Here is a 48539-nt window from a genome sequence, read left to right on the forward strand (position 1 = left end):
GCCGTACATCTTCCGCATCCGCAATTTCTTTTTGCAGGAAATCGTCATCAAGCTCAGCCGCGAGCATACGGTGCTCAAGCAAGCCAAACTCGACATCTGCGCCGCGCTCGATGTAGTGCGCGACCAGAAAGAATACCGCCAGGCCCGCCTGGTAGTGGACGTGGACCCGATGTAGGGCCAACAGTTTTCAGGGCAAAAAAAGGCCCCGACTGCAAATTGCAGTCGGGGCCTTTTTGCAGGCGGGTTGCCCGAAGTCAACCTATGCTTGGTCGAGCAGCCATAGCACTAGAAACACCAGCCCGATGATGAGTAGAATGGTACCCACGACGTAGAACACACCACTAACGCCGCCGAAAAGCGTCAGGATGAGGCCAACCAGCCCAAAGAGAATGGCGCTGCGCAGGTTACCGTCGAGGCCGCCGCGGGCGGCGCTGGCATCCTGCTTTTTCAGCTGCGGCATTTGGGCCGTTAGCTTGTCGAGCTTTTTGGTGATTTTGCGCAGCGCCAGGCGCTGCACCAGATTGGGCTTGGGGGCGGTGGCAGCTTTGGCAGCCGGGGCGGTGGTTACGGCTGGCGCAGCCTCAGCCACTGGGGTACTGGCTATGGCCTGAGCAGCTACGGGCGCAGCCGGCGCGGCCACGGGTGCGGCCGGCGCGGCGGCTACCACGGTAGCCGAAGCCTCAGCGGCTACGGGCACGTAAGGAGCTTGGGCTATGGGCGTGCTGGCGGGCTGGGTGGCAGCCTGCGAAACGGCTGCGTAGTCGGCGCGGCCACAGGCGCCGAGCGAAAAGGCGGTAGCAAGTACCAGCGAAAGGCGGCCGAGGGTGAGCGATAGATTTTTCATAAGGTGAAAAAAGGGGAAGAAGGTAAGAAAAACAGGGCTCCCTACGTTGCAGAGAGTAATTTGGCTGCCTTATCCGGGCATTGTGCTACTTAATATTGTCATTGCACCAGCCTTCGATAACCACCACCGGGCTGAACGCTCAGCCTGGTAGTGCTGTTGAGCGAACAGTTTACGAAGCCAGCTTAGAATACTGAATACGTATGAGAAAAGCCGTTGTGATAGGAGTACTAGCGAGTGCGGCCGCTGCCAGCGCCTGCACCCAGTTGCCTATTGAGTCTAACGTGGCCTCGCAGGCTTTCTTGCGCTCGGATGTCTCGACGGCCCATCCGCCCGACTCGGCGGGCTATGAAACCCGCCCGCCGCGCGACCCCAGCGGCATCGGCCGCTACTACCTGGGCCGCCAGATTGCCCACGTGATGGGCCACGAAGGCGCCGACTGGCTCGAGCGCTCGGACCGCCGCGAAGAGGAAGGGACCGACATACTGCTCAAAGAGTTACAGCTCAAGCCCACCGACGTCGTGGCCGACCTGGGCGCGGGCACGGGCTTCTTTTCCTTCCGCATCGCGCCGCTGGTGCCCAAAGGCCAGGTGCTGGCCGAGGACATTCAGCCTGAAATGATAGCCGAGCTCACCCAGCGCAAGGAAAAAAACAAGCTATCCAATGTGCAGCCCATCCTGGGCACCACCATCGACCCGCGCCTGCCCGCCAACGGCGTCGACGTGGTGCTGCTGGTGGACGCCTACCACGAGTTTGACCACCCGCGCGAGATGGGCCGCGCCATTCGCAACGCCCTGCGGCCGCGCACCGGTCGCCTCGCGCTGGTCGAGTACCGGGCCGAAGACCCGAACGTACCCATCAAGCCGATTCATAAAATGACCGTGGCGCAGGCGAAGAAGGAAATGAGCGCCATCGGGCTGGAACTGGTGGAAGTGCGCGAAAGCCTGCCGCAGCAGCATCTGATGCTGTTTAAGAGGCCGTAACACCAAGCTCCAGCTTGGTGCCGCGTCATTCAGCGCACATTGTGGTGCCGCTCAACAACGATGCACCAAGCTGGAGCTTGGTGTTACTTCTTCATTAGCCGCTCGATGTCGGCCAGCTCAATCGGAGTAGTGGCCATCAAATCCTCGTTGCCAGTGGGCGTGATGAGGAAGTCGTTTTCGAGGCGGATACCCAGTTTCTCTTCGCGGATGTAGATGCCCGGCTCGATGGTATAAACCATGTTCGCCTCAAATTTGCGGTATTTGAAGCCCACGTCGTGCACGTCGAGGCCGAGGTAGTGGCTGGTGCCGTGTGGGAAGTACTTCTTGTAGAGCGGCGCGTCGGGGTCCTGGTTTTTTACGTCGCTGGCGTTCAGCAGGTCGAGCTTGATAAGCTCCTGCTCCATCGCGTCGCCCACTTCCTTATGGTACTCTTCAATGGAATGGCCCACTACCAGGCGGCTTTCGCAGAAGCGGAACACGCGCAATACGGCTTCGTAGACCTGGCGCTGGCGCGGCGAGAAGGTGCCATTGACCGGGATGCTACGCGTGAGGTCGGCGGCGTAGTTGGCGTACTCCGCGCCGAAGTCGAGTAGCAGCACGTCGCCGTCCTGGCACTGGCGGTCGTTAGAGATGTAGTGCAGGATGGTCGCGCTTTCGCCGCTGCCGATGATGCTGGTGTAGGCCGGCCCGCGCGAGCCGCTTTTCACAAACTCGTGCAGAATCTCAGCCTCTACCTCGTATTCCCACACCCCGGGCTTCACGAAGCCCAGCAGGCGACGGAAGGCGTTGCCGGTGATGTCGGCCGCCTTGCGCATGAGCCGGATTTCCTCGGGGCTCTTGATGGCGCGCAGCTGGTGCGTGAGGCGGGCGGCGCGGCGGTACTGGTGCAGCGGGTAGCGGCGCTGCAAGTCCTTGATAAAGCGCGCGTCGCGGGTTTCAACTTCCACCACGGACCGGATGTGCTCGTTCGAGTTCAGGTACACGTAGTCGGCCTCGTTCATGAGGGCTGGCAGCACCGTCTCGAACTGGTCGAGCCACATAATGGTCGGGATGCCTGACACCTGGCGCGCCTCTTCCTTGGTCAGCTTGTAGCCTTCCCATACCAAAATCAGCTCCGAGGTTTCGCGCACGAACAGGATTTCGCGGTACTTGGGCAGCGTGGCGTCGGGGCAGATGACGAGGATGGTTTCTTCCTGGTCAACACCGCTCAGGTAAAACAAATCGGTGTTCTGCTTCAGTGCCAGCGTACCGTCGGCGTTGGTAGGCAGGATGTCGTTGGCGTTGAAAATGGCCAGTGAATTGGGCGGCAGCAGCTCGCGGAAGCGGTGGCGATTTTCGATAAACAGCTCGGGGGCGATGGGTCCGTAGCGCATGGGCGATAGGTTGAGTTTGGGGCCGCAAGTTAGCGGTGGGCCGGTGGGCCGCTTTGTACTTCTCGTCATGCTGAGCGGAGCGTAGCGGAGTCGAAGCATCTCTACCGCTTCGTTGCTAGCGCCAGAGGTTAGTTCTCCGGCAGAGATGCTTCGACTCCGCTGCGCTCCGCTCAGCATGACGGAAGACTCTCTACGCCAACTGCGGCACCAGCACCGGCAGCTCAATGCGCCGCGTGCGCGACAGCAGCAGCGCCATCACCGAAGCCTCGTCGCGCGGCGCGCCGTCGAGCAGCACGAAGTGGCGCGCCAGCAAATCGTAGCGGCGGCCCATAAGGTAGAAGAAAATGTGCAGAAAATGGATACCATCGAATACGATGGCCTTATTCTCAATGTATTGCCCCAAATTGTGTTGAAAGTGCGCCGGGTGGTCGGTCCAGTGCAGGGCGGGTTTGAGGTGGTGGCTGATGTGGTAGCCATCATTCCAGCACTTGTGGTTGTAGCTGGTGTTGATGCAGGTTACGCTGTTGGTATAGCAGTTATCGGGCGTGTCGGCGTCGATAAAAGCGTGCTGCGCCCAGTTGCCAATCATCATAATAACTCGCGAAAGCACAAAAGGCAGCACAAACACCACCAGCGTAGCCGGCAGGTTGACAAAAGCCAGTAGTAGCGTGCCTGCCAGGTAGATAGCCTCGCCGCGCAGCAGCCGGAAGCGCAGCGTGGTCTTGTTGCGGTGCGTGAAGTAGCCCGCAAGGCGCGCCACGCCCAGCACCAGAAAGTCGCCGAGGTAGCGCAGAAACCCCAGCACCGAGTCGCGCTGGTAGCGCATGGTCGAGCTTTCGTCGTCGGGCATGTTGTTTTCGGGGTGGTGCATCCCCATGTGGTGCACGAAGTACGACTCCGGCGTTTGGCCAAAAAGCGGCCCCAGCACCCACGGGATGTAGTGGTTCAGCCAGCCGTACTTCTTTTTGAACAGCATGCGGTGGCAGGTGCAGTGCAGCATCAGCCCGAATGGCCCCTTGAAGCGGGCATTGCTGAAAAAGAAAAACAGCCCGAACGTGGCCCACCACCACGGCCCGCGCAGCGCGGGCACGAAGAGCATAGCCGCCAGCGGCAGCATGGTGGCCGTTATTTTCAGGATGAGGTAGGCGAAGGGCAGGTCGCGCGGGTCTTGCAGGTAGCGCAGCAGCCTCGCATCGAGGCGCGATGGTGCCGCTGGCCGGGCGTAGCCGGGGTCGGTGCTAGTGGTCAGTACTTTCATAAGCAGCTTCAGTAAATAAGCGCGGCCCACCGGGCAGGCAACTCATTGCTAGCACCCGGCCAAAAGCGGGAACCCAGACAGAAGCAAGCTCGGCAGCGGCGGAAGGGAGCTGAACGCAGCCCCGAGCGGTGGGCCAATGCGGCCCGTAGTGACTAGCCTAACGGTAGCTGTCGCCTGGCAGTTCGGCCAAACGCGGGTAGCAACTCATTTTCAGTATTTACCGATGGAGCGCGATAAATACGTACTTTTTAACCCTGGCCGGGTGGTTGTATCTTTACTTAAATAGCTTACCCCCGCCCGATGCCCACGTTTTCGCACCTCCACTCGCACACCCAGTATTCGCTGCTCGACGGCCAGGCCAGCATCTCGGCGCTTATGAAGAAGGCGCAGGCCGACGGCATGCCCGCCGTGGCCCTCACCGACCACGGCAATATGTTTGGGGCGTTCAACTTCGTGGCCGAGGCTAACAAGTACAACGTGAAGCCGATAGTCGGCTGCGAGTTTTACCTCGTCGCCGACCGCCACAAGAAAACCTTCCTGCGCGAAAGAGGCGAGAAGGACGAGCGCTACCACCAGCTGCTACTGGCCAAAGACCAGGCCGGCTACCACAACCTGGCCAAGCTGTGCTCGCTCAGCTTCATCGAGGGCGTGTACTCCAAGTTTCCGCGCATCGATAAGGAACTGATTCTAAAGTATCACGAGGGGCTGATTGCCACCAGCTGCTGCATCGGGGCCGAGATTCCGCAGGCCATCCTGTTTGAGAGCGAGGCGGCGGCTGAGGAAAAGCTGAAGTGGTGGCTCGACGTGTTTGGCGAGGACTTCTACATCGAGATTCAGCGCCACGGGCTGATGAACTTCGACGGCACCGGCAAAAGTCAGGAGGACGTGAACCAAGTGCTACTGGGCTTCGCCAAGAAGTACAACGTCAAGGTTATCTGCACCAACGACTCGCACTACGTGGACCAGACCGACTACGCGGCCCACGACCTGCTGCTGTGCGTAAACACGGCCGAGGAGCGCAGCATCCCGGTCGGCGACTTCGAGACAAACTACTACACCGTGCTCACCGCCGACCAGCGTGTGCACTACGACACCCTCGACAACCTGCGTAGCGCCCACGCCTACGACGAAAACGCCCGCCGCATGCTCTCGCGCATCGACGAGGAGCTTCAAAAGCCGCCCAAGCAACGCCGCCGCCGCTTTGGCTTCGCCAACGACCAGTTCTACTTCAAGAGCCAGGCCGAGATGAACGAGTTGTTCTCGGATGTGCCGGAGAGTGTGGATAACACCAACGAAATTGTGGATAAGATAACGCCGCCCAAGCTGGCGCGCGACATCCTGCTCCCCAACTTCCCGCTGCCCCCGCAGTTTGCCAACGCCGACGAGTTTTTGCGCGAGCTCACCTACGTGGGCGCCTTCGGGGCCAGCGCCGGCAATGGCACCGTGACCATGACCAAGCCGCCCCGCTACTCCGAGCGCACCCCCGAAATCGAGGAGCGCCTGGACTACGAGCTGCGCATCATCCAAACGATGGGCTTCGCGGGTTACTTCCTTATTACACAAGACTTTATTAACAAGGGCCGCAGCATGGGCGTAGCCGTGGGCCCCGGCCGGGGCTCGGCGGCGGGCTCGGCGGTGGCCTACTGCGTGGGCATCACCAACATCGACCCTATTAAGTACTCGCTGCTGTTCGAGCGCTTTTTGAACCCCGAGCGCGTGTCGATGCCCGATATCGACATCGACTTCGACGACGTGAACCGCCAGAAAGTCATTGACTACGTGGTGGGTAAGTACGGCAAAACCCAGGTGGCCCAGATTATCACCTTTGGCACAATGGCCGCCAAGTCGTCTATCAAAGACGTAGCCCGGGCGATGGAACTGCCGCTGCCCGCCGCCAACGAAATGGCCAAGCTCGTGCCCGAAAAGCCCGGCACCACCCTGGCCGGGGCCTTCCGCGACGTGCCCGAGCTACAAGCCATCCGGGCCGACCAGGGCGACCTCAAGGGCCAGATTCTGGCCCTGGCCGAGCGCCTCGAAGGCTCGGTGCGCAACACCGGCATCCACGCGGCAGGCGTCATCATCGCGCCCGACGACATTACGAACTACATCCCCGTTTCGACCTCCAAGGACTCGGACCTGCTCGTGACGCAGTTCGACGGCAAGGTGATTGAGAGCGCGGGCATGCTGAAGATGGACTTTCTGGGCCTCAAAACCCTGACCATCATCGTGGATGCCCTGCGCCTGATTGAGCGCAACCACGGCGTCAAAATCGACATCGACGAGATTCCGCTCGACGACCCCAAGACCTACGAGCTCTACCAGCGCGGCGACACCATCGGCACGTTCCAGTTTGAGTCGGAAGGGATGCGCATGTACCTCAAGGACTTGAAGCCAACCAACATCGAGGATTTGATTGCGATGAACGCCCTGTACCGGCCCGGCCCGATGCAGTTCATTCCTACCTTCATCAACCGCAAGCACAACCGCGAGCCCATCGAATACCCGCACGAGCTACTCAAGCCCATCCTGGAGTACAGCCAGGGCATCATGGTGTACCAGGAGCAGATTATGCAAACGGCCCAGATTCTGGCTGGCTACTCGCTCGGCGGGGCCGACCTGCTGCGCCGCGCCATGGGTAAGAAGGACATGAAGAAGATGGCTTTGGAGCGTGAGAAATTCGTGGCTGGGGCGGAAAAGCTGCACAAGATTCCGGCGAAGAAGGCCAACGAAGTCTTCGACGTGATGGAGAAATTTGCCGAGTACGGCTTCAACCGCTCGCACTCGGCCGCCTACTCGGTAGTAGCATATCAGACTGGCTACCTGAAGGCTAACTACCCCGCCGAGTACATGGCCGCCGTGCTCACCAACAACATGGGCGACATCAAGAAGGTGACGTTCTTCATTGAGGAAGCCCGCAAGCAGGGCGTGGCCGTGCTCGGCCCCGATGTGAACGAAAGCGAGCAGAAATTCAACGTACCCCGCGAAAACCAGATTCGCTTCGGACTGGCCGCCGTGAAGGGCGCCGGCGAAGCCGCCGTGTTAGAATTAGTAGAGGAACGCCAGAAAAGCGGCCCCTTTACTGATGTGTTCGACTTTGCCAAGCGCGTGAATTTGCGTGCGGTGAACAAGAAAACATGGGAAAGTCTGGCCCAAGCCGGCGCTTTTGACAGCTTCGAGAAATACAACCGCCGCCAGTTTATGGACGCCCCGGCCGGCGACCAAAACCTGATTGAAAAGGCGCTGAAACTCGGCCAGCAGCACCAGGCAGCCAAGGAATCGGCACAGCACAGCTTGTTCGGGGCCGGCGCGTTTGGGGCAGTGGCGGCGCCGCTACCCAAGATACAGGACCTGGAAGAGTGGAGCGCGCCCGAAAAGCTGCGCCGCGAGAAGGAGGTAGTGGGCTTCTACCTGTCGGGCCACCCGCTCGACACGTACCGCATGGAAATCGACGCCTACTGCACCTGCCCGCTCGACCAGCTGGAAGCGCAAAAAGGTAAGGACGTGAACGTAGCGGGCCTCATTTCAGGCGTCACGTTCCGCACTACTAAGAGCGGCCAGCCGATGGTTTCCTTCAACATCGAAGACTACGATTCGAGCATCAACCTGGCACTGTTCCGCGACGACTTCACAAAGTACGGCCCGCTCATCAACCCCAAAAACTACCACAACGACCAGGTGCCGCCCATGTTCGTGCGCGGTAAAATGGAGCTACGCTACGGTACTCAGGACCAGTGGGAATTGAAAATCAAGCACATGGAGCAGCTCGGCAACATTGCCGAAAAGCTCAGCAAGGGCGTGCGCGTAAAACTCGACCTGCGCACCGTGACGGGACCGATGATTGACCGCTTGCAGGAAGCCATCGAGCACGCCAAGGGCTCGAAGCGGCTGGAGATTCAATTTTTGGAGCCGCACGAGCGGCTGGCCGTGGACATGTTCTCACGTCGCTTTCAGATTGAGCCTAAGGCATTTATTGATAAGATGCGCGAGTTTGAGTTGGATGTATGCGCGCTGATTTAAGGTTGCGCGGACTTTGTAGTCCGCGTGCGACTGACGCGAAAAACGCGGACTACAAAGTCCGCGCAACACCTGCCTGAACTTTCTTACCCCCGCGCTGTTTTACTCGCACTCCGCTACCTTGCAGCCCCGTAGGCCGTATACGCCGGACGTTTTTTCACTCATAAAACCTTAGCGTCATGGCGCACAAAGCAATTGAAATAACCGACGCCAACTTCGAGGAGATTATCAACTCGGACAAGCCCGTACTCGTGGACTTCTGGGCCGAGTGGTGCGGCCCCTGCCGCATGGTAGGCCCCGTGGTAGAGGAGCTGGCCGGCGAATACGAAGGCAAAGCCATCATCGGCAAAGTGGACGTGGACGCTAACCCTCAGACGTCGATGAAGTTCGGCATTCGCAGTATCCCGACACTGCTAGTGTTCAAGAACGGCCAAATCGTAGATAAGCAAGTAGGTGCCGTGCCCAAGCACGTGCTCGCCCAGAAACTCGAAGCTCAGGTAACTGCCTAAGCTACCCTGCTCTAATCTATTAAAAGCCCCATGCCTTTGCTGGCGTGGGGCTTTTGGCATTTCGGGGACTGGCGGGGCCAAACCTGCGGCTGTTTTATCCGTTTAGTACGCCTGAGCTTTTACCACCCTTTTTTCTTTCACCCATGAAACGCCTTTCGCAAATCCTGGCCCTGCTTGTAGTAGCTGGCGGCCTCTCGGCCCAGGCCCAAACCACCCCCGGCACCACGATGAGCAGCAGCTCGTCGAAAACATCGACTACTACCACGTCGCAAACGCCGGCCACGACCACCACCAAAACGACGACCATGACCAACCCGGCCGGTATGCGCAAGTCGAGCACCTCGACCAAATCGGCCACCGGCACGAGCAAGACCAGCACCATGACCACGCCCTCGGGCATGACCAAGTCGACCAAAACCACCAAGACTACGACCAAGTCGAGCATGTAGCGTCAGCAACTACCGCAGCAAAAAGCCCCGTTCAGCGCGCTGAACGGGGCTTTTTGCGTAATTGATGGGTTTGCTACTTAGCCAGCTACGGCGGCGGCCGGGGCTTCTTCGAGTTGCACGGGGCGGCTGAAAACTTCTTCGAGCGAAATCAGGGTTTCGGTGCGCTCTACGCCTTCAATGTGCTGCACTTGGTCGTGCAGCACGTTGCGCAGGTGCTGGGTGTTGCGGCAGGCGAGGCGGGCAAACAGGTTGTAGCTGCCGGTAGTGAAATGCACGCTCACTACTTCGGGGATGTCGCGCAGCTTGGCAATCACGCCGTCGCAGTACGAGCTTTTGAGCAGGAAAATTCCTAAAAACGCTTCGATACCGTAGCCAACCTTTTGCAAATCAAGGTCGAGGGTAGCGCCGCGCACGATACCCAGCTCTTCGAGCCGGGTCATCCGCACGTGGATGGTGCCGCCGGATACGTGCAGTTGCCGGGCTATTTCGGAATAAGGCAGCTTAGCGTCCTTAACTAATAGATTGATAATGCGGCGGTCGGTGTCGTCTAATTCGTAGGGGCGGGACATGAGTAGGGAAGATGAGAACAAAAAGGCAAGAACTACGTATTGCAAATATCGGCAGTAATAGCGGCCTTCTTTGAAGATTAAATAATTTTTCAATCTTTTTTGAATAAAATTTGCATAATCAAAAAAACCGTCTTACCTTTGACATATCAAAACGCAAACGGCGCGGCGATACAAACCTTGTAGTGTGGTGAAACTGGCAGACACGCCCTCCTATCTCGGGGGTGAAGGCTCCCGGGATAAACCCTCGCTCTTCGGAGCTTGTGGCTAACCGCTTCGTGGAGGTTCAAGTCCTTCCGCTACAGCCAATTAAAAAAGGCGACTTCCTTGCGGAAGTCGCCTTTTTTGTTTTTGAGCGAGATTCAGGGTAGTGTGCACAGGAAGTAGAGACGCAATATTTTGCGTCTTGCGCTCGGTGACGTATCCTGACGCAAGACTCCAACTATTGCGTCTCTACTTCCTGTTTACAATAATCTAGGTTTCGGCTAGCGGCGGGCCACGGCCTGCCGCTGCTGGTACTGCGCCTTGCCGCGGTCGAGAAACTCGCCGAATTTGGCCACGCTGGGCTCGTAGGCTACGGGCGCGGTGAGGGGCTTGTCGGTGGGGTCGTTGGGGTCGAGCACCACGTAGTAGGGCTGGGCGTTGAAGCCGTAGCGCGTGATTTGGAGGTCGGCGTTGCGCTTGCCGAGGGTGGTTTTCAGCTGCTTGTCGCGGGCTGAGACGTACTGCTCGGCGGCGGGCAGCTCGGCTTTATCGTCCACGTAGAGAGCCACTACCACGTAGTCTTCGCGCAGGCGCTTCAGTACCTGTGGGTCGCTCCACACGGAGGCTTCCATCTTGCGGCAGTTCACGCAGGCGTGGCCGGTGAAGTCGATGAAGATGGGCTTGTTCTGCGCCTTGGCGCAGCGCTTGGCCTGCTCCAGGTCGAAGTAGCCATTGAGCCCGTGCGGCAGCTCCAGAAACTCGGCGTAGCGCGGGGCTTCGCACTGCGCGGGCCGGCCGGTAGCGGCCACGGCGGGCGCGCCGCCCTCGGCGCTGGCAATGGAGAAATCGCGGTTGCTCTGGGGCGGCAGGTAGCCGGCCAGCAGCGGCAGCGGCGCACCGAAGAGACCCGGAATCAGGTAGGTCATGAAGCTGAAGGCCAGCACCGCCATCAGCAGCCGGCCCACGCTGAGGTGGCCAATCTCCGAGTCGTGCGAGAGGCGGAATTTGCCCAGCAGGTATAAGCCCAGCAGCGCCGACAGCACTATCCAGAGCACCAGGTACACGTCGCGGGTGAGGATGCCCCAGTGGTAGGCCAGGTCGGCCATGCTCAGGAACTTGAGGGCCAGCATCAGCTCTACAAAGCCCAGCACTACCTTCACCGTATTGAGCCAGCCGCCCGAGCGGGGCAGGCTTTTGAGCCAAGCCGGGAAGATGGCAAACAGCGTGAACGGCAGCGCAAACGCCAGCGAAAAGCCCAGCATCCCGATAACCGGCGTGATGCGCTCGCCCCGCGCCGCCAGGCCCAGGATGCTGGCCACGATGGGCCCGGTGCAGGAAAACGACACCACTACCAGCGTAAGCGCCATGAAAAAGACGCCGCCCCAGCCGCCTTTGTCGGCCTGGGCGTCAATCTTGTTGACCATGCCATTGGGCAGCGTAATCTCGAACAAGCCCAGGAAAGACAGGCCGAACACGACGAACACGGTGAAGAAAATCAAGTTGGGCAGCCAGTGCGTGGCAATCAGGTTGGGGCCGTCTTCGCCCAGCGCCGCCGCCACTACTACCCCAATCAGCACGTAGATGACCATGATGCTGAGGCCGTAAACCAGCGCCTTCAGGATGCCGCGCTGCCGGCTGTCGTTGCCGCTGGTGAAAAATGACACCGTCATCGGAATAAGTGGGAACACGCAGGGGGTGATAAGGGCCCCCAGGCCAAACAGGAACGCGCCGAACGCGAACGCCAGCAGACTTTGCTCGGCGGGGGCGGCGGTGCCAGCCGGGGCTGCCGAGGCGGTGGCAGTAGTGGCCACTGCTGCGGGAGTGGCTACCTTCGCGGCGGTGTCGAGCGCGGCCGGGACGGGCGTGGTAGCGGGCGCGGCGGCGAGCGCCGCCGTATCAACCAGAGCAGAGGTGGCAGCGGCAGTAGTGGTTGCTACCGGGGCCGGGGTAGCGGGTGAGGCCGCCGCGCCGGGCTTAGTAGTGGCGGGCGTGGCAGCAGCAGTAACCGCGCCGCCGGCCACGGCCAGCGGGCCGAAGCTCAGGGTTTCATTGCCGGGAATGCACTTGCCGTCTACATCGGTGCAGCTCTGGTAGTCGGCCTCGGCCTTGATGGTGAGCGCGCCGGGCTGCAACACCTTGATGCGCTGCCGAATCTGGCCGGTATTCTCCCAGTAGGCTACTTCACCCTTGAAAATGGGGTCTTCGGCGTGGTGCGACTTCACCGATATCGGCTTACCCACCAGCTCGTAGGCGGGGCTGGGCTGGAACTTGAGGGTGAACACCGTGGGGCCGACCTCGTCGCTGAAATCGGTGGCGTAGAGGTGCCACTTGGGGTCGATTTTGGCATTGATAATCAGCTCCAGCTCGGTGCCAACGGCCGCTTTGGGCTGGCTCAGGGCCGTGCTTAGGTGCGTGGGAATGAGCACCTGCGCCCCGGCCAGTCGGCTCAGCAGCAGCGTTATAAGTAATAGGTTAAAAAACCGGACGTGTTTCATGGATGCTTAACAGAGAAAGGGCAAAATAAGATACGGCCATTCACTTTTAAGCCGTAAACAATTGCCCCGGCACCAACTCGCCCCGGCAAAGTCCGTACTTTTGACCTTAGAAAGGCTGCCCGACCGTCCGCGTCTGAGGGGAGCCGCCTACATGGTCTTAAAAATACTGCTTACCCTGTTGCTGGTTTTGGTCAACGGGTTTTTCGTCGCCGCCGAGTTTGCCTTGGTCAAAGTGCGCGCCTCTCAAATCGATTTGCGGGCCCAGGAGGGCAACAAGCTGGCCAAGCTCACGCAGAGCATGCTGCATAACTTGGAGGCGTATCTATCGGCTACTCAGTTGGGTATCACAGTAGCTTCGCTGGGCCTGGGCTGGATAGGCGAGAGCGTAGTGGCCGAAGTACTACTGGCCATCATCCACAAGTTCGGGCTCGTCATCTCGCCCGAAACCGTGCATAGCATCGCGCTTGTGGCCTCGTTTGCCACCATCACGGTGCTGCACATCGTCATCGGCGAGCAGGCGCCCAAGGTGCTGGCCATTCAGAAGTCGGAGGCCACGACCCTGGCCATTGCGGCCCCGCTGCGGTTTTTCTACGTCATCACGTTTCCAGCCATCTGGCTGCTCAATACGCTTTCCAACGGCCTGCTGGGTTTATTCGGAGTGAAGGCGGTGCACGGCAGCGACGTGCACACGGCCGAGGAGCTGCGCATCCTGCTCGACCAGAGCAAGGAAAGCGGTGAGATTCAAGACTCAGAGCACGAGTTGATTGAGAACGTTTTTCAGTTCAACGACCGCATGGTGCGCCAGATTATGGTGCCCCGCACCAAGCTCGCCGCCCTCGACGTGAACGCGCCCGAGGACAAGCTGCTCGAAAAGATTTTCAGCGAGGGCTACTCGCGCCTGCCAGTATATGATGGCAGTATCGACAACATCGTGGGCGTGCTCAACGTCAAGGACTTGCTGCCCATCGTGCGGCGCGGCGAGGCTATCGAGCTGGCCCGCATCATGCGCCCGGCCTACTTCGTGCCCGAAACCAAGAAAATCAACCGCTTGCTGCGTCAGTTTCAGCGCAAGCACATCGTAATGGCCATCGTGAGCGACGAGTTTGGCGGCGTGGCCGGCATCGTCACCATCGAGGACATCATGGAGGAGCTGGTGGGCGAAATCCAGGACGAGTACGACAACGAGGTGCCGGTGGTGGAAAAAATTTCCGAAACCGAGTACCGTGTCAATACTTCCACGCCCATCCCCGACGCCAACGAGTACCTCCCCTACCCGCTGCCCGAGGGCGACGACTACGAAACGGTGGGCGGCCTGCTCAACGTGCTCTACGGCAACATCCCGGAGGTGGGCGACGTGGCCGTGCTTGAGCCCTACGAGTTTCGGGTGCTAAGTCGCGCCAGCCGCGTGGTGGAGATGGTGCAGCTGCGGGTGCTCTCGCCCAATGCCGCGCCCGACACCGACCCGCTGGCGGCGTAGTCGAAGCAGCTTAGGCTGGGTTTTGCGCTGGCACCTGGTACTAGCGGCCAGAAAAGCTACCTGTACTCGCCATTTTTGGGCTTCAAGTCATTGGTGATAATCCTCATAAGGTCGAAAAACTGCCAGGCGGAGCACCAGGCGAGTATCGCCAACCCGATAAGGCCCAGGCCTACTAAGCCAGGACCGGAGAATATGCCTCCCAAGAAGCCTAGCAGCAGCAAGTAGGTGCTGGCTACAGTCAAGGTAATGGTAAAAGCGCCCCGCCCGTAGTAGCCCAGGTAGAAGTTATGCAACCCGAACGGAAAGGTCAGCAGCGCTAGCATGATAGCAATAGTTCGCGAGCGGTAGCGCACCGGCTCGATTGCGGGCGCTTGCCGCTGCTGGGGTGCCCGAGCAGCGGCGCTGGCAGTTGCCGCCGCCCGCCGCAGTAGCGGAGCGGGCTTGACATGGATTTGCCGCGGGCGCCGGGCGGCGCGGCGCTGGGGCCGGGAAGCTTTCGGAGGGTAGCTTACGCTGGGTGGTGCGGCCGGTGGCAGGGCTATTATTATCGCCGCGCTTTCCGCTACCGGCGCGGGCGCGATGGCTGGGCAAGCCGCACTTTCAGCGGCTTGCAACGGGTAGCTAGTGCGCTGGCAGGCTCCCAGGCTGCCAAACAACAGCACTGACAGCAACCAGCGGCGGCAGAAGGTGGTAGCGAGTGTGTTCATCTTGGCTAAGTGAAATGGGTGCAAAGCCAAAGTTGACGCCCCCGGCGAATGCAGGCAATGCTAAACGTGCTGCATTCAGACTTTTGCGTCCGCAACTAGCGCGGCCAGAATTCGGCTTTTTACCGTTCTTTCTGCCTTTTCACCCAGCTACAGATGCACTTTTAGGGACTTTACTATTTTCCGCTGCTGCCACACCGGCTACCTACGAGCCAGCTGGCTGGCCTTGACACAGCGAAGCCTTCTTCTTACTACTTGGATAGTAAAAAGAAGGCTTTTAGCGTACTTGAGCCCAGGTGCTTGCGCTAGCCTCTAACCAGGGCAATAAGGAGCAAGATGAGGCCCACGACGAATATTGCGCCACCGATGGTAACCACGACATTGGCGCCGCCAATTAGCCCTCCAAGCAGTATCACGGCCAAGCCAGCCAATATCACCAGTCCTGCCTTTCCTGCTTTAGACGCCGTCTGCGCTACCTGAGTGGTATTTTGACGGGCGGCCTGTGCTTTTGCCAGCTGCTTAACCACTTTTTTTAGTACCAGTTGCTGCACCAATTTGGGGCGTGCTACCGATTGGGCGGCTACGGTGCGTGGCTCTGCTTTGCCCGCGGCCGGTGCCACGGCAACAGCCGTGGGCGCGGTGGCAAGCGGACTGGCCATTACTACGCGGGCAGTAGTCGCTAGGTCGTCCGGCGTGGCCGGAGCAGTAATTTGCTGCGAGCTTATCGGCAGCGGCGTCTGCTGGTTAGCAGCGTAGTTGCCGTGGCTGCAAGAGGCAAAAGCGGTGGCCGCAATACCAAGTGCCAGCAATTTTTGGTAGGTTTTCTTCATGAGAATTGATGGGTAAGCGTTAGCACGCAAAGGTGGCGCACGCAGTTGTCATTCGCGCCACCGAGCGAGGCCAAGCATGTAACATTTGCAAACAAAACTCAGAACCAGCTGGCGTACACCTGATAATTAGCCGCCGTGCGGCGCAGGCCCGCGGCCTGCGCTTCGCTCACGGGCTTTATTTTCTTGGCCGGCACGCCCGCGTAGAGGTAGCCGGGCTCGCAAATGGTATTCTCCAGCACCACGGCCCCGGCCGCGATGAGGCAGCCCCGGCCCACCACGGCGTGGTCCATCACGATGGCGCCCATGCCGATGAGCACGTCGTCCTCGACGGTGCAGCCGTGCACGAGGGCGCGGTGCCCGATGCTCACGCGCGAGCCGATGGTGAGCGCTGCCTTTTCATAGGTGCAGTGCAGTACCGCCCCGTCCTGAATGTTAGTTTCGTCGCCGATGCGGATGCTGTTTACATCGCCCCGAATAACGGCCGTAAACCAGACGGTGCAGCCGCGCCCCAGCACCACGTCGCCGACGATAGTGGCATTGTCGGCCACGAAGCAATCGGGGCCGAGGGTAGGCACAACGCCGTGAACGGGAAGCAGAAGCGCGGGCATGGGCTGGTACTAAAAAGGCTTGTTGGCCGATGAAAGGGCTTCAAAAATAGGCTTTACTTTTGAAGACTATGACGAACCCGCCCCCCGTTTTCACCGAGCGCCAGTGGCTGCTGCGCTACTGGTGGCCGCTGCTGCTAGTGCCTGCCCTGCTGGGACCGCTCATAGCGTGGCTGGCCCCGCGGCACGGCAGCCCGCCGCCCTACTGGGTTTTTATACTTTTTGGGCTGGTAATAGCACTGGTGGCCGGGCTGGTGCTGGAGGTGCGCCTCGACGCGGCCGGGGCACACTACCGGCTGCTGCCGCTGCAATGGCGCTGGCAGCACGTGGCCTGGCCCGAGGTAGCCCGCGCCTACCTGCGCCGCTACGACCCACTGGGCGAGTACGGCGGCTGGGGCATCAAGGGCAGCTCCCAAAACCGGGCCTACAACATTGCCAACGACGAGGGCTTGCAGATAGAGCTGCGCAACGGCCGCCGCGTGCTGCTGGGCACCCAGCGGCCCACCGAGCTGCGGCAAGTGCTGGCCGCCCTGCAAGCAGCCGACGCTACCCGCCCCATTGCGCTGTAACACCAAGCTCCAGCTTGGTGCTACGCCGGGCAATGACGGATAGCTCATTTACAGTAGTTTCTAATTCAGGGTGCCAATGGCACCAAGCCGAAGCTTGGAGCTACACCCGCAGCAGCTGCTTCCAGGTGCCTTTCTCCAGATTATATTTCAGCGTACTCGGCAAAGCCCGCCAGAAGTACTTGCTGGTTTCGACCGCGAAGCTGGGCTGCATGTAGCAGTTGATGGTGCAGCCCTCGCACTGCGGCAGGCGACCTTCGAGGGCGGCCAGGCGCTGGGTTGCGGGCGCGTTGTAGAGGTCGAACAGCCGGCCTTCGATGGGCATTTTCTGCTCGCCGAGGTGGTAGCAGGGCAACACCAGCTCGTTGCTGGGCGAAATGACGAGCGTGGTGCTGGCGGCCCGGCACACGGGCGCGGCCACGTGGTTGCCGCCGTCGCGCCGCAGCGCGATGAAGCCTTCGTTGAGGTACACGCCCCGGCGCTTGCCGAAGGCCGAAAGGAAATCCAACTCGGTGTCGGTGAGGCTTTCGCCAGTTTCGACTTCGCCGTACTCGAAGGCAGGGTTAATAATGAGCATCAGCCCGTTGGGGCGCGTAATGGTGTCGTAGACGACCTGTAAGTCGGCCAGGTTGTGGCGGAAAACGGTGAACAGAATATCGGGCCGCTCGCCCAGCTCTTTGGCCAGGCGAATGCTTTCGAGCACGAAGTCGTAGCAGGCCACGCCGCGCCCTTTGTCGTGGGTAGCGCGGTCGGCCGAGTCGAGCGAGAAGTGTAGCATATCGACCAGCCCGCGCAGCTTTTCGGCATTTTTGGGGTAGAGCAGGCCATTAGTCGTCACGGTCGTGATGAAGCCCAGCTGCTTGGCCAGCGCCAGAAACTCGGGTAGCTGCCGGTGCAGCAGCGGCTCGCCGCCCGTGAAATCAATGACTTTTACGCCCAGCCGCTTGAGGTCGCGCAGGTTTTTCTCGACGTCCTCCAGCGTGATATACGGCGAAGGCTTCTCCCAAATATCACAGAATGAGCACTTGGCATTGCAGCGGTACGTGACGTAGTAGTTGCAGAGGACGGGATGGCGAACGAGACGCATAGATAAAGGTAGCCCAGATGTAGGGTAAGCTTTAGCTTGCCTTTTCCACAGTCCAAAAGCTGTAGGGTAAGATTTAGCCTACCAATCGTGGAAAAGGCAAGCTAAAGCTTACCCTATACACACTAGTGCGGCAGCTTGCCCCAGGCCGCCGCGTCCCAATGCTGCGGCGTGGCGGCTAACGCCTCCGCCGTGGCTTCGCCAAAATGCTCGCGGTAGTAGTCGCAGAAGCCCTTGAGCGGACAGCGCGGGCAATTAGGGCGCTGAAAAAAGCAAATCTGCTGCCCGTGCCAGTAGTTGTGCTTGTGAAAGTTGAACAAGCCTTCAGGGTCGAGGTGGGGCTTCAGCAAATCGAGCAACACGTGGTGGGCTTTCTCTACCGACACCTTCGGCCCGATGACGCCGAGGCGCTGCATCACACGGTGCACGTGGGCATCGACGGGCAGCACGGGCTTACGAAAATTGAAAAGCAACACCAGCGAAGCCGTTTTCAGGCCGATGCCGGGCATATCGGTGAGCCACGCCATGGCGCGCTCGGTGGGCCAGTCGGCCAGAAAATCGAGCGAAAAGCTACCACCCGTTTCGGCTTTGATGCGCCCCAATATCTCCTGAATGCGCGGGGCCTGCGTGGCCGGCCAGCGCGTGGTGCGAATGGCGTGAATCAGGCCATCGAGCGGGGCAGCCAGCACGCCCTCCCAGTCGCCGTAGGCTTCGAGCATCCGGTCGTAGGCCAGTTCCTCGTCGGCGTGGGTGGTGCGGTGCGAGAGCAGCGTCGAAATAAGCTCGCGCATGGGCGTGCGCCGCGCCGCCGTAGGCACGGGGCCGAAAAAAGTATTCAGGATGGTATGGTCGGCCAGCGCCTTGTCGAGCGGCGAAGAAGTATAAGTCGGCACCACGGATTCAACGGTTTTTTCGGATTAGTCAGATTTTGTAGTCAACTCCTCAAACGAAAAAAGGCCGCCCAAAGGCGACCTTTTCTTAGCAAACGAACCACTTAGCCAGCCCGCGCAGCGGGCGTATCCGTTAAATCCTACAAATTCGTTTGAATCTGCGGTCTACAGCGTGCCTTTCTTGGCGGCTTTCTGCATCTTCTCGTTGGCGAAGATGGCTACCTCCACGCGGCGGTTGGCAGCTTTGCCGGCCTCCGTAGCGTTGGAGGCTACTGGCTGCGACGAGCCGTAGCCCGTAGCCGTGATGCGGCTGGTGTCCACACCTTTAGCGGTCAGCTCGTTGGCTACGGCCTGGGCGCGGCGCTGGCTCAGGGGCTGGTTGATAGCGTCGGAGCCCGAAGCATCGGTGTGGCCGTCGATGACGATGTTGGTGTCGGCGTATTTCTGAAGCGTGTTGGCCAGCTCATCGATGTTGCCGGTGGCAGCCGAGGTCAGCGACGACGAGTTGGAGCCGAACAGGATGCCCGAGGCAAAGGTGATTTTGATGCCTTCGCCCACGCGCTCTACGGTCGCGCCTTCGAGGTCGCGGCGCAGCTCGGCGGCCTGCTTGTCCATCTTGCGGCCGATGAGTGCGCCCGCGCCGCCACCTACTACCGCGCCCAGGATGGCCCCCTTGGCCGTGCCCGACTTGCCGCCAATGACGCGGCCCAGAATAGCCCCGCCGGCCGCGCCACCCAGGCCGCCGATAATGCCGCCTTTAGCGGTTTTGCTCATGCCTTTGGGCTTGGCCGTCGATACCGTCGAGGTTTGGGCCTGGGCAAAGTGGCCAACTACCAGCAGCAGCGCCAGCAGGTAAGAGAAAGAGAATCGCAGGGTTTTCATGAAATAAAAATGAATGAAAGAGGACTACTTTTTGGTGCGCAAACAGCTACGCTGGGCAAGTTCGGCACGTTACAACCACCTTGCCAAATATTCGTGCCAACCCGCCCTACATTGGTGGAAAGGCACTATTTTTCCTTTTTAAAGGCCACAAAAAACCCGGCACTGGGCCGGGCTTGGGTTGCTTGCAGCGAATAGCCACTTATTTGTTTTTGTAGCGGTAGTAGCGGGCAGGGTCTTTCTTTTTGTCTTGCTTGCGGCCAATGGCCCCGCCGCCCACAGCACCAGCGCCAGCGCCGAGCACGGCCCCGGTTTTGCCGCCAATGAGGCCGCCTACTACGGCCCCGCCTACGCCGCCCGCTACGGCGCCTTTAGCCTTGCGGCTCCAGCCCTTGGGCTTGTCCTGGGCGTGGGCCGTGGTGCCAGCCAGCACGAAGAAAGTCAGCAATAAAGCAAAAATTCGGGTGAACGCTTTCATATCAAAAAGAGAATTTAAGAGAGAGGAAGGAAACGCTGTGGCCGCCGATAGCCACCACGGTAGTTTTTAACGAAAGCGGCCAAATAGAGTTGTGCTACGGGCACAAAAAAGGCCTGCGGCTGAATGCCGCAGGCCTTTTTAAGGCTCAGGTTAGTTTGGCGCTTAGAGCGTGCCTTTTTCGGCAGCTTTCTTCATTTTTTCGTTGGCGAAGATGGCTACTTCCACGCGGCGGTTGGCTTGGCGGCCCTCCACGGTGGTGTTGTCGGCCACGGGGTCGGCCGAGCCGAGGCCCTTGGTGCTGATGCGGCTGCTGGCCACTTCCTGCGCGGTGAGGCTGTTGGCCACGGCCTGGGCGCGGCGCTCGCTCAGGGGCTGGTTGATGGCGTCGGTGCCGGTGTTGTCGGTGTGGCCCTCAATCAGCACGTTGGTGTCGTTGTATTTCTGGAGGGTAGCGGCGAGCTTGGCGATGTCCGACTGCGAAGCCGGGCGCAGGGCGCTACTGTTGGTGTCGAACAGGATGCCCGAGTCGAAGGTGATTTTGATGCCTTCGCCCACGCGCTCTACTTTGGCGTTGGCCATGTCGCGCTGTAGTTCAGCAGCTTGCTTGTCCATGCGGCGGCCGATGATGGCCCCCGTGCCGCCGCCCACGGCCGCGCCCAGGATAGCGCCGGCCGCCGTGCCCCGGCCACCCCCGATGAGGCCGCCTACTACGCCGCCCAGCACCGCGCCGCCGCCGGCCCCAATGAGGCCGCCTTTGTTGGCTTTGGTCATGCCGGTTTTGCGCTGGCCGGTGCCGTTGGCGCTGGATAAAGAGCCGTCGGAGGCAGTACGCGACGAGGCGCACGAGCCGAGCAGCATTACAAAGGCCATCAGCGTGGCCAGGAGAGACTTAGGAGTAGTCATAAAAGTGGATTGGTGAAGAGTGGATGGTTTCACAACCTGGCCTTATACGCAAAAGCCTGCCCCGGTTGCCGGGGCAGGCTTTTCAAAGGCTGTGCCAAAGGTGGGTTTTTGGATGAGCGGATGAGCGGATGAGCGGATGAGTGGATGAGTGGATGGTAGTGTCATGCTGAGCGTAGCGAAGCATCTCTGCCGCTTCATCCAAACCGTTCAACGAAGCGATAGAGATGCTTCGACTGCGCAGCGCTCAGCATGACACTACCATCCACTCATCCACTCATCCACTCATCCACTCATCCATTCATCCACTACTTCACCATCCCCAGCAAGTCGGCCAGGCGCTGCTTGAGCTCGCGGCGGTCCACGATGAAATCCAAAAAGCCGTGCTCGAGCACAAATTCGGCGCTCTGGAAGCCTTTGGGCAGGTCTTTGCCGATGGTTTCCTTGATGACGCGGGGGCCCGCGAAGCCGATGAGCGCGCCGGGCTCCGAGATATTGAAATCGCCGAGCATGGCGAAGCTGGCCGTAACGCCGCCCGTGGTGGGGTCGGTGAGCAAGCTCACGTAGGGCACGCCGGCCTCAGCGAGTAGCGCCAGCTTGGCCGAGGTTTTGGCCATCTGCATCAGCGAGTAGCCGGCCTCCATCATGCGGGCCCCGCCCGACTTGGAAATCATGAGAAAGGGCACCTTGTGCTGGCGGGCGTAGTCGATGGCGCGAGCTATTTTTTCGCCCACCACCGAGCCCATCGAGCCGCCGATGAAGCGGAAATCCATGGCCGCCACTACCAGCGGCCGGCCGGCGCTGAGGCCGTGGGCCGTGCGCACGGCGTCTTTGAGGCCGGTGCTGCGCTCGGTGGCCTGCACGCGCTGCGGGTAGGCCTTGGTATCCACGAAGTTGAGCGGGTCGGCCGAGGTCAGGTTGGCGTCGAGCTCCTCAAACTGACTCTCGTCGAAAAGCAGCTCGAAATACGTGAGGGCGTCGATGCGGTCGTGGTAGCCGCAGTTGCCGCACACGTGGCTGAGGCGGCGGTGCTCGGCCATGGTTACCACCGTTTTACACTCGGGGCACTTGTACCATAGCCCGTCGGGAGTCTCCTTTTTTTGCTCGGTAGGAGTGATAATGCCCTTTTCTTGTCGCTTAAACCAAGCCATAATTGAAGTGAGAACGCTGTGGGCCGGCAGCCGGGGCTAGCTAAAGCACGGGCCGCAGGGGCGGGGTACAGATGTAGTTATAGGTAAAAAACAGCCGGCTACCAAGCCGGCCGGCCTCGAAAATCAGGTAGGACTCCGGCTTGAAGCAATAAGACGAAAGGGGCAAAATGCCGCCCTGGCTCAGCTTTTGGGCAGAAGGGTGGGCAAAGGTACGGCGGCAAAAATTGCGGTAACTTGGCGGGCAAAACCCAATTTCCTTCCGTTTTTATGTTTTCTGCAAAATCTACGGCCCGACGCGCCTACCCGCTCACGCTGGCCCTGGTAGCGGCGGCCGGCCTCAGCCTCAGCAGCTGCGTTACGGCCAAGCGCTACGACGACCTGCAAGCCCGCCAGCGCAACGAAGAGCAGGCCCGCCTCGCCGCCGAGCAGCAAGCCCGCCAGGCCAAGGCCGACCTGCAAAAAACCAACGACGTACTCACCGAGCTGCGCGCCGACCAGAAGCGCCTCATCGCCGACTCGACCCAGACCGGCAGCGCCCTGCGCCGCACCCGCGCCCTCTACACCCAGCTCACCGAAAGCTACGATAAGCTGCTCAAGAACAGCGACCGCGCCCTCGCCGACCGCAACAGCGAGTACGGCAAGCTGGCCAAAGACCTCGCTACCCGCGAAGGCGAGCTCGGCACCCTCGACCAGACGCTGCGCAAAAGCAAGGCCGACAACGACCGCCTCGCCGCCGACCTCACCGCCCGCGAAGCCCGCCTCAAAGAGCTGACCCAGGCCCTGGCCGACAAAGACCGCGCCGTGAACGACCTGAAGGCCCGCGTGAGCAAGGCGCTACTGTCCTTCAACAGCAACGAGCTGCAAGTGAAGCTCAAAGACGGCAAGGTGTACGTGTCGTTGTCCGAGCAGCTACTCTTCAAGTCGGGCTCGACTAAAGTCGACCCCAAGGGCCAGGAGGCCCTGAAAAAGCTCGCCGCCGTGCTGCAAGAGCAGAAAGACGTGAACGTGGTAGTAGAAGGCCACACCGACACCGTGCCCATGCGCGGCTCGGGTGCCATTCAGGACAACTGGGATTTGAGCGCGCTGCGCGCCACCGAAATCGCGCGCCTGCTGGCCACCAGCGGCGTCACGCCGGCCCGCATCACGGCCTCGGGCCGCTCGCAGTATGTGCCCGTAGCCGCCAACGACACGCCCCAAAACCGGGCCATGAACCGCCGCACCGAGATTATCCTCACGCCCAAGCTCGACGAGCTGTTTCAGATACTCGACAGCAGTAGCGGCGCGGCCGCGCCGGGTAAGTAACCTATTGTTTGCAAGCGCAGTAAGCAGCGAGTACCTTGGGCCACTTTCCCACTTCACTCCTGCTTACTGATGCAAACTGCTACTCCTTTTCGCTGGCTGGCGGCCTTGGTGCTGTGGCTGGGGCCGCTGCTGGCGGCGCACGCTACCCATGTGCTGGGCGGCGAGATTACCTACAAGCCCGTGGCCTCGACCACAGCGGGCGTGCCGCGCTACCGCGTGGCCGTGCAGCTATTTCGTGACGCTGCCGGCGCTATGCAAAACACGGTAGCCCTTACCTGTAGCCGTGGGAGCTGCAACGCCTCGGCCCCTGGCAGCTTTACCGTTACGGTGCCCCGGCTAGCGGCAACCTCCACTTATTCGCTTGGCTGCACCAATTTTTTCCTCACCACCTATCAGGTTTTGCGGTTTGAAACCGACGTAGATTTACCAGCTGACCAATGGACGCTCAGTGTTACCGAAACGAACCGACAACCTAACATCGTTAACCTGACTAACTCCATTAATACAAGCTTTTACATCAGTACTTACCTAAATAATACGCTGATTGCGCAGAATACATCACCTACGTTTTTGTCGACGCTACTGCCGTATATTACTAATAGCCAAGCCCCACGCTATAGCTTCAGTGCATTCGACAGCGAGGGCGACTCGCTTGCCTACCAGTTTATAATGCCCCAGCAAGGCCTTATGCCCACCGCTGGCTGTGGCGCGCCTGCCACTGGTGCGCAGCTGGTGCCCCACTTTCAGATAAGTGCCGCAACTGGTGCACTCACCACCCTAGCACCAGGCACCCAACAAGGATTTTATACAGTAGCTGTACGGGTAAATGAATTTCGGCGCCTAAATGGTAATTGGCAGCAGATTGGGTATGTCGCCCGTGATGTTATTTATCTGGCCAGCCCGCTTTCAGCCAACCAGACGCCGCGCTTCACGGCCCTGCGCCTGAATGGCGCTACTACCACGCAGCCGCTCGGCCAAACCATCCGGGTGCAGCCGGGGCAGGCGGTGACGCTGGCCCTGGAGGCCGCCGACCCCGATGCGGGCCAGGCGCTGCGCTTCGAGAGCCAGGCGCCCGGCATCATCCCCGGCCTGAGCTTGCAAACCACCGGCGCGACCTCGGCGCAGCTGACCTGGCAGGTGCCGGCCACGCTGCCGCCCGGCCGCTACACCGCCACCGTGGCCGTGCTCGACAACGGCTGCCCCAACGCCAGCGAGGAATACACCTTTTCGTTTTTGGTAAGCAACACGGTCCTGGCCACCCGCACCGCTGCCACGGCTACCGACGTATTCCCGGTACCCTTCCGCGAGCAGGTGCAGTTCACCACTGCGCCCAACCAGGCCGTCATTCTGGTCGATGCGCTGGGGCGCGAGGTGGCCCGCCTCACCAGCTCTGCTACTGGGCTGGTGCGCTGGCAGCCCGCTGCCGCGCTACCCGCCGGCCTCTACCTGGCCCGCGCAGCCGGCACTGGCCAGCCGTTGGCTCGCCTGCTACGCGCTGATTGAGTACGGTTTAGCTTAACTCAGGTGACTAGCCCGCCTAGCTTTACGCCAGGTGGGTTTTTTTCATCATTTTTTAATATAAGGCCTTTATTGCTTCCAATTAAACCTTATCATTGCATTTATATACAGTCATTTGCCTTTGAAAAACTTTTACCCTTTCCAACCCATGCACACCCCCACCTCATTTCGCTGGCTGCTGGCGCTGCTGCTGGCTTTTGGCTGTTTCTCGGCCGCGCGGGCTACCCACATTCGGGGCGGCGACATCACCTACGCTACTATCGCGTCGACTACGGCGGGCGTGCCGCGCTACCACGTGGTAGTGCGCAACTTCGTAGAGATTGGTAGTGCGGCCACCAGCTCTGCCGTCTCGCTAAATGCCAACCGGGGTGGATGCAATGCCTCGACGCCCATAAGCTTTCCTACGGTACCCCGCACTCAGCTCTTCAATAGCAGCCTACAGACGTGCGGCACCGTCAATCCGCTGTACCAGATAGCCGTTTATGAAATCGACATTGACCTGCCCCTACCCACCGGGCCGTGGGTATTGAGTTCTTTTTCGGGTGCCCGGACGGGTACCATCATGAACCTGCAAAATCCCCTCTCGCAGAACATCTACCTGACTGCCTACCTCGATAACAGCGTAGTAACCCAAGATATATCGCCGGTTTTTCAGTCGCTGCTTCAGCCCATCGTGGGCACCAGCGCACCCATGCCTTTTAGCATGAGCGCCTTCGACGCCGATGGTGACTCGCTGGCCTACGAGCTGATACAACCCGCGAACGCGTGCAACCAGCCTATTCCTTACAACCCAAGCAACTTTGCCCCACACTACACCATCAGCGCTGCCACTGGCGCGCTGACCGCCACGGCGGCGGCCAGCACCAGCGCGCAGGGCTACTACGTTATTGCGGCCAAGGTGAGCGCGTACCGCAAAATGGGTAACAACCGCTGGCTGCTCGTTGGCTACGTTATCCGCGATACGATGTACCTGCTGTTTCCGAATACCAACCAGCCGCCCACCTTCACGACTATGCAAGTGAATGGCGGGGCCGCGCAGCCGCTCAGCACCACCGTGACCGCGCTACCCGGCCAAACCGTGAACGTGCTGCTGCAAGCCACCGACCCCGACGCCACGCAGCAGTTGCGCTTTGCCAGCGCCGCTGCGGGCGTGGTGCCCGGCCTGAGCCTGGCCCAGGTGGGCACTACTGGCAGCGCGCAGCTGAGCTGGCAGGTGCCGGCTACGCTGCCACCCGGCCGCTACCCGCTCATCATCTCGGTATTCGATAATGGCTGCCCCTACAATGCCAGCGAGGAGCGCACTATTGTGTTCGTAGTCAATGGCAACCGCCCGCTGGCCACCCGCGCGGCGGCCACGGCTACCGACGTGTACCCCGTGCCCTTCCGCGAGCAGGTGCAGTTTACGACTGCGCCCAATCAGGCCGTTATCTTGGTCGATGCGCTGGGGCGCGAGGTGGCCCGCCTCACCAGCTCTGCTACTGGGCTGGTGCGCTGGCAGCCCACTGCCGCGCTGCCCGCTGGGCTTTACCTCGCTCGTTCGGCAGCCAGCGGCCAGCCCCTGGCACGCCTGCTCCGCGCCGAGTAGGCTGCGTAAAACCAACAAAAAGCCCGTTCCATTTGCGTGGAACGGGCTTTTTGCGTTGTACTAAGCTAGGACGTTTTTGTACTAGCTTAGGGCGAATACCTTTAAAGCGTCACGGACAGGCGCGTGAAGTAATACGCGCCGTTGAAGCCGAATTGGTTGGCATTGTAGAGAAAGCGGCCCCGGTTGGAGTTATCCACGCTGGAGCTGTAGCTGGTAGCGCCGACGCTGAAATTGTTGGGGTCGTTGCGCGGGTCTACTATCACCTTGTCGGGGTACACGTTGAAGAGGTTATTCACGCCCACCGTGAGGCCGACTTGCTTGATAAGCTGGTAGCTCACGGTAAGGTCGGTAATCCACTTGGCCGAGAAGGTCTGGTCGAGGTAGGCGCGCGCCGGGTCCTGGTCTTTGGTTTGCACCTCGCCAAAGCGCACGCTACGGGCCTCTACCCCAAACTTGCCCAGCGCGTAGTTGGCCGTGAGCAGGATTTTGCTGCGCGGGTTGCCGTTTTCGAGGCGGGTGCGCTGCTGGCGGTTGAAGAGCGTGTTCTGGAGGTTGGTGGTGCCGGCGGTCTGGTCGTTGTTGATGGTGCTCGACGAGCTGTTGAAGCTGCGCACCACCGTTTCGTTGAAGTTGGCCGCCGCCGTGAAGCCCAGCGTGCTGCGCTCATTGAGGCGCAGGCGCTCGCTCAAGACCACGTCGAGGCCGCGGGTGCGGGTGTTTACGGCATTGGCGAAGAACTGCACACCCGTCACGTCGGTGTTGCGCAGGATGTTGGCCACGGTGGGGTTGCTGGTCGAAAACTGCGACGACAGCACGATGCGGTCGCGGATGTCGAGCTGGTACACGTCGGCCGTGAAGGTGAACGTGCGCAGGAAACGCGCCGTGACGCCGAGGCTGTAGTTGGTCGATTTTTCCTGCTTCAGCGACTCTACCCCGAAGCCCGGCTGGGTCGTGTTGTTCACGTCGTTGCGCACGATGGGGTTGTCGTTGTTGGCGGTGAGCACCTGGCGCGGGTTGCCGCTCACAAACTGCGTGGCCGTGCTCGTGAAGTAGCGCTGCTGCAGCGAGGGCGCCCGAAAGCCGTTGCCGATGGTGCCGCGCACCGCAATGGCATCGGTGAGGCTGAAGCGGGCGCTGGCCTGCCCGCTCACGTTGCCGCCAAAGTCGCTGTAGCGCTCGGCGCGGCCGGCTAGGTGCACCAGCAGCCGCTCGGTAATGTCGCTTTCCAAATCGAGGTAGCCGGCCAGGTTGGTGCGGGTTTTGTTGAGCGCATCCTGCGGCTGGTAGCCGGGAAACACTTGCGAGCCCGAGGCCGTGGGCGCGCCGTTCAGCAGCCGCCCGCCATTGATGTACGAGGCGTATTCGCCCCGCCCAATCAGGAAATTATCGACCCGAAACTCGCCCCCAAACGCCACGTTGAGCGTGGCCAACGGCCCTACCTGCTCGAAGCGCCGCGTGAAGCCTAGGTTGGTCGTGTTTTGCAAAAAAGCCAGCCGGCCGGCGTAGAAGTCGGTCGGGTTCACGCCCACCAGATTTGGCCCTTGCGGCAGCGAGGCGTTTACCGAGCCGCTCACGTTGTACACCATCTCGTTGCGGCCGAAGGTGTTGCTGAGGTCGGCCGCGAAGCCGCCCACCGTTTTGCGCACGCCCACGATGGCCGACTGGTCGTAGAGCGTAACGTCGATAAACGGCAAATAGCCGTTAGGATAAATGTTGAGGTCGATTTGGGTGAGCGCGGTAGGCAGGCGGTTGAAGCCCGCCGCGTGGCTGGTGCGGTAGGCCGCGTTGCCCATCAAATACACCTCGTAGCCGCTACCCAGGCGGTAGCCCGCGTTCAGGAAGCCCGAAAAATTGCGCAGCGCCGACTGCCCCACTCGGATGTTGCGGCGGTCGTAGCCGCGCTGGGCCACCAGGGCATCGTCCTGGGCCTTGAGGTCGCGGCGCGCCTGCTCGGTGTTGGCCGAGGCCGGGTAGTTGCCGCTGGCATCGCCGGAGTAGATGAGCGGCGCGGTGTCGGCAAACGCCCGGTTGGTGTAGCCACGATTCAGCAATTGGCCGCCAATGTCGAGGAAACCGCGCTTGTTCAAGCCGATGCCGATGTTGACGTCAACCTGTTCGGTTTTGCCGTCGCTTTCTATAGTTTGGCCGTAGAGGCCGGTGGCCTGCACGCCGGTGGTGTCGTCTTTGAGCTGAATATTGATGACGCCCGCGATGGCATCGGAGCCGTAGAGTGCCGCCGCACCGTCGCGCAGCACCTCGATGCGCTTGATGGCGGCCGTGGGAATCACGTTGAGGTCGGTGCCCACCGAGCCGCGCCCCACCGTGCCGTTGATGTTCACGAGGGCCTGCTGGTAGCGGCGCTTGCCGTTCACGAGCACCAGCACCTGGTCGGGGCCGAGGCCGCGCAGCGTAGCCGGGTCGGCGGCGTCGGTGCCGTCCGAGATAGTCTGGCGGGCCGACTGAAACGACGGGGCCACGTAATTGAGCACCTGGCTGACGTCGGTTTGGGCGAAGGCCTTGATTTCGCGGGCCGAAATAACGTCGACCGGCGAGGCCGTGAGCACGTTGGAACGGCCGATGGCGGCCCGCGAGCCGGTCACGACCACGTCGCCAAGGTCGGTGGCCGAGGCGACCAGGCGCACCTCCACAGTGGGGCGGCCCTGCACCGGCACCTGCTGGGTGGCAAAGCCCAGCGCCGACACCGTGAGCGTGGCCTGCGGCGACACCGAGAGCGAGTAATCGCCGTTGGCCCCGGTGGCGGTGCCGTTGGTGGTGCCGCGCTCGAGCACGGTAGCGCCCGGCTGGGCCTCGCCGCTGGCGCTGAGTACCCGGCCAGTGACGGTGATGTTTTGGGCGTGGGCCGCCAGCGCGGCCACGACTAGGGCGGGCGTAAGTAGGCTTCGTTGCATAATGAGCTACCTGAATAAGTGGTTGAAAACGGGGGATAGTACGTTGTACGTCACGGCTTTGCAAAAGCCGACGTATCAGCCACCGGCCTAAGCTGGCGTGTGGCGCTACCCGCAAAAGATGAGAGAATTAAAAAAGCGTCGCCGCAGCGATTAGCTGAAAACCTACGCGCGACAACACGCCCCGCCTGCCGGGCGGCAACAACACAAACAGCAGGCTAGGGGCAGACGCATAAGCAGCAAAAGCGCTTGGGTAACTATGGCGCTTGAAACTGAGATGCCCGAATTTTGTTCGTTGCTCGCAATAGTAAGACCGAGTTTAACTCCTGTACTTACTACTCTATATCAGCACCTTATCTCACAAATAATTATTTCCACCACTGCGAATTCAGCGCCCCTTGCGCCACCTCCACGCGCTGCCCTGGCGCGGGCAGCAGTAGCGGCACGGTGGGCGCGGCGGCTTCCAGCAGCCGCTCTACCGGCTGCCGCCAGGCGTGCAAAGCCAGGTTGAAGGTGCCCCAGTGCAGGGGCAGCAGCGGCCCGCCGCCCAGCAACTGGTGCGCCCGCAGCGCCTCGTCGGGGCCGAGGTGGATGTCGGCCCACTCGGCATCGGCCGCGCCGATTTCGAGCATCAGGAGGTCGAAGGGACCGAACCGCTCGCCTATCTGCCGGAAGGCTTCGTCGAACGGCCCCGAGTCGCCGCCGAAAAACACGCGGTGCCGCGGCCCTTGCAGCACCCAGGAGGCCCACAGCGTGCCATCGCGGCTGAGGCCGCGGCCCGAAAAATGCCGGGCTGGTGTGGCCGTGAGCTTAAAATCGGGGGCTACGGCTACTTCGTCCCACCACGTCAGCTCCGAGATTTTGGCGGCGGGCACGCCCCAGCGGCGCAGGTGCGCGCCCACGCCCCGCGGGCAGTAGAAGCGGGCGGTGCGCCCGGCCAGCGCCCGCACGGCGGCCGGGTCGAGATGGTCGTAGTGGTCGTGCGAGAGGATGATGCCATCGAGCGGCGGCACGTCGGCCAGCGCCAGCGGCGGGGCAAAAAACCGCTTGGGCCCCACTAGCGGCGTGGGCGACACGCGCTGGCACCACACCGGGTCGGTGAGGAAGCGGCGGCCATCGACCTCCAGCAGCACGGTGCTGTGGCCCAGCCAGGTGGCGCGCAGCGCGGCGGCCGGCACGGGCGCGGCCAGCGCCGCCGCATCGGCCCGAAACGGGCCGAGCGGGCGGCGGGGCGCACGCTCGCCCTTCTCGAAGAGGTAGCGCCGTAGCAGGGCCGCGTAGCCCGAGGACGGGTCTACGCGGGTGGGCAACACATTGCGGTATTTGCGGCCGTCGTGGCCGGGCTGAAGCAGCATGGGAGTTGGTGTAAAGCGTCTGTTGTTGCGAGCGCAACGCAGCAATTACCCCCGTTTGGGCTACTCGCCGGGCACCGCGTGGGGCGATTGCTGCGCTACGCTCGCAACAACAGACGTTTTTATCTCCTCATTACTTTACCCCGTTAGCCAGCCAGCAAGCCTGGCCCGAATATCCGACGGTTTGCCCCAGCCAGCAGCCGCACTGGCGCGGCCAGCAGGTAGTTTTTACCAGCGTAATCGCCGAAAACAGCAGTGCAGCCGGCTTGCCCCACCGCCGCGAGCGAGGGCTAAGCCCACCGCCATGAACGACGAAGGAGGCCGGGCCGGCCGGCTGGCTTTTCGGCGAGCGATGTCGTTGCGGGCGGGCGTTAGCGCAGTTGCTGCTGCACCACGGGCAGGGCACGCTGGGCCCACTGCCGCATCTGGGCGGGCGTATAGTGCAGGCCATCAGCTACTACCTGGCTGGCATCGCCGGCGGCGGCGCGCGTAAGCGGCGTGATATCGACGAAGGCCACCCCGGCGCGCTGGCATTCTTCGTGGGCGGCTTGGTTGAACTGGTTTATTTCCTGGGCTATTTGGGCTTGGTCGTGGGCGGCGGCAAAGGGCGTCTGCCCCCAGTCGGGGATGGAAAGCACTACCACGTGGCGCGGCTGCCCGCCGGCAAAGGCTACGGCCGTGGCCAGCAGCGCCCGAAACTCCTGTTGGTACTGCGCCAGCGACTGGCGGCGGTACTGGTTGTTGACCCCAATCAGCAGCGACACCAGCCCGTAAGGTTGGTGCAGGTTGGCTTCCCGAATGGCCTCTTGCAGCTCGGCCGTGGTCCAGCCGGTGCGGGCGATGATGGTGGGCTGGCCCAGCGGCAAGCCCTGCGCCTGGGCCAGCGCGGCCAGCTGCACCGGCCAGCGGCCGGCCTCCGGCGCGCCTTCGCCGATGGTGTACGAGTCGCCGAGCGCGAGGTAGGAGATGGTGGCCGCGGGCGGGGTCGTCGTTGTCATGGGCACGTGGGTGGCGCAGCCGGTCAGCAGGCCAAGAAGAAAAATCAAAACTAAACGCATAAGCAAGGAGAAGCGACCCGCTGGCAGGCGCAAGGCAGTGGCCAACTGCCTGCGCCTGCCAGCGGGCCCGGCTAGGCGGCCGTGGCTACGGCCGCGGGCTGGGCCCGCTGGCGCAGCAACTGCCAGGTTTGGCGCAGGCCCGCCTCGCGGCGGTACAGCTGCCAGATGCCGCCCACCAGCACCACGGCAAACAGGCAGGCCACTACCTCGGGCCAGAACAGCACAGTAGTGTGCACCTTATCGGGGGGCAGCTGGAAGGAAAAGGCCGCTTCGAGATTCAGGAAATACGCCGCCGAAAACAGGCAAAACAATACGTAGCGCTGCCGCAAGATGGCGTAGCTACCCAGCAAGATGAGGGCGGGGTGCCAGTAGCGCTCGTGCATCTGGGTATTGAAAAAGCAGAACACCACCGGTATCAGCCCCAGGCTGAGCAGCACCAGCGCGTAGTCGTCGGGGCCGAAGGTGGCGCGGGTGCGCAGCTTGTGCAGGGTGCGCAGCCCCAGCGGCAGCAGCACCACCGCCGAGGCCAGCATAAAGCTCAGCAGGCCCCACTGCTTGTAGGTGAGGCCGGCCCACACCGTGGTGTCGGGCACGCCGTAGGGGTGCAGCAGCAGCGCCCACATATTAAAGCAGTTCATGCTGGCGATGGGGAAGTAGCCCACGGCCCCGTACACGAGGTTTACTATCGTGCGCACGTTGCCCGCCACAATGTAGGGCAGCAAAATGAGCAGCTGCACCGCCGCCGCCAGCAGCACGCCCTGCACCAGCCGGCGCGGGGCCAGCCACCACTGCGGCACCCACAGCAGCAGCAGGGGCGGCAGGAAAATGATGCCCTGGGTTTTCATGTTCACGGTGAGCACAAACAGCACCAGGCTGCTGAGCACCCGCCGCCGCAGCGCCTGCACAATGGCCGCGAAAGCCAGCGTGGCCAAAATGGCATCGACCTGCTCCCAGGCCATGGTATCGTACATGTAGCCGATGTTGAGCAAAAACAGCAGCGACAGCAAAAAGCGCTGGTTGCTATCGCCCCAGCCAAAAAACCGCACCGCCCAGATGGCCCCCCAGAAGTCGAACACCAGCGTCACTATCTTCAGCAAATGCCGGTAGCGGTAAATGTGGTCGGCCCCGTGAAACAGCCGCCCAAAGCCAAACAACACGTACTGGTACAGCGGGTTGTAGTTGTTGGTATCGACCTCGTAGCCGCTGGTGAGGCCGTAGGCATCCATGTGGGTGGCCCAGGCCACCCAGCAGGCCACGTCGGTGAGGTGGCCGGCCTTGGGCGTCAGCAGTATCAGCAGCGTGAAGAGCAGCAGGTACAGCAGCCAGTGCGACCGCGAGGGGTAGGCAGACGAGGAGTGGTCGGGTAGCATGGAGGGAAACGGGATGCTTTTAACCATCAAAGGTAACGCCTCGCCCTGCCAGGCATTGCCCGGGCTACTCGTTGGGCTTCGGCACCAGGCAATACGAAGGGCGGGCACCAAGCACGAACTACTAAGTTCGCGCCCGGCACCCGCCCTACTGGCTTATCGGCCGCAATGCCAGCCCTACCCTATCGCTTGCGCCAGGTCGGCTATCAAATCCTCGGCATCCTCAATGCCCACGCTGAGGCGAATGAGCGAGTCGCTGAGGCCGGCCTTGCGGCGCTGCTCGGCCGGGATGCTGGCGTGCGTCATGGTGGCGGGGTGGCCGCTGAGGCTTTCCACGCCGCCCAGGCTTTCGGCCAGGGTGAAGAGCTGAAATTTCTCCAGCACCGCGATGGCATCTTCCTGCTTATCGCCTTTCAGCACAAAGGAAATCATGCCCCCGAAGTCGCGCATCTGGCGGGCGGCCACGGCGTGGTTGGGGTGGGTTTCGAAGCCCGGCCAGTACACTTTTTCCACCTTGGGGTGCTGGCGCAGGTACTCGGCCACGGCGCGGCCGTTTTCGCAGTGGCGCTGCATACGCAGGTGCAGGGTTTTGAGGCCGCGCAGCACCAGAAAGCAGTCTTGCGGGCCGGGCGTGCCGCCGCACGAGTTTTGGTAAAAGCTAAGGTCTTTGAGCAGCTGGTCGTCGTTGAAGACCAGCGCGCCCATCACCACGTCGGAGTGCCCGCCCATGTACTTGGTGAGCGAGTACACCACAATGTCGGCCCCCAGCGCCAGCGGCTCTTGCAGGTAGGGCGTCGAGAAGGTGTTATCGACGGCCAGCAGCGCGCCGGCCGCCTTGGCAATGGCCGCCACGCCCGCCACGTCGATGATGTTGAGCAGCGGGTTGGTGGGCGTTTCGACCCAGATGAGCTTGGTTTGGGACGATACTTTCGCCTGCACGGCGCGCAGGTCGCCCATCGGCACGAAGGTGAATTTGATGCCCAGCGGCTCGTACACCTTGGTCATGATGCGGTAGCTGCCGCCGTAGAGGTCGTCGGTCGAGATGACTTCGTCGCCGGGCTTCAGCAGCCGCAGCACGCAGTCGATGGCCGCCATGCCCGAGGCGAAGGCCAGGCCGTGCCGGCCATTGTCGAGGGCGGCGAGGGCGTCTTGCAGTTGGGTGCGGGTGGGGTTGTGGGTGCGCGAGTACTCGTAGCCCTTATTATCGCCCGGCGAGCGCTGGGCGTAGGTCGAGGTCTGGTAGATGGGCGTCATAACGGCCCCGGTGGTGGGGTCGGGGTGTACGCCGGCGTGGATGGCTTTGGTGGCGAATTTCATACTCAAAGGTACCGGCTGGCGGCGGGGCGCGGGCGCTACTACATAAGCTGGGCCGCTATAAACCCCTACTGGTCAGCCGTAAAATCAAAAACCCCGCAGCCAGCGCGGCTACGGGGTTTTTGGTTGAAGCGTGGGGCGGCTATTCGACCACGAGCTTCTTCACAATGGTGCCCTGCGCGGTGGCCCAGGCGCAGCGAGCACACGCCAGGGGCCAGCGGCAGCGCGTGGGCGGCCCCGCCGGCTGACTGAAAAAGAACGGGCGCGGCCGCCGTGCCCGACACCGTGAGGGGCGGCGTTTACTCGCTGAAGGTCTGGCCGTTGGCCACCCGAAAGGTAGTCGGCCCGCCCACGCCCGCCAGGTTCAGCAGCAAAAAGGCCTCCGCGAAGTAGGTGCCCGCATCGGGCAGGGTCTGGTTGATGGTATACGTGCCGCTGAGCGGGATTAGCGGCCGGTTCACGCCTTGAAATTATCCAGCCCGGTATCCGACATGCCCGCGTCGGATATTCTATAAATCATAGGTAATATCTGCGCGTTTGCGGTATTTTGCCCCACCGGGCACCACCCAAAATTCAGCGCAGACGCACCCCAGTAATCCTACTCAGTTCGCGGCCAGCCCACGGCACCATAGCTTTTCCACGCGCGTTTTCCGGCTTCGCTTTCAGCGCCGGCCCCGGCACGCGGGTTTTCTCACCAGCCCGCAGTAGCTTATTTAAAATCGGGCAAAAAAGCGTTATTGAACAGCTTGTTGCGATTGCGGCCGCTGATGTCGCAGGTCCAGATTTCGGGCGGGGCGATGTCGTCGTTGTCGCGGTTGACAAAGATGATTTGGAAGCCCGTGGGTGAGTAGCGGGGCGTCAGGTCGTTGGTGCCGGCGATTTTGCTGCCCGCGCCGGTAGCGCCCGCGCCCAGCGTGATGTCGACCGCCGTGGTGCTGGTAATGGCCTGGGTAAACAAGTGGCTGTCGAGCTGCCGGCCGGTGGCACTATTAAAACCCGCTACGTCGTGGGTAAACAGCACGGTGCTGCCATCCACGCTAAAGCTGGGCGAATCGACGCGGCCGGGCAGGTTGCCCACCAGCAGCACGGGGTTCGAGCCATCGACATTGTAGAGGTAGATTTCGGAGTCGTAGGGGGCCACGCCCATCGTTTGCACCACCAGGCGGCCGCCCTGCTGCACCGTCCAGTCGCACTCGCGAAAGTGGCGGCCCGCCGGGGCAGTGGCCAGCAGCAGCAGCCCCGTGCCGTCGCGGTTGATGCGGTAAAGCTGGTCGTAGTGGGCATAAATGAGCTGCGCCCCGTCGGGCGACCAGCGGTAGCCCACGCCCGCGTTGTTGTAGCCCTCGGCCGAGAGCGTGGTGATGCGCCGCTGGTTTGAGCCGTCGCGGTTCATGGTGTACAGCTGAAACTGCCCGGTGGCGTTGGAGGCGTAGGCCACCAGGTCGCGGTTGGGGCTCAGCTGCGGGGCCGTTTCGACGGTGGTCGAGCTGGTGAGGCGCAGCAGGCTGCCCCCCGCCGCATCCGACGAGTAGATGTCGGTGTTGCCGGCCACGGTGCGGGCGTAGAGGTATCGGTTGTCGGGCAGCGCCACGGTCTGGAAGCTCCACACGGGCCCGCGGGTGGCGGCCCCGCTCAGGTTGCGGGTCGTCACCTGCCAGTAGTAAGTGGTGTTGTAGAGCAGCCCGGTGGCCGTCACGGTCGTGTCCTTGCGGTTGGTGAGCAGCTGCCGCTGGTTGAGGTTGTTGCTTTCATACAACACCACATCGTAGCGCAGCGAGTCGTCCTTGGTCGCGTTCACCGGGCGCCAGCCCAGGGTCAGTGTCACGGGCTGGTTAATGCTCCCGTTGGCGGGCGTGGGCCGGTCGGCGGCGCTGGGCGGGGTGGCGTTGGTGGCGCGCGTCAGCAGCAGCACTATCGATTGGGTTTGGTCGCGAGTCACGGTCACGCTGCTCACCAGTTGGTCGTAGCCGTTCCGCCGGGCCACGATGCTCACCGTGCCCTCGGGCACGGCCGTGAGCACGGCTTTGCCCTGGGCATCGGTAGCGTAGGAGCCGGTGGCGGGGGTAGTGCTGAGGGCCGTGTTGGCGAGCGGCTGGCTGGTGCGGGCATCGAGCACGGTCACGCTCACGCTGCCCACGTAGGCGGGCTCTACCAGCGTTTCTTCGCAGGCCGTCAGCACAAAGGCCCAGGCCACGAGCAGGAGTAGTAAAAATCTCATCAGCAGAATAAAAGGCGGAGGGTGAGATAAAGAAAAGCGACTATAAAAGCCGCCGCTAGCGGAGGCTACCGGCCTGGCTCACCGAGTCTTGGGCCACGGTGCGGCCCTCGGCGTCGAAAATGGTGAGCCGGGCCTGGTAGCTGTCGGTGGGGGCTACTTGCAGGCGCACCGTCGAGAGGGTGGCTGCCTGCCGCGCGGGCAGGGCAAACTCGCCGCTCTGGGTGTTTTGCGACTGCCCGCCGGCCCCGCGCCGCCGCACCAGCAGCTGGTAGCGGTAGCGGGCCGGCTCATCGAGCAGGCTCTGGCACTGGCCGGTTAATGTCAGCAGCTGGGCCTCCTGGCTGAGGCGCAGCCGGGCCTGGCAGGGCGGCGCGGCCTGGGGCCGGCCCAGTGCCCCCCACAGTGCCGCCAGCAATAGCAGGGCGTACATCATGCTTTTACTAGTATCCTAATAAACAATATCTTACAATTATCGAAGCCCCCTGCCCTACGGCACCGCCCGGCCCTGCTCGATGGTCATGCGGATGCCGGTGCCGCGCATTTCCACGCTGTAGCCCTGGGGCAATACCGTGCCCGCGCCCTCGCGCTGGGTCAGCTCGTTGTTGTTGCCCACTTGCTGCACGCTGTAGCGGCGGTCGATGCCTCCGGCCAGGGCGCTTTGCACGCGGTTGCCGTTGCCGTCCTGCACCACGTTCACGGGCAGGTTCGAGCCGCTCAGGTCGAGGTCGTAGCGGTTGCCGTTGCCGCGCTGGGTGGCGCTCACCGCATTGTTGTTGCCGCTCAGGCGCAGGGTAGCCGCGTTGGCGTTGCCCTGCTGGGTCAGCAGGGTAGCGTTGGCATTGCCCTGCACCACTACCTCGGCCTGGTTGGTATCGCCGGCCTGCATAATGTCGGCCAGGTTGCCGTTGCCGTTTTGCAGCAGCAGCACGCGGTTGTCGACGCCCACGGGCAGCGGCCGGTCGGGGCGCAGGTTTTCGGGCAGGTCGCGCACGTAGAGTTCGGTACCCGAGGCGGTTTGGGCCACGGGCACCGCATTGGCCGAGGTCTGGGCCCGGGCGGCGGCCAGTGGCAGCAGGCCGGCCAGGCAGCCCGCTCCTATAAGTAATAGCTTCATAGCCAGGCGGAAGAAAGATAAAATGAGTAAGTAGCCACAACACTTATGCCGGGCCTCCCCGGCTCGCATCGGCAAGCAGGAGGCCCGGCAAAGTAGGTGCATCAGGCAGCCGCTCGTGCATAAGCGGCCGTCGCGGCGAGTAGGCTTAGTGGTCCTGGCTTACGATGGCCCGGTTGTTTTGCCCATTCTGAATGGTCTGGCTCCACTGGCCGTTCGAGCCGTTGGTGCCTACCGAGGCACCACCGCCCTGCATCGTGATGGCGTAGTTACCGTTGTCGTTGTTGCTGGCGGGCTGGCCACCCCCATTGAGCGTATTGATGCTGCTCGTCTGGCGCTGGTGCGCAAAGTTGTAGCTGCTTTCCTGCGTTACGTAGCCGTAGTTCTGGCTGCCAGTCTGCTCCTGCACCGCGTAGTTTTCGGTTTGCTGAGCGCCGTTGCGGCCTTGCAGCGTCATGGCCACGTTGAGCGAGCCGGCCTGCACCTGGTCAACATAGTTGGCCTGGCCATACTGGGCCGCGTAGGCATCGTTGCGGCCCGTGACGCCTGCGGTCGTGTTGGTGCCGGCACCGTTCGACTGCGTCTGGTAGGCGTCGTTGCCGAGCACCGTACCTTGGTTGCTTACTTGCACGAGGTCAGCCGTTTGCTGGTCGCCCGTCTGAACTACCGTACCAAAGTTGCCACCACCCACTTGCGACACGAAGGACTCGTTGTCCTGCGCTGCCGTGCGGGCAGTTGCGCTAATCTGGCCGTTGCTGTACAGCGAGCGCACAGCGGGGGTGCTACGACCTTGTCCGGTGGGGCGAGTGTTAGGCGAAGTTTGTGCGGAGGCGGCGCCAGCGGTGAGCATGGCCGCAGCCACCAAAAGGAAGGACTTGTTGCACATAATAGTAGGGGAAGTTTGGGTGGGTAGTTTGGTGAATGAAAAACTTGCTCTCTCCGGAAGAACAAGTCAAATGTATTATTAAATATTTTATTTACAATATAAAATATTTATAAATTTATACACATTCATATTTAATCCGCTTCACCCGCTTTTAAAGTCCGTTATAAATTAGAAAATTCATACAAAATATTTACTTAGTTACCTATGCACGTTCAGGTTACTCACTTTGTTTCACCTTCAGCTGGCCCAGGTAGAAGGTCAGCCCCGCCCGGCCCGCCCAGTAGTAGTCGTTGTAGCGGCCCTGGCTCACCAGGTCGAGCCGGTCGCTGAGGTAGTAGTGGTTGTCGACGCCCAGGCTCAGCCCCAGGCGCGGGGCCACCAAAAACTCGGCCCCTACCCCGGCCACCACGTGCGGCAGCACCGCCGCGGGGGCCGACCAGCGCAGCGGCTCGCGCCCGGTGGCCCCGGCCCCCAGCAGCAGGTAGGGCGTGAAGCGGTCGAGGGGCATCAGCCGGTAGAGCAGGCCGGCCTCGGCATAGGTAAAGGTTTGGCTGAAGAAGCTGCCGCCCGGCCCGGCGGCCAGCTGCCCCCGCCCCAGGTTCAGAAACAGCGACACCGGGGCACTGACCTGCGCCCGCAACGTAAGCTCGGCCCCCGGCCGCCACACCGGGCCGGTGTAGTCGCCTTGGTACTGCTGCGCGGCCACAGTCAAACCCAGGCCAAAGCCCGTGCGGCGCGGCTGCACCTGCCGGCCCAGCACGTCGATGGTCAGGTTTTCGGCTTTTTCCTTCTGGTAGCTTTGGATGCCGGGGCCGTGCGCGTCGGCGGTGTCGCGCGGGCTCCAGAGCTTGTCGCCAAAGCCTTCGTAGATAAGGGCCTGCACCGACTTTTCAATGGCGTCTTTCACGGCCATCTCGCTGGGCTCATTATAAGTGAAGCCGGTTTCGGTTTCGAGCAGGCGCTTGAAGTTGACGAATCGAAACAGGCTGGCATCGACCTGCTGCGACAAAATGGTTTTCGACGTGTACACGGTCTTCAGAATCTTGCCCGTGCTAGTGCTGATGGCCCGCAGGTACACCGTCACGCGGTCTTGCCGGTACTGGCCCGAGGCCCCCGCCCCGAAGTAGCGCAGCCCCGCCCCGCCCGTGAGGATGTTGCTGTCGTAAGAAATGATGCCGCCTTCGAGGATAATGCCCGCAAATAGCAGCGGTGGCAGCGCGGGCTGCTTCTGGCCAGTTTGCTCGGTAAACTCCTGGCGCGTCGAACGGATTATCTTACGTTCGTTCAACAAGTTGCCCAGGTTTTCGCGCTCGATGGGCTCAAACCACTGCGACTCTTCGAGGGCGCGCAGCAGGATGGTAGTAGCGCCCTGCGTCACGGCCGTCGAAAAGCTGGCGCCGTTGGCCTGGGGCTTGTACTGGCCGGTCTGGTCGCGAAACTTGTAGACCGCCACCACCACTTTGCGCTTGGCAGGCGGCAGGCTGCGCCACAGCTCGTTGGCCTCCAGCTCGGCCCCGAGGCGGGCGGGCTGGGTAGCCAGCAGGTGCTGATGCAGGTAGGGAGTGCAGGCTCCGAGCAGCAACAGCGAGGCTGTGCCAGCCCGGAGAAGGCGGAAAAAAGGCATGGATAGAGCGGAATAGAAACACAGGGAGGGCCCCGCGCAGGGCCGCCAAGCGGCCCCGCGCGGCGGCGCGGGCAGGGTAACCGCAGGCTACAGGCCCTTCGGAATGGTCACCGTCGTTTGGTTGCCCGAGCCCGTGTCCGTTACCTGAATCACGACGCCGGTGGTGCCCTGCGACACCTGCACCTGGTAGCCACCCAGGTTATACGAGCCGGGCTTGATGGCGCCCTGCCCAAACTGTGAGCTTAGCAGCCGGCTCGTGAGCTGCGAGAGTACCTGCTGGTTGAGGCTGGCCGAAAACTGGGCCAATGGGTCTACGGCGGGCGTGGCCTTCACGGGTTCTTCCGTGGTGTTCTGGGCCGTGGCCGAGGCTTGCAGCCACGAGTAGTTGAAGGTATTGCCCCCCCCGAAAGCGGGGTTTTTGGGCTCATACACAAAGTCTTGGGCCTGGGCCGAGTGGGCGCACAGGCCGGCTGCACCAAGCAGCAGCAGCGTAGCAAGCTTTTTCATAGGTAGTCGGTTAGGAAGGTAGTTAGTAGTAGTAGCAGTAGTAGTAGTAGTAATAGCAGGCGTAGCTAATAGCAGTCTTTGGCTTGGCGGTCAGAACGTTTCGAGCGGGGCCTTGTGGCCCGCTTCCAGCTGGCGGCTCACGTTCTGGGCTTCGGTCAGAAAGTCCTGGGCAATGCCCACGGCGTAGAGGGCCGTTTCTTCGAGCTGGTCGAAGCGGGTAGCCAGGGGCAGTTCGAGCAGCTCGGTGTCGTTCACGGTCAGCACCACGAGGCTGGCATTGGCGCGGGCGGGCCGCTCCGACACCACGATGGTGAAGTCGGCCACTCCATTGGGGGCCTCAAACAGGCTGTAAAACAAGTCGTAAAAGTCGTGCCCAAGCTTGGAAATGGCCTGGTCGAGCACTAGGCCCTCGGCTTCGGAGCGCAGCGGGTGCTGGCTGGTCGAGTCGGCCCGCAGTAGCAGGCGCAGGGCCTCTTCGAGCTGCGCCGGGGGCAACGGCTTTTTGGAGGGAGCTACGATGATTTTGGGCGCTACGCTGGCTTTGGGCACGGCCTGGGGCCGGGTGGCGGGCCGGGCCGCCGGCACCGGGTGCCGGGCCGGCGGGGCCACCTGCGCCCAGCTGGCCACGGGGCTGGCGCACGCCAGCAGGCTGCCCCCCAGCAGGGCACCAACCAGTGGCGAAAACAGCGAGCGACGAGCAACCACGTAAAAACCGGCGATTAACAGCACTAATACAAATCGGGCTATAAACATACTAACGATTGTTAGCAATACTATATTTTAAGCTTAAATATTTAAATAAATTTGCCTATTGTATTATCAAAAACTTATTTTACAACGCATTATCTTAGCTAATGAGCTGCTTTACTAGCGCTCAGCTAAGGCGGCAGTAGCCGCCCCGGCCGGCCGGCCACGTGGCCTTCAGGCCAGCGAGTGCGGCACCAGCTGCCCTTTTTGGGCGCGCGTAAGCCCGGCGAGCAATGGCTTCCCTTGTCCTTTTTTGAAATCAGAAGGCCACTGGTATATTCGTTGTCGAATTTATTCACCCCTCTTTCATTTTATGAAAAAAGCTCTATTCCAACTTCTTTTGGTGCTTTTGGTAGCTGCCCAGGCGCAGGCCGCTCCTAAACCCAAGCCCAAACCAGCCGCCGTAGATTCGGCGGCGCTGTACCGGGCCATGCTCGACTCGGTGCAGGGTAGCCTTCGGTACCAGACCGGCCACCTCACGCTGCCCGGCGGCATTGGCGAGCTCACGGTGCCCGCCGGCTACCGCTACCTCGACTCGGCCCAGAGCCGCCGGGTGCTCACCAAGTTTTGGCACAACCCCGACGGCACCAGCCTGGGGATGCTGTTTCCGAAAGACAAGGGGCCGCTCGATGAGCACAGCTGGGCCTACATCATTGAGTATGACCCCATGGGCTATGTGAAGGACGACGATGCCAATGACATCGACTACGCCGACCTGCTGGCCGACATGCAGAAGGACACGGAAGAAGCCAACTCGGAGCGCGAAAAAGCGGGCTACGAGCCCGCCTACCTGCTGGGCTGGGGCGCTACCCCCTACTACGATAAAAACCAGCACGCCCTGCACTGGGCCAAGCTGTTACGCTTTGGCGGCAGCACCGACTCGACGCTCAATTACAACGTGCGCCTGCTGGGCCGCAAGGGGGTGCTGATTCTCAACGCCGTAGCCTCGCCCGAGCAGCTGCCCGAGATTAAGGCCAGCATTCCGGGCCTGCTCGCCAACGTGGGCTTTGCCAAAGGCCAGCAGTACAACGACTACAGCGCGGGCATCGACGAGGTGGCCGCCTACTCCATCGGCGGCCTGGTAGCGGGCAAGGTGCTGGCCAAGGTGGGCTTTTTTGCCGTCCTGCTCAAGTTCTGGAAGCTGGGTATCATCGCATTAGGGGGGCTCTGGGCAGCTATCAAGCGCTTCTTCGGCTTCGGCACCAAAGAGGCGTAGGCAGCCTTCGGCGGCCCTGGGCCGTACAGGAGTGGCTGGCCCACCTGGCAGTTGCCAGGCGGGCCAGCCTTTTACTTTGCGGCAATGGCTTTTCTGCGCGAGCTTTTTCAGAAGAATTTTTCGACCCTCCTCACCATGGCCCTGCTGGTGCTGGTGCCACTGGTGGGCTCCTCATCGCTGGTGCTGGTGCTAGCTAGGCACCAAGAGCTGCTGCACCACCTTACGCCGCTACAGTTGGTGCTGTACTTCGCCCTGATGGGTCTTACGATGGCCGTGGCGCTCACCAATAGCACGTTCGTGGTTATCGTTACGGGTTATTTTCTGGGCTGGGCGGGCCTGCCGGGCATGGTGGCTTCTTATGCGCTGGCGGCCGCGCTGGGCTACGAGCTGGCCCGCCGCCTCGACCAAGACAAGCTGCGGAGCTTTCTGCACCGCTTTCCCAAGGCCGATGCCGTGCTGGCCGAGCTGCACAACCAAAGCTGGCAGCTTATCCTGCTCACGCGCTTGTCGCCGGTGCTGCCCTTTGCGCTCATGACCTTTGTGCTGGCCATCGTGGGGGTGCCGCGCGGGCGCTTTCTGGCCGCCTCGGTACTGGGTATGTTGCCGCGCAGCCTTTTTTTCTACTGGCTTGGCACCAAGGCCTCGGATGTGTGGGCTTTGCTCAACAACCCCGACGAGGGCACGCTCAGCAAGCTGGTGTTACTGGCGCTGGTGGTGGCTTCGCTGCTGGGGCTTTACCTGGTTTTCAATCGGGCCTTGCAGCAAGTGTTGCGCCGCAACGCCCCTACCTCCAAAAATTAGTGACTGACTATGACGACTTTGCCTAGCGGCGGCACATTTTTAAGCATATTTTTCTGCAAGGAGCTTGCTTATCCAAAATTTATCGTGCTACCTTTGCACTCCCAACACGGGACAACGGTTGCATAGCTCAATTGGATAGAGCATCTGACTACGAATCAGAAGGTTTGGGGTTCGACTCCCTATGCGACCACAAAAAAGGCCCTCTACAGCACGTAGAGGGCCTTTTTTATTTTTACTTAGGCGGTAGCTTCAGCACCCGGGGGCAGCGGGCTGCTGGCGTTCACGTTTCAGTTGGTGCGCCAGGTTTGCTACGCCCGGTGGCTGCTTGGTTTCGCGCTGCTTCTATAGCTGGGTAGCCCTGGCGAGCAGCCGCGCAGCAAAGCCGCTCCCTCCTGGAGCCTGCGCGGCCCGGCTCTGCTACTTCCTGCATAGATGCGGCGACAGCTCGCTTACCCAAACGATGGCTTATGCCCAGCGGCTACCTGCTCGTGGCGGCGGGCCGGGTACCGCTGTCATTGCCAGTGCGCGATGCCCTCGGCACCTTCCAAGCTTGGGCCGCTGGGGCCAGGTAGCCAGTGCAGGCTCGGCTAGCCAGCTACTGCATCCCTATCAGTACTATACTACTAATAAGGCTATTGCTCATACAGCGACAGCTATCCAACCCGCACAGCACCCCCCCCGTGTGGCGCCGGCTAATTACGGGCGTGCTTGCATAGAAGCCTTGGTGGTACGGTAGCATTCGAGGCCAAAATTTATTTTTTGAAAATAATTGTACGAAAACAGTATAACTGTCGACTTTTATTTTCTAATTTTAACCTACAAACTCTACCCAAACCACCCGTTTTATCATGATTGCTATTTCTGCTGCTACCGAAAAGAACCGCCAGGCCCTTATCAATGCCGCTATTTCTTATAAGAATGGCTTTGCGACGGAAGTCGCGCCGGCGCATCGGCAAGTGCTCAACCAGTTTGCCCTGGGCCGCCTGACAATAGATGAAGTTGTATATTACTTAGAAGCCGCTGCACCTAGCACAGGCCCTAGCCACTAAGCAACCGGGTAGTACCGCCGGCGGCTATCACCAGCCGGGCCAGCTAGTGGTGAGGCGCAACATAGCTGCCAGCCGCTTAGCCTTCAGCCGCTTCGGGGCGGGGGCAGGCCAGGCCATAGTGCCGGGCATCGAGCAGCGAGGCGGCCAGGGGCTGGTGGGCATCGGCCGCCAGCCCGGCGTGGGCAGTGGCGGACAGGTGGCACACTACCAAGTGCCCGCCGCGCTGCCATAAGCAGGCCGCCACGCGGCGCAGAACCCGCAGCACCCCGGCCGGCAGCGTCCGCACGTGGCGGCAATCGACCCACACACTGGCCGCCGGGCCTTGCAAGATGTTGCGCAGCGCTTGGGCTAGGGGGCGGTAGCTGGTGGCACCGGGATGCAGGGTGAGCAGGCAGCCCTGGGGCAGCTTTTGAACGTGGACGTACATAGCGGGATGAAGTAAGTAAGATAAAAGCAAGACAAAATTATCTTCCTCAGGGTGGCCCATCCAGGTGGCAACTACTTATTTTAGAATAAGATTTATTGGTATTTGAAAGGTGCGGCATTTGCCCGGCCGGCGGGGCGCGGGCCGGGCAAATGCCTCCGTAGTTTACCCAGGCAGCGAAACCGGGTTACTACGCAGTGCACATTGGTAATTTACACTTACCAGACGCGCGGGCTCATCGCGGAACTTTGGGGCATGCAACCAGCCCAGGAAATGTTTCGCCGACGAGTGGTACAAGCCGCCCTGCGGCTCACGGAAGGCACGCCGATGGCGGCCAGCACCTACGAGCAGCAGCTGCTGGAGCAGTTTGTGTGCGGCCAGCTCACCATTGAGGAAGTAATACGCCTGGTCGATGCGGCCCCGCCCGCACCGGGCTGGCCGCCTGGCCCTGCGCCAGCCGGCAGGTAGGGTCGCCGGAGTGCTGATTGCCGCCAACCGACACAAACTCGCGCAGATGGCGGCGGTTTCGAGTATTGTCGAGGGTTGGCCTACCGGGCCTACCGGTGCGGCACCCGCTGCTAGCTCAGCCGTGGAGGCGTAGCCAACAGGAAGCCGTGCGAGATAATCCGCAAAAAACTCAACCACGAGGCAACTAAAGCCGGGCACCACGCTACTTCAAACCAAGGAGAACGTAGCGGTAGTAAAAGTGCCCGCGCAAGCCAACACCGGCCAGCAGGTACAATGCCTCCCAGTGCGCTACTTCCTCAAGCACAGGCGCCCGAACGGCCGGCTTAGTATGGTTAAAAAACTTAGCCCGCCCTACGTCTATCGGGTTTAGTGCCAAATAATTACAAAATTTTAATAGTCAGCCATATAGAATAAAACACACTTGTGATAGGCGTAGCGAGCCTGGCACGCATCTCGCCATTTGCCTGCTGCTACCCGTATAATTGGGCCGCACCAGCCTCGCTTTCCCACCCATGACGCGCGTTTTTTTAGTTGATGACCATCCCTTGGTGCGCGGGGGCCTGCGGGCCATGCTAGCCGATGAGCCCGACCTACTGGTGGTGGGCGAAGCCGAGCACGGCCAGGCCCTGCTCGACCAGCTGGCCGCCGTGCCGGCCGATGTGGTACTGCTCGACGTGAACATGCCCGTGCTCGATGGCCTGGCCACTACCCGGCGCCTGCGCGCCGAGTTTCCCGAGGTGTTCATTCTGGTGCTGTCGATGCTCGGCCACGAGCGCTACGTGTGCCAGCTTTTTGAGGCCGGCGCCCACGGCTACTCGCTCAAAAACGACGAGCCCGAAGAGATTTTACTTGCTATCCACAGCGTGGCGGCGGGCCGCTCCTACCTGTGCAGCGAGCTGAGCCTGCTGCTGCTGGCTAAAGAACAGCGAACCCAGGAAACCGGGCCGGCCGTGGTAGATGCCGAGGCTACCAACCACTACAACCTCTCGCCCCGCGAGCTGGAGGTAATGCGCCTGCTGACCGAGGGCCTCACCAATGCCGACATCGCCGACCAGCTGGGCACCAGCAAGCGCACCGTCGAAACCCTGCGCCAGCAGCTTTTCACCAAGACCGGCACCAAAAACGCCGCCGCGCTCGTGCGCCTGGCCGTGGGCCAGGGCATCGTGCGCTAGGGAGCGGCGGCGGCCCTGGCCGTATCTTTGAGTCTGGCGGGCAGCACCCTAGCGGGCAGCGCCCAGCCAAGCCCAACGGCAAAGGCCGGCACAGCCTTGCTGTCAAGCCCTTTCTCTTTCCGCATGACTTTCTCTTCCGACTCGGCAGCCCCGCTGCAAGCCGCCGCTGCCGAAGTGGCCCGCCACCAGGCCCAGGCCCGGCTAGAGCGCTTTTTTCAGCAGGCGCCATCGCCCATTTGCATTCTCGATGGGCCGCAGCTGGTATACGAGCTGGTAAACCCGGCCTACCAGCGGCTATTTCCGGGGCGGCACCTGCTGGGCAAGCCTATTCTGGCGGCGCTGCCCGAGCTGGCTGGCACGCCCATTCCGGACATCCTGCACGGGGTGTATGCCACGGGCGAGCAGTATGAGGGCCGCGAGGTGCTGGTGCCGCTGGCCCGCGCCGACAACGGACAGCCGGAGAACATCTACTTCAACTTCACCTATCAGGCGCGCTACAGCGAGGAAAACCGCATCGATGGCATCATGGTCTTTGCCAATGAGGTAACCGACCAGGTGCTGGCCCGCCGAACCGTGGAGCAGGCCAACCGCGAGCTCGAGGCCCGCGTGGCCGAGCGCACCGAAGAGCTGCGCGCCGCCCGCGCCGATGCCGAGGCCCAGCGCAATCGCCTGCACGACCTGCTAATGAAAGCTCCGGCCCTGATTTGCCACTTCGAGGGGCCGCAGCACGTGTTTCGGCTCGTCAATCCGCTCTACCAGCAGCTGGTGGGCGAGCGGCCCATTCTGGGCCTACCCATTGGGCAGGCAATGCCCGAACTGGCGGGGCAGCCCATCTTCGGCCTGCTCGACGAGGTATACCGCACGGGCAAAACCTTTTACGCCAATGAAATGCTGGTGCAGCTCGACCACGGCAACTCTGGCGCGCTGGGCAACAACTACTACAATTTCATTTACCAGGCAACTTACGACGCGGCGGGGGCTGTCGACGGCATTCTGGTATTTGCCTACGAGGTAACCACGCAGGTAGTAAGCCGCCAGAAGCTCGAAAAAAGCGAGCAGCGGCTGCAAGAGCTCAACCAGCAGCTGCTGGCCATCAACACGGAAGTGTGGGCCGCCAACGCCGAAATTCAGTCCATGAACGAAGCCCTGGCCCGCCTGCCCACCTTTGGGCCCCTGGCGGCTACTAGTGCCCCACCCTTGGCTTAGCGCCGTTTTTCTCTATCCTGTATTTGATATTCTGGCGCTGCCGCCCCGGCACCCAGCTGCTAAGCATGGCTCTTTCTACGCTGGACTTTCAACAAGCCAGGATTAAGCAAGTTCTTTTTAAATCGCGCCTGCGCTCGGTGCTCTACGGCGTGCGCGAGGCCGACGCGGCGCTGTTTTCGCTGGCCGACAACCCGCTGGGCCAGTGGCTGGCTACCGTAGTAAAGCCCCTCTACGCCGCCCGCCCCGAGGTGCGCGCCATGGAGCAGAACCTGCAAGCTACCCTGCAAGCCGGCCAAGCCCTCGTGCACCAGTACCAGCGCGGCCAGATAGAAGAAGCCCGCACGGGCCTCTCGGCCGTCAACACCTACGCCGACCAGATGGAGGCGCTGCTGCAAGCCCTGGAGAAAGCGGTAGTGAGGTAGTGAGGAGTGGCGGAGCGGGTGAGTGGCTGG

Annotated in this window: 44 protein-coding genes and 1 tRNA gene; 17 read left to right on the forward strand and 28 right to left on the reverse strand. The window is 61.6% G+C overall.

What is annotated here, in order from left to right; translation table 11 throughout:
- Positions 1-259 precede the first annotated feature (259 nt).
- Positions 260-844, reverse strand: coding sequence for a hypothetical protein (locus VFO93_RS15615; RefSeq protein WP_325135298.1), 585 nt, complete (start codon positions 842-844; stop codon positions 260-262).
- A gap of 200 nt (positions 845-1044) precedes the next feature.
- On the opposite strand from VFO93_RS15615, the gene VFO93_RS15620 reads away from it, so the two are divergent.
- Entirely contained in the window at positions 1045-1824 is a 780-nt protein-coding gene (locus VFO93_RS15620) for a class I SAM-dependent methyltransferase (RefSeq protein WP_325135299.1), read from the forward strand.
- A gap of 83 nt (positions 1825-1907) precedes the next feature.
- Here VFO93_RS15620 and VFO93_RS15625 read toward each other — a convergent pair whose 3' ends face one another.
- Positions 1908-3197: an aminopeptidase P N-terminal domain-containing protein gene (locus tag VFO93_RS15625; protein WP_325135300.1), complete on the reverse strand. Its 1290-nt coding sequence runs from the start codon at positions 3195-3197 to the stop codon at positions 1908-1910.
- A 190-nt stretch (positions 3198-3387) separates the two neighbouring features.
- A complete protein-coding gene (locus tag VFO93_RS15630) occupies positions 3388-4455 on the reverse strand; it encodes a fatty acid desaturase (RefSeq protein WP_325135301.1) in 1068 nt (355 codons plus the stop codon).
- A 300-nt stretch (positions 4456-4755) separates the two neighbouring features.
- Here VFO93_RS15630 and dnaE point away from each other — a divergent pair, with 300 nt between their 5' ends.
- From dnaE to VFO93_RS15645, 3 genes are all read left to right on the forward strand, one after another.
- Complete coding sequence (gene dnaE / locus VFO93_RS15635) at positions 4756-8472, forward strand: DNA polymerase III subunit alpha (RefSeq protein ID WP_325135302.1); 3717 nt, start codon at positions 4756-4758, stop codon at positions 8470-8472.
- Between the two features lie 176 nt (positions 8473-8648).
- Positions 8649-8978, forward strand: a complete 330-nt coding sequence (gene trxA / locus VFO93_RS15640) for a thioredoxin (protein ID WP_144849028.1) — start codon at positions 8649-8651, stop codon at positions 8976-8978.
- Between the two features lie 143 nt (positions 8979-9121).
- Positions 9122-9427 (forward strand): hypothetical protein, encoded by a 306-nt coding sequence (locus VFO93_RS15645; RefSeq protein WP_325135303.1) that lies wholly within the window; start codon positions 9122-9124, stop codon positions 9425-9427.
- A gap of 77 nt (positions 9428-9504) precedes the next feature.
- Here the strand turns inward: VFO93_RS15645 and VFO93_RS15650 are convergent, their stop codons facing one another.
- Positions 9505-9996: an Lrp/AsnC ligand binding domain-containing protein gene (locus tag VFO93_RS15650; protein WP_325135304.1), complete on the reverse strand. Its 492-nt coding sequence runs from the start codon at positions 9994-9996 to the stop codon at positions 9505-9507.
- Between the two features lie 482 nt (positions 9997-10478).
- On the reverse strand, positions 10479-12692 hold the full coding sequence (locus VFO93_RS15655) for a protein-disulfide reductase DsbD family protein (protein WP_325135305.1): 2214 nt from the start codon (positions 12690-12692) through the stop codon (positions 10479-10481).
- Positions 12693-12843: 151 nt separating this feature from the next.
- On the opposite strand from VFO93_RS15655, the gene VFO93_RS15660 reads away from it, so the two are divergent.
- On the forward strand, positions 12844-14169 hold the full coding sequence (locus VFO93_RS15660; protein WP_325135306.1) for a hemolysin family protein: 1326 nt from the start codon (positions 12844-12846) through the stop codon (positions 14167-14169).
- Positions 14170-14225: 56 nt separating this feature from the next.
- Here the strand turns inward: VFO93_RS15660 and VFO93_RS15665 are convergent, their stop codons facing one another.
- The 3 genes from VFO93_RS15665 to VFO93_RS15675 form a co-directional block, all read right to left on the reverse strand.
- Entirely contained in the window at positions 14226-14492 is a 267-nt protein-coding gene (locus tag VFO93_RS15665) for a hypothetical protein (RefSeq protein ID WP_325135307.1), read from the reverse strand.
- A 686-nt stretch (positions 14493-15178) separates the two neighbouring features.
- Positions 15179-15703, reverse strand: coding sequence for a hypothetical protein (locus tag VFO93_RS15670; RefSeq protein WP_325135308.1), 525 nt, complete (start codon positions 15701-15703; stop codon positions 15179-15181).
- A 98-nt stretch (positions 15704-15801) separates the two neighbouring features.
- A complete protein-coding gene (locus VFO93_RS15675; RefSeq protein WP_325135309.1) occupies positions 15802-16311 on the reverse strand; it encodes a gamma carbonic anhydrase family protein in 510 nt (169 codons plus the stop codon).
- Between the two features lie 68 nt (positions 16312-16379).
- On the opposite strand from VFO93_RS15675, the gene VFO93_RS15680 reads away from it, so the two are divergent.
- Positions 16380-16877 carry a hypothetical protein gene (locus VFO93_RS15680; RefSeq protein ID WP_325135310.1) on the forward strand — a complete coding sequence of 166 codons (498 nt, stop codon included), beginning with the start codon at positions 16380-16382 and terminating at the stop codon, positions 16875-16877.
- Positions 16878-16977: 100 nt separating this feature from the next.
- Here VFO93_RS15680 and VFO93_RS15685 read toward each other — a convergent pair whose 3' ends face one another.
- The 6 genes from VFO93_RS15685 to accD all read right to left on the reverse strand — a co-directional run bounded on the left by VFO93_RS15685 (position 16978) and on the right by accD (position 22256).
- A complete protein-coding gene (locus VFO93_RS15685) occupies positions 16978-17961 on the reverse strand; it encodes a radical SAM protein (RefSeq protein WP_325135311.1) in 984 nt (327 codons plus the stop codon).
- 122 nt (positions 17962-18083) lie between these two features.
- Positions 18084-18851 carry an endonuclease III gene (locus tag VFO93_RS15690; RefSeq protein WP_325135312.1) on the reverse strand — a complete coding sequence of 256 codons (768 nt, stop codon included), beginning with the start codon at positions 18849-18851 and terminating at the stop codon, positions 18084-18086.
- Between the two features lie 162 nt (positions 18852-19013).
- Positions 19014-19730, reverse strand: coding sequence for an OmpA family protein (locus VFO93_RS15695; protein WP_325135313.1), 717 nt, complete (start codon positions 19728-19730; stop codon positions 19014-19016).
- A gap of 199 nt (positions 19731-19929) precedes the next feature.
- Entirely contained in the window at positions 19930-20205 is a 276-nt protein-coding gene (locus tag VFO93_RS15700; protein WP_325135314.1) for a glycine zipper domain-containing protein, read from the reverse strand.
- Between the two features lie 162 nt (positions 20206-20367).
- On the reverse strand, positions 20368-21108 hold the full coding sequence (locus VFO93_RS15705) for an OmpA family protein (protein WP_325135315.1): 741 nt from the start codon (positions 21106-21108) through the stop codon (positions 20368-20370).
- Positions 21109-21413: 305 nt separating this feature from the next.
- Positions 21414-22256 (reverse strand): acetyl-CoA carboxylase, carboxyltransferase subunit beta, encoded by an 843-nt coding sequence (gene accD, locus VFO93_RS15710; RefSeq protein ID WP_325135316.1) that lies wholly within the window; start codon positions 22254-22256, stop codon positions 21414-21416.
- 267 nt (positions 22257-22523) lie between these two features.
- Between accD and VFO93_RS15715 the strand changes: the two genes are divergently transcribed.
- The 3 genes from VFO93_RS15715 to VFO93_RS15725 all read left to right on the forward strand — a co-directional run bounded on the left by VFO93_RS15715 (position 22524) and on the right by VFO93_RS15725 (position 26661).
- The gene (locus tag VFO93_RS15715) at positions 22524-23558 is read left to right on the forward strand and encodes an OmpA family protein (protein WP_325135317.1); all 1035 of its coding nucleotides are present in this window, start codon (positions 22524-22526) and stop codon (positions 23556-23558) included.
- A 69-nt stretch (positions 23559-23627) separates the two neighbouring features.
- Positions 23628-25061, forward strand: a complete 1434-nt coding sequence (locus VFO93_RS15720; RefSeq protein WP_325135318.1) for a hypothetical protein — start codon at positions 23628-23630, stop codon at positions 25059-25061.
- Positions 25062-25224: 163 nt separating this feature from the next.
- A complete protein-coding gene (locus tag VFO93_RS15725) occupies positions 25225-26661 on the forward strand; it encodes a hypothetical protein (protein ID WP_325135319.1) in 1437 nt (478 codons plus the stop codon).
- Between the two features lie 101 nt (positions 26662-26762).
- Here the strand turns inward: VFO93_RS15725 and VFO93_RS15730 are convergent, their stop codons facing one another.
- From VFO93_RS15730 to VFO93_RS15790, 13 genes are all read right to left on the reverse strand, one after another.
- The gene (locus tag VFO93_RS15730) at positions 26763-29570 is read right to left on the reverse strand and encodes a TonB-dependent receptor (protein WP_325135320.1); all 2808 of its coding nucleotides are present in this window, start codon (positions 29568-29570) and stop codon (positions 26763-26765) included.
- A gap of 365 nt (positions 29571-29935) precedes the next feature.
- On the reverse strand, positions 29936-30922 hold the full coding sequence (locus VFO93_RS15735) for an MBL fold metallo-hydrolase (protein ID WP_325135321.1): 987 nt from the start codon (positions 30920-30922) through the stop codon (positions 29936-29938).
- 368 nt (positions 30923-31290) lie between these two features.
- On the reverse strand, positions 31291-31965 hold the full coding sequence (locus VFO93_RS15740; RefSeq protein WP_325135322.1) for an SGNH/GDSL hydrolase family protein: 675 nt from the start codon (positions 31963-31965) through the stop codon (positions 31291-31293).
- Positions 31966-32048: 83 nt separating this feature from the next.
- Positions 32049-33347, reverse strand: a complete 1299-nt coding sequence (locus VFO93_RS15745) for a hypothetical protein (protein ID WP_325135323.1) — start codon at positions 33345-33347, stop codon at positions 32049-32051.
- Between the two features lie 174 nt (positions 33348-33521).
- The gene (locus VFO93_RS15750; protein ID WP_325135324.1) at positions 33522-34661 is read right to left on the reverse strand and encodes a cystathionine gamma-synthase; all 1140 of its coding nucleotides are present in this window, start codon (positions 34659-34661) and stop codon (positions 33522-33524) included.
- Between the two features lie 296 nt (positions 34662-34957).
- On the reverse strand, positions 34958-35119 hold the full coding sequence (locus VFO93_RS15755; RefSeq protein WP_325135325.1) for a hypothetical protein: 162 nt from the start codon (positions 35117-35119) through the stop codon (positions 34958-34960).
- A gap of 248 nt (positions 35120-35367) precedes the next feature.
- Positions 35368-36876, reverse strand: coding sequence for a carboxypeptidase-like regulatory domain-containing protein (locus VFO93_RS15760; protein ID WP_325135326.1), 1509 nt, complete (start codon positions 36874-36876; stop codon positions 35368-35370).
- A 55-nt stretch (positions 36877-36931) separates the two neighbouring features.
- Positions 36932-37309, reverse strand: coding sequence for a curli-like amyloid fiber formation chaperone CsgH (gene csgH / locus VFO93_RS15765; RefSeq protein WP_325135327.1), 378 nt, complete (start codon positions 37307-37309; stop codon positions 36932-36934).
- Positions 37310-37363: 54 nt separating this feature from the next.
- Positions 37364-37990: a hypothetical protein gene (locus VFO93_RS15770; RefSeq protein WP_325135328.1), complete on the reverse strand. Its 627-nt coding sequence runs from the start codon at positions 37988-37990 to the stop codon at positions 37364-37366.
- 145 nt (positions 37991-38135) lie between these two features.
- Positions 38136-38759, reverse strand: a complete 624-nt coding sequence (locus tag VFO93_RS15775) for a hypothetical protein (protein WP_325135330.1) — start codon at positions 38757-38759, stop codon at positions 38136-38138.
- A 331-nt stretch (positions 38760-39090) separates the two neighbouring features.
- Complete coding sequence (locus VFO93_RS15780; protein ID WP_325135331.1) at positions 39091-40497, reverse strand: CsgG/HfaB family protein; 1407 nt, start codon at positions 40495-40497, stop codon at positions 39091-39093.
- A gap of 87 nt (positions 40498-40584) precedes the next feature.
- Positions 40585-41004, reverse strand: a complete 420-nt coding sequence (locus VFO93_RS15785) for a curli assembly protein CsgF (RefSeq protein WP_325135332.1) — start codon at positions 41002-41004, stop codon at positions 40585-40587.
- A gap of 90 nt (positions 41005-41094) precedes the next feature.
- Positions 41095-41709, reverse strand: a complete 615-nt coding sequence (locus VFO93_RS15790; protein ID WP_325135333.1) for a CsgE family curli-type amyloid fiber assembly protein — start codon at positions 41707-41709, stop codon at positions 41095-41097.
- 355 nt (positions 41710-42064) lie between these two features.
- On the opposite strand from VFO93_RS15790, the gene VFO93_RS15795 reads away from it, so the two are divergent.
- The 4 genes from VFO93_RS15795 to VFO93_RS15810 all read left to right on the forward strand — a co-directional run bounded on the left by VFO93_RS15795 (position 42065) and on the right by VFO93_RS15810 (position 44817).
- The gene (locus VFO93_RS15795) at positions 42065-42967 is read left to right on the forward strand and encodes a DUF2167 domain-containing protein (RefSeq protein WP_325135334.1); all 903 of its coding nucleotides are present in this window, start codon (positions 42065-42067) and stop codon (positions 42965-42967) included.
- Between the two features lie 84 nt (positions 42968-43051).
- Positions 43052-43768 carry a TVP38/TMEM64 family protein gene (locus VFO93_RS15800; protein ID WP_325135335.1) on the forward strand — a complete coding sequence of 239 codons (717 nt, stop codon included), beginning with the start codon at positions 43052-43054 and terminating at the stop codon, positions 43766-43768.
- A gap of 116 nt (positions 43769-43884) precedes the next feature.
- A tRNA-Arg gene (locus VFO93_RS15805) sits at positions 43885-43958 on the forward strand.
- Positions 43959-44616: 658 nt separating this feature from the next.
- A complete protein-coding gene (locus VFO93_RS15810; RefSeq protein ID WP_325135336.1) occupies positions 44617-44817 on the forward strand; it encodes a hypothetical protein in 201 nt (66 codons plus the stop codon).
- A gap of 76 nt (positions 44818-44893) precedes the next feature.
- Here the strand turns inward: VFO93_RS15810 and VFO93_RS15815 are convergent, their stop codons facing one another.
- Positions 44894-45244 carry a hypothetical protein gene (locus VFO93_RS15815; RefSeq protein ID WP_325135337.1) on the reverse strand — a complete coding sequence of 117 codons (351 nt, stop codon included), beginning with the start codon at positions 45242-45244 and terminating at the stop codon, positions 44894-44896.
- Positions 45245-45496: 252 nt separating this feature from the next.
- On the opposite strand from VFO93_RS15815, the gene VFO93_RS15820 reads away from it, so the two are divergent.
- From VFO93_RS15820 to VFO93_RS15835, 4 genes are all read left to right on the forward strand, one after another.
- Positions 45497-45709, forward strand: a complete 213-nt coding sequence (locus VFO93_RS15820; RefSeq protein WP_325135338.1) for a hypothetical protein — start codon at positions 45497-45499, stop codon at positions 45707-45709.
- Between the two features lie 512 nt (positions 45710-46221).
- Positions 46222-46881 carry a response regulator transcription factor gene (locus tag VFO93_RS15825; protein WP_325135339.1) on the forward strand — a complete coding sequence of 220 codons (660 nt, stop codon included), beginning with the start codon at positions 46222-46224 and terminating at the stop codon, positions 46879-46881.
- Between the two features lie 123 nt (positions 46882-47004).
- Positions 47005-48087, forward strand: coding sequence for a PAS domain-containing protein (locus VFO93_RS15830; protein ID WP_325135340.1), 1083 nt, complete (start codon positions 47005-47007; stop codon positions 48085-48087).
- A 65-nt stretch (positions 48088-48152) separates the two neighbouring features.
- Positions 48153-48509 carry a hypothetical protein gene (locus tag VFO93_RS15835; RefSeq protein ID WP_325135341.1) on the forward strand — a complete coding sequence of 119 codons (357 nt, stop codon included), beginning with the start codon at positions 48153-48155 and terminating at the stop codon, positions 48507-48509.
- Positions 48510-48539 lie beyond the last annotated feature (30 nt).

Origin of the sequence: Hymenobacter sp. (assembly GCF_035709525.1) — a bacterium.
GTDB lineage: Bacteria > Bacteroidota > Bacteroidia > Cytophagales > Hymenobacteraceae > Hymenobacter.

Excerpts from the sequence above, each read along its gene's own strand:
- VFO93_RS15615 (WP_325135298.1), bottom strand. The coding sequence starts at position 844 with ATGAAAAATCTATCGCTCACCCTCGGCCGCCTTTCGCTGGTACTTGCT.
- VFO93_RS15620 (WP_325135299.1), top strand. The coding sequence starts at position 1,045 with ATGAGAAAAGCCGTTGTGATAGGAGTACTAGCGAGTGCGGCCGCTGCC.
- VFO93_RS15625 (WP_325135300.1), bottom strand. The coding sequence starts at position 3,197 with ATGCGCTACGGACCCATCGCCCCCGAGCTGTTTATCGAAAATCGCCAC.
- VFO93_RS15630 (WP_325135301.1), bottom strand. The coding sequence starts at position 4,455 with ATGAAAGTACTGACCACTAGCACCGACCCCGGCTACGCCCGGCCAGCG.
- dnaE (WP_325135302.1), top strand. The coding sequence starts at position 4,756 with ATGCCCACGTTTTCGCACCTCCACTCGCACACCCAGTATTCGCTGCTC.
- trxA (WP_144849028.1), top strand. The coding sequence starts at position 8,649 with ATGGCGCACAAAGCAATTGAAATAACCGACGCCAACTTCGAGGAGATT.
- VFO93_RS15645 (WP_325135303.1), top strand. The coding sequence starts at position 9,122 with ATGAAACGCCTTTCGCAAATCCTGGCCCTGCTTGTAGTAGCTGGCGGC.
- VFO93_RS15650 (WP_325135304.1), bottom strand. The coding sequence starts at position 9,996 with ATGTCCCGCCCCTACGAATTAGACGACACCGACCGCCGCATTATCAAT.
- VFO93_RS15655 (WP_325135305.1), bottom strand. The coding sequence starts at position 12,692 with ATGAAACACGTCCGGTTTTTTAACCTATTACTTATAACGCTGCTGCTG.
- VFO93_RS15660 (WP_325135306.1), top strand. The coding sequence starts at position 12,844 with ATGGTCTTAAAAATACTGCTTACCCTGTTGCTGGTTTTGGTCAACGGG.
- VFO93_RS15665 (WP_325135307.1), bottom strand. The coding sequence starts at position 14,492 with ATGCTAGCGCTGCTGACCTTTCCGTTCGGGTTGCATAACTTCTACCTG.
- VFO93_RS15670 (WP_325135308.1), bottom strand. The coding sequence starts at position 15,703 with ATGAAGAAAACCTACCAAAAATTGCTGGCACTTGGTATTGCGGCCACC.
- VFO93_RS15675 (WP_325135309.1), bottom strand. The coding sequence starts at position 16,311 with ATGCCCGCGCTTCTGCTTCCCGTTCACGGCGTTGTGCCTACCCTCGGC.
- VFO93_RS15680 (WP_325135310.1), top strand. The coding sequence starts at position 16,380 with ATGACGAACCCGCCCCCCGTTTTCACCGAGCGCCAGTGGCTGCTGCGC.
- VFO93_RS15685 (WP_325135311.1), bottom strand. The coding sequence starts at position 17,961 with ATGCGTCTCGTTCGCCATCCCGTCCTCTGCAACTACTACGTCACGTAC.
- VFO93_RS15695 (WP_325135313.1), bottom strand. The coding sequence starts at position 19,730 with ATGAAAACCCTGCGATTCTCTTTCTCTTACCTGCTGGCGCTGCTGCTG.
- VFO93_RS15700 (WP_325135314.1), bottom strand. The coding sequence starts at position 20,205 with ATGAAAGCGTTCACCCGAATTTTTGCTTTATTGCTGACTTTCTTCGTG.
- VFO93_RS15705 (WP_325135315.1), bottom strand. The coding sequence starts at position 21,108 with ATGACTACTCCTAAGTCTCTCCTGGCCACGCTGATGGCCTTTGTAATG.
- accD (WP_325135316.1), bottom strand. The coding sequence starts at position 22,256 with ATGGCTTGGTTTAAGCGACAAGAAAAGGGCATTATCACTCCTACCGAG.
- VFO93_RS15715 (WP_325135317.1), top strand. The coding sequence starts at position 22,524 with ATGTTTTCTGCAAAATCTACGGCCCGACGCGCCTACCCGCTCACGCTG.
- VFO93_RS15720 (WP_325135318.1), top strand. The coding sequence starts at position 23,628 with ATGCAAACTGCTACTCCTTTTCGCTGGCTGGCGGCCTTGGTGCTGTGG.
- VFO93_RS15725 (WP_325135319.1), top strand. The coding sequence starts at position 25,225 with ATGCACACCCCCACCTCATTTCGCTGGCTGCTGGCGCTGCTGCTGGCT.
- VFO93_RS15730 (WP_325135320.1), bottom strand. The coding sequence starts at position 29,570 with ATGCAACGAAGCCTACTTACGCCCGCCCTAGTCGTGGCCGCGCTGGCG.
- VFO93_RS15735 (WP_325135321.1), bottom strand. The coding sequence starts at position 30,922 with ATGCTGCTTCAGCCCGGCCACGACGGCCGCAAATACCGCAATGTGTTG.
- VFO93_RS15745 (WP_325135323.1), bottom strand. The coding sequence starts at position 33,347 with ATGCTACCCGACCACTCCTCGTCTGCCTACCCCTCGCGGTCGCACTGG.
- VFO93_RS15750 (WP_325135324.1), bottom strand. The coding sequence starts at position 34,661 with ATGAAATTCGCCACCAAAGCCATCCACGCCGGCGTACACCCCGACCCC.
- VFO93_RS15760 (WP_325135326.1), bottom strand. The coding sequence starts at position 36,876 with ATGAGATTTTTACTACTCCTGCTCGTGGCCTGGGCCTTTGTGCTGACG.
- csgH (WP_325135327.1), bottom strand. The coding sequence starts at position 37,309 with ATGATGTACGCCCTGCTATTGCTGGCGGCACTGTGGGGGGCACTGGGC.
- VFO93_RS15770 (WP_325135328.1), bottom strand. The coding sequence starts at position 37,990 with ATGAAGCTATTACTTATAGGAGCGGGCTGCCTGGCCGGCCTGCTGCCA.
- VFO93_RS15780 (WP_325135331.1), bottom strand. The coding sequence starts at position 40,497 with ATGCCTTTTTTCCGCCTTCTCCGGGCTGGCACAGCCTCGCTGTTGCTG.
- VFO93_RS15785 (WP_325135332.1), bottom strand. The coding sequence starts at position 41,004 with ATGAAAAAGCTTGCTACGCTGCTGCTGCTTGGTGCAGCCGGCCTGTGC.
- VFO93_RS15795 (WP_325135334.1), top strand. The coding sequence starts at position 42,065 with ATGAAAAAAGCTCTATTCCAACTTCTTTTGGTGCTTTTGGTAGCTGCC.
- VFO93_RS15800 (WP_325135335.1), top strand. The coding sequence starts at position 43,052 with ATGGCTTTTCTGCGCGAGCTTTTTCAGAAGAATTTTTCGACCCTCCTC.
- VFO93_RS15810 (WP_325135336.1), top strand. The coding sequence starts at position 44,617 with ATGATTGCTATTTCTGCTGCTACCGAAAAGAACCGCCAGGCCCTTATC.
- VFO93_RS15815 (WP_325135337.1), bottom strand. The coding sequence starts at position 45,244 with ATGTACGTCCACGTTCAAAAGCTGCCCCAGGGCTGCCTGCTCACCCTG.
- VFO93_RS15820 (WP_325135338.1), top strand. The coding sequence starts at position 45,497 with ATGCAACCAGCCCAGGAAATGTTTCGCCGACGAGTGGTACAAGCCGCC.
- VFO93_RS15825 (WP_325135339.1), top strand. The coding sequence starts at position 46,222 with ATGACGCGCGTTTTTTTAGTTGATGACCATCCCTTGGTGCGCGGGGGC.
- VFO93_RS15830 (WP_325135340.1), top strand. The coding sequence starts at position 47,005 with ATGACTTTCTCTTCCGACTCGGCAGCCCCGCTGCAAGCCGCCGCTGCC.
- VFO93_RS15835 (WP_325135341.1), top strand. The coding sequence starts at position 48,153 with ATGGCTCTTTCTACGCTGGACTTTCAACAAGCCAGGATTAAGCAAGTT.